Origin of the sequence: Segatella copri DSM 18205 (assembly GCF_025151535.1) — a bacterium.
Classification (GTDB): domain Bacteria; phylum Bacteroidota; class Bacteroidia; order Bacteroidales; family Bacteroidaceae; genus Prevotella; species Prevotella copri.
In genome coordinates, this window is sequence record NZ_CP102288.1 from 2,117,501 (window position 1) to 2,175,171 (window position 57,671).

At 43.7% G+C, this 57,671-nt stretch carries 39 protein-coding genes, 1 rRNA gene and 4 pseudogenes (1 of these 44 cut by a window edge); 17 read left to right on the forward strand and 27 right to left on the reverse strand.

Features of this window, described 5'->3' with window-relative positions:
- Positions 1 to 70 precede the first annotated feature (70 nt).
- Both NQ544_RS09005 and NQ544_RS09010 read right to left on the reverse strand, forming a co-directional pair.
- Positions 71 to 1,602: ribosomal RNA gene (locus tag NQ544_RS09005) — 16S ribosomal RNA — on the reverse strand.
- Between the two features lie 741 nt (positions 1,603 to 2,343).
- Positions 2,344 to 2,478 (reverse strand): annotated as a pseudogene (locus NQ544_RS09010) (glycoside hydrolase family 43 protein); the annotation flags it as partial.
- Between NQ544_RS09010 and NQ544_RS09015 the strand changes: the two are divergent.
- Entirely contained in the window at positions 2,443 to 2,691 is a 249-nt protein-coding gene (locus NQ544_RS09015) for a hypothetical protein (RefSeq protein WP_040553410.1), read from the forward strand. The pseudogene NQ544_RS09010 and the gene NQ544_RS09015 overlap by 36 nt on opposite strands.
- Positions 2,692 to 2,729: 38 nt before the next feature.
- Here NQ544_RS09015 and NQ544_RS09020 read toward each other — a convergent pair whose 3' ends face one another.
- The 8 genes from NQ544_RS09020 to NQ544_RS09055 form a co-directional block, all read right to left on the reverse strand.
- Positions 2,730 to 4,073, reverse strand: coding sequence for a glutamate synthase subunit beta (locus NQ544_RS09020; RefSeq protein WP_006848361.1), 1,344 nt, complete (start codon positions 4,071 to 4,073; stop codon positions 2,730 to 2,732).
- Between the two features lie 99 nt (positions 4,074 to 4,172).
- Positions 4,173 to 8,696: a glutamate synthase large subunit gene (gene gltB / locus NQ544_RS09025; RefSeq protein WP_006848362.1), complete on the reverse strand. Its 4,524-nt coding sequence runs from the start codon at positions 8,694 to 8,696 to the stop codon at positions 4,173 to 4,175.
- 154 nt (positions 8,697 to 8,850) lie between these two features.
- Positions 8,851 to 10,638 (reverse strand): asparagine synthase B, encoded by a 1,788-nt coding sequence (gene asnB, locus NQ544_RS09030; protein ID WP_006848363.1) that lies wholly within the window; start codon positions 10,636 to 10,638, stop codon positions 8,851 to 8,853.
- A gap of 498 nt (positions 10,639 to 11,136) precedes the next feature.
- Positions 11,137 to 11,856, reverse strand: a complete 720-nt coding sequence (locus tag NQ544_RS09035) for a hypothetical protein (protein WP_006848364.1) — start codon at positions 11,854 to 11,856, stop codon at positions 11,137 to 11,139.
- Between the two features lie 202 nt (positions 11,857 to 12,058).
- Positions 12,059 to 13,321: an ammonium transporter gene (locus NQ544_RS09040; protein ID WP_006848365.1), complete on the reverse strand. Its 1,263-nt coding sequence runs from the start codon at positions 13,319 to 13,321 to the stop codon at positions 12,059 to 12,061.
- Positions 13,322 to 13,487: 166 nt separating this feature from the next.
- The gene (locus NQ544_RS09045; RefSeq protein ID WP_006848366.1) at positions 13,488 to 13,844 is read right to left on the reverse strand and encodes a P-II family nitrogen regulator; all 357 of its coding nucleotides are present in this window, start codon (positions 13,842 to 13,844) and stop codon (positions 13,488 to 13,490) included.
- A 463-nt stretch (positions 13,845 to 14,307) separates the two neighbouring features.
- Entirely contained in the window at positions 14,308 to 15,594 is a 1,287-nt protein-coding gene (locus NQ544_RS09050; protein WP_006847166.1) for an IS1380-like element IS942 family transposase, read from the reverse strand.
- Between the two features lie 189 nt (positions 15,595 to 15,783).
- The gene (locus NQ544_RS09055) at positions 15,784 to 17,775 is read right to left on the reverse strand and encodes a glucosamine-6-phosphate deaminase (protein ID WP_006848367.1); all 1,992 of its coding nucleotides are present in this window, start codon (positions 17,773 to 17,775) and stop codon (positions 15,784 to 15,786) included.
- A 431-nt stretch (positions 17,776 to 18,206) separates the two neighbouring features.
- Between NQ544_RS09055 and NQ544_RS09060 the strand changes: the two genes are divergently transcribed.
- Positions 18,207 to 19,367, forward strand: coding sequence for a dicarboxylate/amino acid:cation symporter (locus tag NQ544_RS09060; protein ID WP_006848368.1), 1,161 nt, complete (start codon positions 18,207 to 18,209; stop codon positions 19,365 to 19,367).
- A gap of 521 nt (positions 19,368 to 19,888) precedes the next feature.
- Here NQ544_RS09060 and NQ544_RS09065 read toward each other — a convergent pair.
- The gene (locus tag NQ544_RS09065; protein WP_006848370.1) at positions 19,889 to 20,503 is read right to left on the reverse strand and encodes an HAD family hydrolase; all 615 of its coding nucleotides are present in this window, start codon (positions 20,501 to 20,503) and stop codon (positions 19,889 to 19,891) included.
- A 215-nt stretch (positions 20,504 to 20,718) separates the two neighbouring features.
- Positions 20,719 to 21,858 carry a DUF418 domain-containing protein gene (locus NQ544_RS09070; protein ID WP_006848371.1) on the reverse strand — a complete coding sequence of 380 codons (1,140 nt, stop codon included), beginning with the start codon at positions 21,856 to 21,858 and terminating at the stop codon, positions 20,719 to 20,721.
- 254 nt (positions 21,859 to 22,112) lie between these two features.
- Between NQ544_RS09070 and NQ544_RS09075 the strand changes: the two genes are divergently transcribed.
- The gene (locus tag NQ544_RS09075) at positions 22,113 to 23,414 is read left to right on the forward strand and encodes an ATP-binding protein (protein ID WP_006848372.1); all 1,302 of its coding nucleotides are present in this window, start codon (positions 22,113 to 22,115) and stop codon (positions 23,412 to 23,414) included.
- Here NQ544_RS09075 and NQ544_RS09080 read toward each other — a convergent pair.
- On the reverse strand, positions 23,378 to 23,692 hold the full coding sequence (locus NQ544_RS09080; protein WP_006848373.1) for an HAD family hydrolase: 315 nt from the start codon (positions 23,690 to 23,692) through the stop codon (positions 23,378 to 23,380). The genes NQ544_RS09075 and NQ544_RS09080 overlap by 37 nt on opposite strands.
- 214 nt (positions 23,693 to 23,906) lie before the next feature.
- On the opposite strand from NQ544_RS09080, the gene NQ544_RS09085 reads away from it, so the two are divergent.
- Positions 23,907 to 25,052, forward strand: a complete 1,146-nt coding sequence (locus tag NQ544_RS09085) for a restriction endonuclease subunit S (protein WP_208855008.1) — start codon at positions 23,907 to 23,909, stop codon at positions 25,050 to 25,052.
- 161 nt (positions 25,053 to 25,213) lie between these two features.
- Here the strand turns inward: NQ544_RS09085 and NQ544_RS09090 are convergent, their stop codons facing one another.
- The 5 genes from NQ544_RS09090 to NQ544_RS09110 form a co-directional block, all read right to left on the reverse strand.
- Positions 25,214 to 26,017 carry a tyrosine-type recombinase/integrase gene (locus NQ544_RS09090; RefSeq protein ID WP_006848376.1) on the reverse strand — a complete coding sequence of 268 codons (804 nt, stop codon included), beginning with the start codon at positions 26,015 to 26,017 and terminating at the stop codon, positions 25,214 to 25,216.
- A gap of 73 nt (positions 26,018 to 26,090) precedes the next feature.
- Positions 26,091 to 27,443, reverse strand: a complete 1,353-nt coding sequence (locus NQ544_RS09095) for a restriction endonuclease subunit S (protein ID WP_006848377.1) — start codon at positions 27,441 to 27,443, stop codon at positions 26,091 to 26,093.
- 20 nt (positions 27,444 to 27,463) lie between these two features.
- Complete coding sequence (locus NQ544_RS09100; RefSeq protein WP_006848378.1) at positions 27,464 to 28,624, reverse strand: PDDEXK nuclease domain-containing protein; 1,161 nt, start codon at positions 28,622 to 28,624, stop codon at positions 27,464 to 27,466.
- Position 28,625: 1 nt separating this feature from the next.
- Positions 28,626 to 30,059, reverse strand: coding sequence for a type I restriction-modification system subunit M (locus NQ544_RS09105; RefSeq protein WP_006848379.1), 1,434 nt, complete (start codon positions 30,057 to 30,059; stop codon positions 28,626 to 28,628).
- Between the two features lie 9 nt (positions 30,060 to 30,068).
- A complete protein-coding gene (locus NQ544_RS09110; RefSeq protein ID WP_006848380.1) occupies positions 30,069 to 32,786 on the reverse strand; it encodes a type I restriction endonuclease subunit R in 2,718 nt (905 codons plus the stop codon).
- A gap of 96 nt (positions 32,787 to 32,882) precedes the next feature.
- On the opposite strand from NQ544_RS09110, the gene NQ544_RS09115 reads away from it, so the two are divergent.
- The 3 genes from NQ544_RS09115 (at position 32,883) to NQ544_RS09125 (ending at position 36,032) form a co-directional block, all read left to right on the forward strand.
- On the forward strand, positions 32,883 to 33,218 hold the full coding sequence (locus NQ544_RS09115) for a hypothetical protein (protein WP_006848381.1): 336 nt from the start codon (positions 32,883 to 32,885) through the stop codon (positions 33,216 to 33,218).
- Positions 33,219 to 33,269: 51 nt separating this feature from the next.
- Positions 33,270 to 33,716 (forward strand): DUF6078 family protein, encoded by a 447-nt coding sequence (locus NQ544_RS09120; protein ID WP_006848382.1) that lies wholly within the window; start codon positions 33,270 to 33,272, stop codon positions 33,714 to 33,716.
- A 234-nt stretch (positions 33,717 to 33,950) separates the two neighbouring features.
- A complete protein-coding gene (locus NQ544_RS09125) occupies positions 33,951 to 36,032 on the forward strand; it encodes a VapE domain-containing protein (protein ID WP_040553412.1) in 2,082 nt (693 codons plus the stop codon).
- A 508-nt stretch (positions 36,033 to 36,540) separates the two neighbouring features.
- Here NQ544_RS09125 and NQ544_RS09135 read toward each other — a convergent pair.
- Both NQ544_RS09135 and NQ544_RS09140 read right to left on the reverse strand, forming a co-directional pair.
- The gene (locus NQ544_RS09135) at positions 36,541 to 36,789 is read right to left on the reverse strand and encodes a DUF3791 domain-containing protein (protein WP_006848385.1); all 249 of its coding nucleotides are present in this window, start codon (positions 36,787 to 36,789) and stop codon (positions 36,541 to 36,543) included.
- 489 nt (positions 36,790 to 37,278) lie between these two features.
- Positions 37,279 to 38,985 (reverse strand): transposase, encoded by a 1,707-nt coding sequence (locus NQ544_RS09140; RefSeq protein ID WP_006847703.1) that lies wholly within the window; start codon positions 38,983 to 38,985, stop codon positions 37,279 to 37,281.
- 1 nt (position 38,986) lies between these two features.
- On the opposite strand from NQ544_RS09140, the pseudogene NQ544_RS14020 reads away from it, so the two are divergent.
- From NQ544_RS14020 to NQ544_RS09160, 3 genes and pseudogenes are all read left to right on the forward strand, one after another.
- Positions 38,987 to 40,186: pseudogene (locus NQ544_RS14020) on the forward strand (IS1634 family transposase); the annotation flags it as partial.
- Positions 40,187 to 40,268: 82 nt separating this feature from the next.
- Positions 40,269 to 40,460 carry a hypothetical protein gene (locus NQ544_RS13955; RefSeq protein WP_006849513.1) on the forward strand — a complete coding sequence of 64 codons (192 nt, stop codon included), beginning with the start codon at positions 40,269 to 40,271 and terminating at the stop codon, positions 40,458 to 40,460.
- Positions 40,461 to 40,604: 144 nt separating this feature from the next.
- Entirely contained in the window at positions 40,605 to 41,192 is a 588-nt protein-coding gene (locus NQ544_RS09160; RefSeq protein WP_006849512.1) for an RloB family protein, read from the forward strand.
- A 69-nt stretch (positions 41,193 to 41,261) separates the two neighbouring features.
- Here the strand turns inward: NQ544_RS09160 and NQ544_RS09165 are convergent, their stop codons facing one another.
- A complete protein-coding gene (locus NQ544_RS09165; protein WP_006849511.1) occupies positions 41,262 to 42,446 on the reverse strand; it encodes a DNA-methyltransferase in 1,185 nt (394 codons plus the stop codon).
- A 170-nt stretch (positions 42,447 to 42,616) separates the two neighbouring features.
- Here NQ544_RS09165 and NQ544_RS09170 point away from each other — a divergent pair, with 170 nt between their 5' ends.
- On the forward strand, positions 42,617 to 42,841 hold the full coding sequence (locus tag NQ544_RS09170) for a helix-turn-helix domain-containing protein (RefSeq protein ID WP_006849510.1): 225 nt from the start codon (positions 42,617 to 42,619) through the stop codon (positions 42,839 to 42,841).
- Entirely contained in the window at positions 42,842 to 43,444 is a 603-nt protein-coding gene (locus tag NQ544_RS09175; RefSeq protein ID WP_006849509.1) for a MunI family type II restriction endonuclease, read from the forward strand.
- A gap of 72 nt (positions 43,445 to 43,516) precedes the next feature.
- Here the strand turns inward: NQ544_RS09175 and NQ544_RS09180 are convergent, their stop codons facing one another.
- A complete protein-coding gene (locus NQ544_RS09180) occupies positions 43,517 to 44,242 on the reverse strand; it encodes an MT-A70 family methyltransferase (protein WP_006849508.1) in 726 nt (241 codons plus the stop codon).
- 14 nt (positions 44,243 to 44,256) lie between these two features.
- Positions 44,257 to 44,472, reverse strand: coding sequence for a helix-turn-helix transcriptional regulator (locus tag NQ544_RS09185; protein WP_006849507.1), 216 nt, complete (start codon positions 44,470 to 44,472; stop codon positions 44,257 to 44,259).
- Positions 44,473 to 45,837: 1,365 nt separating this feature from the next.
- On the opposite strand from NQ544_RS09185, the pseudogene NQ544_RS09190 reads away from it, so the two are divergent.
- A pseudogene (locus tag NQ544_RS09190) lies at positions 45,838 to 46,385 on the forward strand (IS982 family transposase).
- A gap of 373 nt (positions 46,386 to 46,758) precedes the next feature.
- Here NQ544_RS09190 and NQ544_RS09195 read toward each other — a convergent pair.
- Together NQ544_RS09195 and NQ544_RS09200 are read right to left on the reverse strand one after the other, a co-directional pair.
- Positions 46,759 to 48,027, reverse strand: coding sequence for an ammonium transporter (locus NQ544_RS09195; protein WP_006849504.1), 1,269 nt, complete (start codon positions 48,025 to 48,027; stop codon positions 46,759 to 46,761).
- Positions 48,028 to 48,128: 101 nt separating this feature from the next.
- The gene (locus tag NQ544_RS09200; protein ID WP_006849503.1) at positions 48,129 to 48,485 is read right to left on the reverse strand and encodes a P-II family nitrogen regulator; all 357 of its coding nucleotides are present in this window, start codon (positions 48,483 to 48,485) and stop codon (positions 48,129 to 48,131) included.
- 454 nt (positions 48,486 to 48,939) lie between these two features.
- Here NQ544_RS09200 and dapF point away from each other — a divergent pair, with 454 nt between their 5' ends.
- From dapF to NQ544_RS09215, 3 genes are all read left to right on the forward strand, one after another.
- Complete coding sequence (gene dapF, locus NQ544_RS09205; RefSeq protein WP_040553946.1) at positions 48,940 to 49,779, forward strand: diaminopimelate epimerase; 840 nt, start codon at positions 48,940 to 48,942, stop codon at positions 49,777 to 49,779.
- A 62-nt stretch (positions 49,780 to 49,841) separates the two neighbouring features.
- Positions 49,842 to 51,074 (forward strand): LL-diaminopimelate aminotransferase, encoded by a 1,233-nt coding sequence (locus tag NQ544_RS09210; RefSeq protein WP_006849500.1) that lies wholly within the window; start codon positions 49,842 to 49,844, stop codon positions 51,072 to 51,074.
- A gap of 44 nt (positions 51,075 to 51,118) precedes the next feature.
- Positions 51,119 to 53,308, forward strand: a complete 2,190-nt coding sequence (locus NQ544_RS09215; RefSeq protein WP_006849499.1) for a glutamine synthetase III family protein — start codon at positions 51,119 to 51,121, stop codon at positions 53,306 to 53,308.
- Between the two features lie 254 nt (positions 53,309 to 53,562).
- On the opposite strand, the gene NQ544_RS09220 is transcribed toward NQ544_RS09215, so the two are convergent.
- Positions 53,563 to 55,188: a P-loop NTPase family protein gene (locus NQ544_RS09220; RefSeq protein ID WP_006849498.1), complete on the reverse strand. Its 1,626-nt coding sequence runs from the start codon at positions 55,186 to 55,188 to the stop codon at positions 53,563 to 53,565.
- 188 nt (positions 55,189 to 55,376) lie between these two features.
- On the opposite strand from NQ544_RS09220, the gene NQ544_RS09225 reads away from it, so the two are divergent.
- Positions 55,377 to 57,314, forward strand: coding sequence for an IS1634 family transposase (locus tag NQ544_RS09225; RefSeq protein ID WP_006848056.1), 1,938 nt, complete (start codon positions 55,377 to 55,379; stop codon positions 57,312 to 57,314).
- Between the two features lie 192 nt (positions 57,315 to 57,506).
- Here NQ544_RS09225 and NQ544_RS09230 read toward each other — a convergent pair.
- A pseudogene (locus NQ544_RS09230) lies at positions 57,507 to 57,671 on the reverse strand (DEAD/DEAH box helicase) (its annotated part continues 1,026 nt past the right edge of the window); the annotation flags it as partial.

The window sequence follows — 57,671 nt, forward strand, 5'->3', positions numbered from 1 at the left end:
GTGCGTACAAGAAGAGAAGCGAACTTTTAAGTCCTGTTCCTAAATCTTCATAGGAAATTCGTCTCTCCAGAAAGGAGGTGTTCCAGCCGCACCTTCCGGTACGGCTACCTTGTTACGACTTAGCCCCAATTACCAGTTTCGCCCTAGGCCGCTCCTTACGGTCACGGACTTTAGGCGCCCCCGGCTTTCATGGCTTGACGGGCGGTGTGTACAAGGCCCGGGAACGTATTCACCGCGCCATGGCTGATGCGCGATTACTAGCGAATCCAGCTTCGTGGGGTCGGGTTGCAGACCCCAGTCCGAACTGAGACAGGCTTTAAGGATTTGATCCATTTTGCAAGGGACCGTCTCTCTGTACCTGCCATTGTAACACGTGTGTAGCCCCGGACGTAAGGGCCGTGCTGATTTGACGTCATCCCCACCTTCCTCACACCTTACGGTGGCAGTGTCCCCAGAGTGCCCAGCTTCACCTGATGGCAACTAAGGAGAGGGGTTGCGCTCGTTATGGCACTTAAGCCGACACCTCACGGCACGAGCTGACGACAACCATGCAGCACCTTCACAGAGGCCCCGAAGGGCGTCATTGTCTCCAAATCCTTCCTCTGCAATTCAAGCCCGGGTAAGGTTCCTCGCGTATCATCGAATTAAACCACATGTTCCTCCGCTTGTGCGGGCCCCCGTCAATTCCTTTGAGTTTCACCGTTGCCGGCGTACTCCCCAGGTGGGATGCTTAATGCTTTCGCTTGGCCGCTGACCTGTTCAGACCAACAGCGGGCATCCATCGTTTACCGTGCGGACTACCAGGGTATCTAATCCTGTTCGATACCCGCACTTTCGAGCTTCAGCGTCAGTTGCGCTCCAGTGAGCTGCCTTCGCAATCGGAGTTCTTCGTGATATCTAAGCATTTCACCGCTACACCACGAATTCCGCCCACTTTGTGCGTACTCAAGGAAACCAGTTCGCGCTGCAGTGCAGACGTTGAGCGTCTACATTTCACAACACGCTTAATCTCCGGCCTACGCTCCCTTTAAACCCAATAAATCCGGATAACGCCCGGACCTTCCGTATTACCGCGGCTGCTGGCACGGAATTAGCCGGTCCTTATTCATAAGGTACATGCAAAAAGCCTCACGAGGCTCACTTTATTCCCTTATAAAAGCAGTTTACAACCCATAGGGCCGTCATCCTGCACGCTACTTGGCTGGTTCAGGCTCTCGCCCATTGACCAATATTCCTCACTGCTGCCTCCCGTAGGAGTTTGGACCGTGTCTCAGTTCCAATGTGGGGGACCTTCCTCTCAGAACCCCTACTGATCGTCGCCTTGGTGGGCCGTTACCCCGCCAACAAGCTAATCAGACGCATCCCCATCCATCACCGATAAATCTTTAATCTCTTTCAGATGTCTTCTAGAGATATCATTGGGTATTAGTCTTACTTTCGCAAGGTTATCCCCAAGTGATGGGCAGGTTGGATACGCGTTACTCACCCGTGCGCCGGTCGACGCCTATCGGAAGCAAGCTTCCAATATCGTTTCCCCTCGACTTGCATGTGTTAAGCCTGTAGCTAGCGTTCATCCTGAGCCAGGATCAAACTCTCCATTGTAAAATATCATTTTTACTTTGCTATACCCGAAAGTCTAGCGAAGTGTTTGTTGTCTGTACTTAGGACGAATATCCTTTTCGTTTATTGAAGCTTAGTAAACCTGACTTGTCAATTGCTTGACGGTTCGTTTCTTTTACCCAGTCAACTTTCTTATTTCTAAGAAGTTAACCGCTTCTTGTACTACTTGTCTGTTTATGTAAAATCTTTCAAAGAACTCTTTCTTCGTAAGTTAGGCTGCGCTCAACAATTGAAATAAATTTCATTGTATTCGACTTGCACTAACTTTCTTTGTTGCTTAGAGAAGTTGTATTTCTCAAAAGCGAGTGCAAAAGTACTAACTATTTTTCATTCCACCAAATCTTTTCGCAAAAAAGTTGAGATTTTAGCTATATTTTAACATATATAAACAAACAAATCCATTTTAGAAGCTATTTCTGCCTATTTTAAAGGACTACATAAAAACTACATTTCAAATTAGGAAATACACCTGTGATAGATTTAACTAGGTGCATGTAGAATAGAGAGACATGCATACGAATTTTCCTTTTTTATTATTAATGTACGCGCGCAATAACATATTTTTTATCTTATCTAAACCTACACAAGCATCACCCCTAAACATTCTATCCAGCTATGCACTTAACAATTAATCCACTTATTTTTCTATATTTTTTAATTCTTGATTCCATTTCAATAGTTTTTACCACTCTTTCCACCCTCTTTCTTGATGAGCATGTGGTAGAGACCATCGCTCTTCAGGAGATCGATACCATAGTTGTCCCATTTGTGACTCTTGCGCATGCACATATCGGTGGTAACCATGATGTATACTTTACCATTATGCATACGGGTGATGTAGGCATCACGGGAAATGCCAAATTATTAAGGGAAATATGGGGAGAATTCACAAATAATGGTCTCTTTTTATTGATTATTATTCATGGGACAGGCGATGGAATCGCCTGGAACGGGGGCAGAAGGGGGACAGACCAGAAGACAAAGGAGAGGGAGGAAAGAAAAAAGGGAGGAAGAAAAAAGAGAGGAAAGAAAAGGGGAGGAAGGAAAAAGGGAGGAAAACCTCATCACTGAGGTCAACCTCCCTACACTTATAGTTAAAAATAACCGATTTATTTGTTTAGGAACTTATCTACCTGGGCAGCTATTTTTCTGCCGCTTGCCATGGCGCGTACTACCAGAGAGGCACCACTTGCTGCATCGCCAGCCACGAATACATTCTCGGCAAATTCAGGCTGCTGTGGTTTCAGGAAGCCCATGGCCAGGAATACGGCCTCTGCCTTGATGATTTCCGGCTCGCCTGCCTCTACCATCAGTGGGCGACCACCCTCAGGGTTTGGCTTCCAGTCGATAGGCTGAACCTTCACACCTGTCAACTTACCATTCTTTCCCAGAAACTCCAGAGAGTTGATGTTCCAACGGCGAGTACAGCCTTCCTCATGACTTGAAGTGGTCTTCAGGGTGCGAGGCCAGTTTGGCCAAGGATTCTTAGGATCCTCAGGGCCTTCTACAGGCTTCGGCATGATTTCTATCTGGGTTACGCTCTTGCAACCCTGACGATGAGCAGTACCGATACAGTCGGAACCCGTATCACCACCACCGATTACCAACACATCCTTGCCCTTGCAGTTAACCAGTTCGTCCTTAGAGAACTCCATACCGGCAAGGATACGGTTCTGTTGAGAAAGCAGTTCGAGGGCGAAATAAACACCCTTCAACTCTCGTCCAGGAATCTTCAGGTCGCGTGCCGTTGGCGTACCGGTAGATACCACATAGGCATCGAAGCCTTCTGGCAATTTAGTTACATCAATCTGCTGATTGTATCTGAACTCGATGCCCTCTTCTTCGAGAAGACGAAGACGGCGGTCGATGATGCTCTTGTTGAGTTTGAAGTTAGGAATACCATAACGCAACAGACCACCGGCATTCTCACGTGCCTCGAATACTGTTACCTTATATCCCTTATGGTTCAACTGGTTGGCAGCTACCAATCCCGCAGGACCGGCACCGATGACAGCCACCGTCTTGCCATTACGCTCAGGAATCTCAACATGTACATAATCCTCAGAGAAGGCGTGCTCCACGATGGCACACTCATCCTCACGGTTGGTGGTTGGCTCATGATCCATGAGATTCAATACACACGCCTTCTCACAGAGTGCAGGACAGATGCGTCCTGTGAACTCCGGAAAGTCGTTGGTGGAATTGAGGAGACGGTAAGCCTGCTCCCAGTCGCCCTTGTAGAGGGCATCATTCCACTCCGGTGCCTTGTTGCCCAGCGGACAAGCCCAGTGACAGAAAGGCACACCACAATCCATGCAACGTGAAGCCTGCTGTCGGCGGTCGTTGCTATTCAATGTCTGTTCTACCTCGCTGAAGTCGAGGATTCTATCGTGAATTGGTCTATAACCTGCTTCCTTGCGAGGTATAGTCAAAAATGCTTTTGGATTTCCCATCGTTATATTCAGTTTATAATTTATAGTTTATAGTTTATAGAGGCTAACGCCCTTGAGCACGGAAGTCCCTATCAACTATAAACTATTAACTGTTAACTATTAATAATCTCGCTGCATATCCGCAATCTTCTGCTGCAACTTCTTTACCTGTTCCTCCTGGAGAACTCGCTTGTACTCGATTGGCACTACCTGGATGAAATCCTCTACGTAGTGGTTCCAGTCGTCGAGCATGGTACGGGCAAGCTTACTGCCGGTGTAGAGATAATGCTGACGAATCAGCTCGTGCAACTCCTTGCGATAGGTGCTATCCTCCACGAGGTTAATCTCCACCATATCCATGTTACAGAAGTAATCGAAGTTGTGGTTCTTATCCCATACGTAGGCAACACCACCACTCATACCAGCGGCGAAGTTACGGCCGGTTTCACCGAGCACTACTACTCTACCGCCCGTCATATACTCGCAGCAGTGGTCGCCAGCACCCTCAATCACGGCGATGGCACCGGAGTTACGAACACCAAAGCGCTCTCCTACCTTACCATTGATATACAACTCACCGCTTGTGGCACCATACAATCCGGTGTTACCGGCGATGATGTTATCCTCGGCAGAGAAGTTGCTGCGGATAGGAGGAAGGATGGAAATACGACCTCCTGAAAGTCCCTTGGCGAAATAGTCATTGGTCTCACCCTCGAGTTTGAAATCCACTCCATTGACCAGGAAGGCACCGAAACTCTGACCTGCAGAACCCTTGAACTTCACGTTTACGGTCTTGTCAGGAAGACCCGCCTCACCATATTTCTCGGCAATCATACCGCTCAGCATGGCACCTGCGGCACGGTCGGTATTCTTGATGGCGAAATCGAGGTTCACCTCTTCCTGATTCTCGATGGCACGCTGTGCACCACGAATCAACTGCTGGTCGAGCACATTGTCTAGGTCATGAATCTGCTCGGTAGTATGATAGAGCGAGCAATGACCTGTCTCACGATGCAAGAGACGAGAGAAGTCGAGCAAGTCTGCCTTTTCCTCGATGCTCTTAGCCACCTCTGGCTCTACGGCATCAGCACCCTCGGTAGGAACAATCTCCTCATCCTTCTTACGGACGATGAGCTCGGTATGACCGATGATATCGTTCAATGAGGTGTAACCCATCTCAGCCAGATACTCACGAACCTCCTCGGCGAGGAAGCGGAAGTAGTTGATGAGGTACTTGTAGCTGCCACGGAAGTGCGCACGGAGCTTAGGATCCTGTGTGGCAACACCCATAGGACAGGTATTCAGGTTACACTTACGCATCATGACACAACCCAAAACGATGAGGGCTGCCGTACCGAAACTGAATTCCTCAGCACCGAGCAGAGCCATCAGGATGATGTCACGACCGCTCTTCAACTGACCATCCACCTGCAGACGAACCTGTCCGCGAAGACCGTTCTTCACCAGAGTCTGCTGGGTTTCAGAAAGTCCGATTTCAGGAGAGATACCAGCGAAACGCATACTTGATGCAGGGCTGGCACCTGTACCACCCTCAGCACCAGAGATAACGATGAGGTCTGCCTTCGCCTTAGCTACACCGGCAGCGATGGTACCCACACCACTCTCAGCTACCAACTTCACGGAGATAGCCGCCTTAGGGTTTACGTTCTTGAGGTCGAAGATGAGCTGAGCCAAATCCTCGATACTGTAGATATCGTGATGAGGTGGAGGAGAAATCAGGCTGATGCCAGGGATAGAGTGACGGGTCTTGGCGATGACCTCGTTGACCTTGAAGCCAGGCAACTGACCACCCTCACCCGGTTTAGCACCCTGTGCCACCTTAATCTGGATTTCCTCTGCATTTACCAAATATTCTGTTGTCACACCAAATCGACCGGAAGCCACCTGCTTGGTTTTGCTTGAGAGGCTGATGCCATCCTGTGTAGAATGGAATCGCTCGTTATCCTCACCACCTTCACCGGTATTGCTTCGGGCACCGAGGGCGTTCATGGCGAGTGCCATTGCCTCGTGAGCCTCTTTGGAGAGGGCACCGAAACTCATCGCACCGGTAACGAAGTGCTTCACGATTTCCTCTACCGGCTCCACCTTATCTATAGAGATAGGATTCTTGCGGAAGCTGAAGAAGTCGCGGATGAAGATAGGCTCCTGCTTATCGTCAACGAGATGTGTATATTTCTTGAAGAGATCATAATCGCCCTTGCGGGTTGCGAGCTGCAGAGTGGCGATGGTCTCTGGGTTCCAAGCGTGCTTGATACCGTCCTTGCGGTAGTGGAACTGTCCCATACTTGGCAGGAACTCGAGCTTCTTGGTCTCGAATGCCTTGTCGTGCAGGCGGATGGCATCACGGGCGATGGTCTCGAGTCCGATACCGCCGATGGTGCTCACCTCTGTTCCGAAGTAGCTCTTCAGAAGGCTCTCGCTCAAACCGATGCTCTCGAAGATCTTGGCACCTCGATAGCTTCGGATGGTAGAGATACCCATCTTAGCCATAATCTTGAACAAGCCCTTCTTCACAGCCTTGATGTAGTTCTGCTCGGCTGTATGGTAATCCTCCTGAATCTTTCCCTTCTTTACAAGGTCGTCGAGGATGGCGTATGTCAAGTATGGACAGAGGGCTGATGCACCGTAACCCAACAGGAGGGCTGCATGCATTACCTCACGAATTTCACCGCTCTCAACGATGAGGGCAGTCTGCACACGCTTGCCGGCATCAATCAGATAATGATGTACGGCACTCACGGCGAGCAGAGATGGAATGGCGGCATGAGTTTCATCCACACCACGGTCGCTCAAGATGATGTAGTTGTAGCCATCATCCACGCTCTTGGCAGCCTCCTTGCAGAGTTCATCCAGAGCCTCATGCAGTCCTTCTTCGCCCTTGGCGGTTTCGAAGAGCATGTGGAGCTTGACGGTATTGAAGCCCTTGTAGCGGATATTCTGAAGGATATCCAGCTGGGTATTAGTCAAGATAGGATGTGGCAGACGGACCATCTTGCAGTTGCTTTCGTCTGGGTTCAGGATGCCGGAACCTACTCTACCGATATACTCGGTAAGACTCATCACGAGGTTCTCACGGATAGAATCGATAGCAGGGTTGGTAACCTGAGCAAACTGCTGACGGAAGTAGTTAAAGAAAATCTGTGGCTGGTCGGAAAGCACAGCAAGCGGAGTATCATTACCCATAGAAGCAGTAGGTTCCTGACCCTTGGTAGCCATTGGGATGATAGTACCGTCGATATCTTCCTCGCCAAAACCGAATTCCAATTCCTTGCGAGTGAGGTTGTCCACACCATTTTCCACCTTACGGCCACTGCGAAGTTTCTCCAGTTCAATACGGTTGGTGTTCAACCACTGACGATATGGATGCTGGGCAGCCAGGCGCTCCTTGATTTCACCATCATAATAGATTTTGCCTTCCTGGGTATCAATCAAGAGGATCTTACCAGGCTGCAGACGACCCTTCTCGGCAATCTCGGTTGGGTCGAAATCCATGACACCTACCTCAGATGCGACTACCATCATATCGTTCTTGGTGATGGTATAGCGTGCAGGGCGCAAACCGTTTCTATCGAGCATACCACCGGCATAACGGCCATCGCTGAAGAGCAGGGCGGCAGGACCATCCCATGGCTCCATCAGGATAGAGTGGTACTCATAGAATGCCTTCAGATCCTCAGAGATAGGGTTCTTGTCATTGAAGCTCTCAGGCACCATGACAGCCATGGCATGAGGCAATGACAAACCGCTCATCACGAAGAACTCAAATACATTGTCGAGGCTGGCAGAGTCACTCATATCAGGCTGGACGATAGGAGAAATCTCACGGATATCGCCCAAAGCCTCGCTGCTCAACACACTCTCACGAGCCTTCATCCAGGCACGGTTACCACGGATGGTGTTAATCTCACCATTGTGGGCTAGGAGACGGAATGGCTGAGCCAGACTCCATGTTGGGAAGGTGTTGGTAGAGAAGCGGGAGTGAACCAGAGCCAGACCGCTTGTGAAATAATTATTGGTCAAGTCAGGATAATATTGGCGCAACTGGAGGCTGCTCAACATACCCTTATATACGATGTTCGAATTAGACAACGAACAAATATAGAAATCAGGATCGCTGACACGTTTCTCAATACGTTTACGGATAAGAAAGAGGGTGCGCTCAAAGACAGGCACCTTATCATCTGTAACACCTGTGATAAACACCTGTTTGATAGCTGGTTCGTTACTCAAAGCAGCCTCACCCAAACAATCAGGGTTAGTAGGCACATTGCGGAGATGCATCAGCTGCAATCCCTCGCGTTCAATTTCCTCAATCATGATAGAGAGAATATCCTGCTGTTTCTTCTCATCCTTAGGCAAGAAGACGAGACCCGTACCATATTTACCTTTTTCTGGCACCGGGATACCCTGAAGAAGAATAAACTCATGTGGAATCTGGAGCATGATACCGGCACCGTCGCCCGTCTTGTTATCGGCACCCTCTGCACCACGATGACGCATGTTTTCGAGCACCTTCAAGGCGTTATCGACCAGCTCATGACTCTTGTTACCGTGGATATTCACCACCATACCTACGCCACACGCATCGTGCTCATAGGCTGAACTGTACAATCCTTTTTCCATTTCTTGTTCGTTTTATATCGGTTATTCTTAATTTGAATGTTAAGTGTTAAATGTTAAGTGTTAAATTAGGCTTATGCCCTTGCGACATGCTAAAGGTCTCACAAATAATCTGCGAGGCAACTAACATTTAACACTTAACATTTAACATTTCTATTTATTTATACGCCTGTTCGTGAACTCCCGCCACGGCTCTGCCGCTAGGGTCGTTCTGGTTCTTGAATGAAGCATCCCAGGCAAGGGCTTCAGCTGTAGAACATGCTACGCTAGGCACACTAGGTACGCTTTTGGCAGCGCTGTCGCTTGGGAAATGCTCGGCGAAGATAGAACGATAATAATACTCCTCCTTATTCTGTGGAGGGTTGATAGGGAATCGCTCAGCAGCATGCGCCATCTGCTCATCGCTGACGGCAGATGCGGTAATCTGCTTCAGGGTATCAATCCATGAATAGCCCACACCATCTGAGAACTGCTCCTTCTGTCGCCATGCCACTTCTTCTGGAAGCAAATCGGCAAATGCCTCACGAACCACCTTTTTCTCGATGGTCTTATCCGGACACATCTTCAAAACCGGGTTCATACCCATCGCTACATCCAGGAACTCCTTGTCGAGGAAAGGCACACGGCCCTCGATGCCCCATGCAGCCAAACTCTTGTTGGCTCTCAGACAATCGTAGAGGTAGAGTTTGCCGAGCTTGCGCACGGTTTCCTCATGGAATGCCTTGGCATCCGGTGCTTTATGGAAGTAGAGATAACCTCCGAATACCTCGTCGGCACCCTCGCCCGAAAGCACCATCTTGATACCCATGCTTCGGATGACTCTCGCTAAAAGATACATCGGGGTAGATGCACGGACGGTAGTCACATCGTAGGTCTCGATAAAATAAATGACATCACGGATAGCATCCAGACCTTCCTGAATGGTGTAGTTGATTTCGTGATGCACAGTTCCGATGTGTTCGGCAACCAAACGTGCCTTTGCCAGATCAGGCGCACCCTTCAAACCAACAGCGAAGGAGTGAAGTCGAGGCCAGTATGCCTTGGTCTCTCCCCCATTCTCTACACGGGTAGAAGAATATTTCTCGGCTACAGCAGAGATGACAGAAGAATCAAGACCACCACTGAGAAGAACACCATAAGGAACATCACTCATCAACTGACGTTTGACAGAAGCCTCCAAAGCATCATGAATCTCTCTCACTGCCGCTTTCTCCTGAGGTTCAGTATCCTTCAGCTGTTCTTCAGCCTTCTTGGCATCATCAATCTGATATTTTTTCTGCATGGCAGCATACTCAAACCAATCGCGTGTATAGTATCGCTTCATGCCAGGGTTCTTGCTATAATAATAATGACCTGGGAGGAATGGCTCGTAGTGGTCGCACTGACCTTCCAAAGCCTTCAACTCACTTGCCACCAGCACTTTTCCATCCTTATCATAACCAATATAAAGAGGAATCACACCGATAGGGTCGCGGGCGATGAGAAACTCATCACGTTCGGCATCGTAAAGTGCGAAGGCAAAGATACCATTCAGCTCTTCAAGCATCTTGGAGATACGGGCGTGGAGCGCATCCTCACCTTTATATATTAAGGAATCGAAGTCGGAATCTGCTCGCATCTCACGATAGAGAGAAAGAATCACCTCGCAGTCGGAACCAGTCTGATACTGGTATTTGCCGGCAAAACGGGCACGGATGTCCTGATGATTATAAATCTCACCGTTTACGGCAAGCACCTGTTTCTTGTCTGGTGCAAACAAAGGTTGGCGACCACTTTCAGGGTCAACAATACTCAGACGCTCATGTGCCAGGATAGCAGAACCACCACAGTAGATTCCACTCCAGTCTGGTCCGCGATGGCGAATCTTCTGGCTCATACGAAGCGCTTGCTGTCGCAATTCAGGAGTTTGCTCCTGAATATTGAAGATAGATACGATTCCACACATAAATCTTTTCCTTTCTTTTACGGTTATTTTTAACTATTATTCTCTCTTATTCACCTTGGCATGTCCAATCCATTCTTTTAGGAGTAAACCAAGCAAAACAAAGCTCAAAATTACTTTTTGCTATGTTTCGGGTGCAAAATTACAACTTTTTGTTAGAATAAAGAAAAGATTAGTAGCATTTTGTCTTTACTTTATCACAACAATAACATATTAACGCATATTAGATTAAAACATATAATAAACTGAAAAGAAAAATATACTATTTAATTACAATCTGTAAAATACAATCATTTTTAAGATAAACAAAGCGTATCCAGGGCATATTATACGCTCATAGATATGCAACAAAGTATCCAGGGCATTATACACAGTTTCTTACCCCCCATATCATACAAAGAAATGCCGATAGCTCTTTGACGGAACTATCGGCATTTAAAATAAAAAAATAAAAACTTAAACCTACCAACGTAAGATTATATCGTAAAACCTAAGAGCCTATTATGGCTGCAAGGTAAAACCTACTACCAGGTAAGCTTTCTCAGTGCTAGGATTGGCAGCGACCTGAGCGAAGACAGGAACAGAGAAAGAATCTGTAATCTTCAAATCCTTGGTAGCTTTCAGTGAAACATTGGTAACTGCAAAACCATTGGCATCACCATAGAAAGATGTAGCAAATGGAACTGCGCCTATACTTGCTGCCCAATCGCAACCGCCTAACTTGAATGGGGCTGTAGCCTCAACATATGAAGAATAAGCACGGTCACCATCCTTATTTAATCCATCATTGCCTGCAAAGTTGGTGTACCAGTTCAAGGCAACTGGACCAAAGTCATAACCTACATTTGCCTCAAAAACATGAGAAGTTTCATGTGCCTTATAGGCGAAATACTTCTCGTTAGGAGAGTTGAACCAGTAATCGGTCACGCCGATATGGAAACCACCGGTTTCATAAGCCAAGGTAAGGTCAAACTCCTTAGTATCCTCTGGCTGAGAGATACCTACACTTCCCCAAGCTGTCAGAGACAAGCCCTTGTAACCAATACCGAGTGTTGGCTGCAAAGAGACTTCTCCCAGTGACTGACCACGCCAGATATACTGGTTTACAACATCTGCAGCGATTGTAGTTTCCACCTCATCCTGAGCAGAAGCTGCAGGAGCAAAAGCAACCAAACCGAGTGCAATGGCACCCATCTTCTTTATATCAAAAATCTTCTTCATATTCTCTTATTTTTATGTGATACATTTTTGTTTTTAAAAGTTTCGGCAGCAAAGGTTCTCCAAATCGAAGACAATACAAAATAAATCGCGATTTATTTATATTGTTGAGATGCAGCGTACCTTATTCAAAGGTACTAATTATAACTCTGCTCGCCAAAACTTCTGCTGAAAAATCTCTCTCGCTCGCTATATGAAAGTTTCTTTAGTTGTAGCAACTTTCACCATGCTCGTAGATATCGAGACCTTCTTCCTCGATTCTCTTGTCAACACGGAGACCAGCAATCTTCTTGATACCCCAGAAGAGGATGATACCTGTTACGGCTGCCCAAAGGTCGATGCAGAGGATACCGAAGCACTGAGCACCGAAGAATCCGAAGCCACCACCATAGAAGGCGCCACCATCAAGGGCGAAGAGACCAGTCATCAAGGTACCGAAGATACCACAAACACCATGAACTGAACTTGCACCAACAGGATCATCAATATGAAGTTTGGTATCGATGAACTCAATAGAGAATACCAAGATGATACCTGCCAAGAGACCGATGATGGCTGAACCCAATGGACTAACCAAGTCGCAACCAGCAGTAATGGCTACCAAACCAGCCAAGATACCATTCAATGTCAATGAGAATGATGGCTTGCCATACTTGATCCAAGATGTGAACATGGTAGCCAAACCACCGCAGACTGCAGCCAGGTTGGTTGTCAGGAATACGTGACTGATAGCAACACGGTTAACCTCACCAGAAGCAGCGAGCTGAGAACCAGGGTTGAATCCGAACCATCCGAACCAGAGGATGAATACACCCAGGGCAGCAGCCATCAGATTGTGACCTGGGATAGCAGTACTCTTACCATTGCGATACTTACCAAGACGAGGACCTAAGCAGATAGCACCAACCAAGGCAAGTACACCACCAACACTATGTACGATGGCAGAACCTGCGAAATCATGGAAGGCTGCACCGAAGGTGTTCATCATGAAAGAACCTGCCTCGCTGTTGCAAAGCCAACCGCCACCCCATGTCCAATGACCCTCTACAGGGTAGATAATCAATGAAATGAAGAATGAGTAAATGCAGTACATGGAGAACTTGGTACGTTCTGCCATAGCACCTGAAACGATGGTAGCACTAGTAGCGCAGAATACGGTTTCAAACATCAGGAAGCCTTCAGTAGGAAGACCGGCTGCATTTGTATAGAAAGACAAATCGCCGAAGTTAGGCATACCGATGAAACCGGCGCCATCGCTACCAAACATAAATCCGAAACCTACGAACCAGAAGAGAACAGAACCGACCATGAAGTCGACAAAGTTCTTAAACAAGATGTTCGCTGTATTTTTACTACGGGTAAAGCCCGCCTCGCAGAGGGCAAATCCCGGCTGCATAAAAAAGACCAACATGGCTGCCAAGAGCATCCATACGGTATCTACTGAAATTCCTAAATCCTGTACACTCATAATCTTTACCTTTTAAGAAGGAATGTTAAATGTTAAGTGTTAAATGTTAAGTTAGCATACGTCCACTTAGCACTCGATACTCTCACCTAACTCCCAAACATTCCGATTTTACTATTAATTCATCCAATTCAGTTAACATTTAACATTAAACACTTAACATTAAATATTATTTCTCCTGCTCAGCATTATAGAGAGCGATATCGCCTCTTTCACCTGTACGGATTCTTACGGTATCCTCTACAGGAATTACAAAGATTCGACCATCACCAATCTCGCCTGTACGGGCAGCCTCCTGGATGGCATTAATCGTTTTCTCTACGTTCTTGTCGCGCACGACAACATTCAGCAACACTCGCTCGATACTACTGGTATCATACATAACACCACGATAGATTCGAGCCTGTCTCATCTTGCCCTCTCCTCTTACATCGTAGTAAGAGAACCACTCGATGTCGGCGGCAAGCAAAGCTTCTTTTACATCCTCAAACTTAGTCTTACGGATGATTGCTTCAATCTTTTTCATGTTAATCTCTCCTATTAATTAATTTACATTTTGTTTATTTTCTGGTGCAAAGGTACGACATTTTGCTCAATATTTCAAAATATTACTTACTTTTTGATGTTAATATTTTAATTTGGTTATTGTTTTGTATAGTTCTTTTTAAAATACAGAACAAAATGAAAGCAAATTACGCATTATTCGTTTCATTTTGAAACAAGCCATAAAAAAAACGCTTGAAAGGCCTAAATGACCCCTCAAGCGGCAAACCTAAAAACAAACTCTCAACCCTAAAACTAGGGTCACTTTATTATTTACCTCAAATCCGCAACCTATAGGGTTTCGTGGGAATTTACTTGTAAAACGACAAAAATTCTTTTATTGTACATATTCCTTGGTCATAACAGAAACGTCGTAAACACAAAATTCCCTTACCCCATAAAGCGACTTGAGGTAATACGCCGGTTTAACCAGAAAAGCATGGCCTTTAACCAAAGTCTGTCTTGAACAGGTTGGCATAAGCATAGTTGTCTGAATAAATGTTCAATACATGCCTACGTGACGTCTTAATCCATTTTGCAGGAACAGAGATGAACTTGAACACAAAGGTCTTGATTCTGCTGGTGGCACGCAATCCAAATTCATGGGTTTTCAATCTCTGCATAATAGCTTTGTAGAAGTTTCTGATGAGAGCTGTCATAAGCAGGAATACTGTATTCTGTGCCATGAACGATTTTGGCAACCGATTCCAGCCAAAGCCATTGTTCATGTCATCGAAGATGCGTTCCTTGCCACCACGAAGATTGTAGAATTCCACAATGTCTCTTGCACTCGACTTGTAATCGTTAGTCAGTATACATCTGTAGGTATATTCGCCTTCCCAAATGTCAAGGTCTCCCTCTATTCGCCTTTGTCTCTGTATGACAAGACGATACGGTTTTCCTTTCCATTTCTCAACAAGGATGGAATTCAGCTCAAATTCAATACCGTTGATTTCAACAGTTTTCCATCCAGTCAAGGCAAACATGGAATCGTAGAAGGAAGAGCATCTGTTGGCACGAATATAAAAATGCCTGCAATGGGCCTCTACCATATCTACGATTTCCTCCGAGCATGAGCCGCAATCCATGCGGGCACGGGATATATATACTTCTGATGCCTCCAGTCGCTTGAAGATTCTTTCCAAAGTCTCTCTTTGGTTGAAGCGCACGTTTGTGTTGCCGTCTCTATTTTCAATACCGACAATCATGTCGTTAATGACTGCCACACCTGGACTATAGCCCAGGAACTTCTTGTAGGTTGGTTTTGCATCATGCTTCTCTGTTTCAATGAACTGATGGTCAAAGTCAAAATCATACTCTTGACCGGATTTCAATTGACCAGTAGCAAGCAGGGCTTTGATCAATAAGCAGTTCATCTTGTCTGCAGTATTGAAATCATAGGAGTTGCCAGAAGCAGATTTATAGGTGATGTTCTTACAAGTCAGTTCTTCGATAGCACGCAATATGGTGTCTGCGCTGCAAGTGCGAAGAGTTGGATGAAGAGACAAATGTTTCATCAAGTGAGTTGTAACATCCTCAATACATGAGCCGCCACAAAGATATACGCACATCAGAGAGCGTAGAATTTCGCTATATTGATAACCAAACATAGTGCATCTCAATCCCAAGGTGGAATCTATGGTTTGAGCTAAAAGAGCATCAAATTGCTCCATAATAGAAAAAATTCCTCCAAAAGGAGTGAGTTTCTCAGATTTTATTTGTACTTTTGCCATGTCATTCAGAGTTTTATTTGCTTTTTATTTGCAACACTAAGATAAGTGAAATTTCTGACATGGCAAAATCCTGAGCAACTTTTTGTTGCTCAGGTGCTTATAAAAAATATTAAATTATAGTGTTGCGGAATTAAGGATTTACTGAACTTTCGCATATCAGGAAGTTCAGTTAAATATATTAATAAGGTATTACAATGGCTTGTACTCCACGAAAGCCTCCATGGCCTCATAGCATGCCAGACCCAACTGGTCGTAGAGCGATGCTGTAGCACGGTTACGGTCCTCGGCTCTCTGCCAGAACAGGCGCTCGTCATTACCCAAGAAAGGAGCACTCTCCATCTGCGACTGATGCTTGAGGATAGAGTTACGCTTTGCCCGCAACTCCTCAGGGCTCAAAGGAACACACATTTCGATATTCTCAATCTCCCATTCTGCCCAGGCACCACGATACATCCATATGCGACAGTCCTTCAACCATTCTGCACCCGCTTTCTTCTCTTCGTCGATAGCTGCCAGAACGGCATCAGTACACTTCTTGTGGGTTCCGTGAGGGTCAGCAAGGTCGCCGGCAACATAAATCTGATGTGGCTGCACCTTCTGCAACAGAGCTCTCACTATCTCCACATCCTTCTCGGTCATTGGCAACTTTTCTATCTTGCCGCTCTCATAGAATGGCAGGTCGAGGAAGTGGACATGATCAAGCGGAATTTCATTATAAGTACAAGCGATACGAGCCTCACCACGGCGGATCAGTCCCTTGATGGTCAGGATATCTCTCGTATCGAAGTCACTCTCCTTCTTCTTGGCAAAGAAGGTCTTGATTTCCTTATATTTATTAGAGATGATGCTGTCTTTTGAGTCTGCAAAAAGCTGGTTGAAACCATTGATAAAGTGCATGAATCTTGTTACTTCCTCATCACCCACAGCAATGTTTCCTGATGTTTCGTAAGCTACATGCACATCGTGGTTCTGCTGTACCAGTCGACGGATGGTTCCTCCCATAGAGATAACATCATCGTCTGGGTGTGGAGAGAATACGATAACCTTCTTAGGGAATGGTGTTGCACGCTCCGGGCGATAGGTATCATCGGCATTCGGCTTACCACCTGGCCATCCGGTAATGGTATGCTGCAAATCATTGAAAATCTTGATATTGGCATTATAGGCAGAACCATAGAGTGCCAGAAGTTCGCTCAGTCCGTTCTCATTATAATCCTTATTGGTCAACTTCAGGATAGGCTTACCGAGTTTCTGGCAGAGCCATACCAGTGCCGAACGCACCAGTTTATCACTCCACTGGCATGAAGTTACGAGCCATGGATGCTCGATACGCGTCAGATGGTGAGCTGCACCCAGGTCGATGACAACATGAGCATTCGGATGAGTCTGAAGGAATGATGCCGGCAGGGTATCTGTGATAGAGTTCTCCACCACCTTCTGCATAATCTCTGCCTTCTCTTCGCCCCAGGCTGTCAGATAGATGCTCTTGGCTGAGAGTAAGGTAGCGATACCCATGGTGAGCGAACACGGAGGAATGGTTTCCTTGGTCTGCTCACTGTTCTCCATCTCTTCGCGAGAGGTATTGCCGATGAGGATGATACGGGTCATCGACTGGATGCCCGAACCTGGCTCGTTGGCTGCAATATTACCCGAACGGCCTATACCTATGAGGGCTACATCGAGACCGCCAAAGGTCTTGATACGCTGCTCATAAAGACGGCAACTGTCCTGTACGGCATCCTGTGCCACAAAACCATCCAGTGTAAAGATGTTCTGCTCAGCCACATCCACATGATTGAGGAAACGATCCTTCAACTGGTTGATGGTACGGAGAGAGCTGTCCTTCTGGAGCGGATAATATTCGTATGCATTGAATACAACAACATTGCGGAAGCTCAGGATCTTCTCGTTGTAACGGCGAACGAGTTCATCGTATACAGAATAGAGAGAAGAACCGGAACCCAGCGCCATCACATAGAATTTGCCTTCCTGCTGTGCCGCCTTGATGCCAGCTTCTATTTTATCAGCTACATGACTGGCACCTTCTGCCATAGAGGCAAAGATGTCTGTATGAATCTTCTCCATTCTGGAGATTTCAGAGTATTCTACAGTCGTCTTTGGCTTGTAGAACTCTACAGGTACTTTATTGAGTACGATTTGTGAACTAAGATTGAGTCTCATATCTTTATCTATATTTATTCAAGTTTCGCAAGCTCAGAAGTTAAAGGAGTTATCGCTCCCTACGGTCGCTGAGGAGTTAAGACAACAGTCTTTTTGGCGTAGTTTTTAAGCAGCAAGACATACGTCTTAACTCCTTAACTTCCTTAACTCCTTTAACTTCCTGATATGCGAAAGTTCAGTAACTGAGGATTCATATCTTTCTTTTTAAACATAGTCATTCTGTTTGATGGTGTAAAGATACGAAAAATATTCCAGATTACGGCATAAATCAGAGATTATTTTCGTGAAATATAAACATTTTAAACAGGCCTTACTTTTAAAAGTGGGCTTTTTCCTGGTTATTCGTTAGAAAAAGTATAATCTATAACCAAAATACTTGGAAAAAAGTCAGAAATATCGTACCTTTGCAGGCAAAAAGCAATTTTACGAATATGAAAAGAATTAAAATGCCACTATTGGCAAGAATCATCATTGCCATCCTGTTGGGTGTAATCTTCGGCAATTTCTTCAATGAAGCGGCCGTCAGAGCGTTTCTCACCTTCAACGGCATCTTCAGCCAGTTTCTGGGCTTTATGATACCGCTCATCATCATCGGTCTCGTTACGCCAGCCATTGCCGACATCGGTCACGGAGCCGGAAAACTCCTCCTTACCACTGTGGGCATCGCCTTTGCCGACACCATCCTGGCGGGTCTGCTTGCCTATGGTACAGGTTCGGCACTCTTCCCACACATGATTGCCAATTCTGCCCATGTGGCAGTAGATAAGGCTGAAGAACTCAAACCCTTCTTCGAAATCAAGATACCTGCCATGGTAGATGTGATGAGCGCCCTCGTTTTCTCGTTCATTGCCGGACTGGGCATTGCCCACAAAGGCAGCCGCACCATGCAGAACGTTTTTCAGGAATTCAAGGAAATCGTATCAGGTGTCATCGCCAAAGTCATCATTCCCCTACTGCCCCTTTATATCTTCGGCATCTTCCTGGGCATGACTTTCTCCGGCGAAGCCTACCACATTCTGCTGGTCTTTGCACAGATTATCCTCGTCATTCTTGTACTCCATATCGTCATCTTACTTTACGAATATCTGTTGGCTGGCAGCTTGTCCCATAAGAATCCTTTTAAGCTGTTGCTCAACATGTTGCCAGCCTACTTCACGGCACTTGGCACATCATCATCGGCAGCCACCATTCCGGTAACTCTGAAGCAGACCTTGAAAAACGGCGTCACCGATGGCATTGCCGGATTCACCATTCCGCTCTGTGCCACCATCCATCTCTCGGGATCAATGATGAAGATTACCTGTTGTGCGCTCACCATCTGTCTCATCAATGGTATGCCGTGCAATCTTCCTCTCTTTCTCAACTTCATCTTCGTGCTCGCCATCTGCATGGTAGCAGCTCCAGGAGTTCCGGGAGGAGCCGTCATGGCAGCGCTAGGTCCGCTAGCCTCAGTTTTAGGTTTCAATGCTGATATGCAAGCACTTATGATAGCCCTCTATATTGCGATGGACAGTTTCGGTACCGCCTGCAATGTAACGGGCGATGGCGCCATTGCTATAGTCGTGGATAAGATATTCAGAAAGGATAAATAAAAAACAAAAGAGGGTGCGTCACAGACTTATGACACACCCTCATCTTTATATAAATCTCTCTATTTCTAAAGTGATTCATTTATATATATTATATATATCGTAGTGTTCTATTCTTACTTGCTCAAGCTAACAGAATGGCTCATGTTAGTCATTTCTGGAATTGAGTTTACTACGTGTTTCAAGAACATGCCCATGCAAAGAACCATACCTGAAAACATAACTGCGGCGAAAGTCATTGTAAAAATAGTCATCATAATTATTAACCTTTTTAAAATTTATTATTTGTTATTCCTTAAATACGAGTGCAAAGTTAACACTTTTTTATCGAATAACGGCATCTTTTGCCGAGAAATATCATTGCAATATGTTTTTCTTGATATGGGTCAACCACTCGTTTTTAGCCTTGAAAATGACATTTTGCTATCGGATATGTTATTTTTGTGACAATAATTTATATATATCATTTTTCTCGCTTTGTTATGTATGTAACAAGATAGGGATTCCTGTCAGATGATAAGAAGTCAGAATCGAAGTGAAAGCCAATCATCGAGCTTCACGTTCTGGGAGGTATGGATGCCCAACTTCTCGGCAGCCTCACAGTTTTCCTTCAGATCATCGATGAAGAGAGTTTCATCGGGATGGATGTTCGCCTGTCTGATTACCTCTTCATAGATACGGGCATCAGGCTTAGCCAGATGCATTCGCTGAGAGAGGAAACAGTAATCGAAATAATCCTCTACCCCATAGTTCTGATAAGGGAAGAGATGCTCCACGCAATAATCCCAATGTATATCAATGGTATTGCTCAAGAGGAAGAGGCGATAACCAGCCTTCTTCAACTGCAGGAGTCGCTTCTTTTTCTCATCAGGAATCTCCACCAGCATCTTGTTGGCAGCATCGATGATCTCTTCATTCGTCACATCAGCTCCTGTCAACTCACGGGCTGCATCGCAGAATGCTTCGGTGGTAATCATTCCCACACCCAGTTTGCTCATCAGCTTCATCCCCTCACTCAGGGGATTCGGATTCGCCAGTTCCCCCATTCCTATCGCCTTGAAAGCCCCGATGCATCCTTCCGGATTGAGCTTTACCAGGACATTACCTAAATCGAATATGACATTCTTGTATTGCATCATACTATTCGTTACTTTAAATCGCACTTTTAATCCTTAATTAGATACTTACTGCAAAAGTACTGTAAATTCGGGAGAAAACAAATGATTTGGAAAAGGAATGGCGGGAATATAACATTTATTAGTAAAAGAAGGATATTCAGAAAGGATCAATAAAAAATAAAAAGGTGTATCATGGATTTATGACACACCTTTTTTTATCTCAAAATCTTAAAGTTTTAGAATTTAATCCAGGTCAGTTTCTTCCATATTCCCTCGAAAGGACCATGGGAGTGATACTTGAGCCAAAGGTTGGAGAAGAGGCATTGTACTACCACCATGGCAATACCCACAAAAAAGGCGTAGGTGATACCAAGCTTTGTCTGGAGATTGAAACCATAATAGGCAAACAGTCCGCAACCGATGATAGACTGGAGGAAATAGTTGGTCAGACTCATCTTGCCAAACTGGCGCAGGAACGACAATCCCTTTCTGAACCATTCCTTTCCGTACCACAACAAAACGAATCCTGATACTACAAACGAGAGGATGAAGAAGTTGTAGATAGGATAAAGCCAATTGTTCCATGTTTCCATGTGGCGCACATCAGCGATGTCACCCACAATCAATACCAGGATGGAAAACGCTAGCACCTTCTTCCACAAAGCCAGGTTGTTGTTCTCATTGTAGAACCAACGCTTTCTCCCCACCAGCATTCCGAGTATGAAGAGGCAGATAGTCTGCGTATGTCTTCCCTTCATCAGGCACCAGTAATAGGTAGCCACCTGTCCGTATCGCAGGTTACTGTAGGCATTCTCCAGGAAGGTGCCGTGCTGATGACCATGATACATATTTCCATACACCTCACTCAATGCCGATGCATCCACCTGCCATCCCGAAATGAGGGAGTAGATTTCTACCGGTTGGATAAAGAGGAAGGCAACCACCCACCAGAGCCATTTGGTAGGAAGATAACTCAATGGGATGAGAACCAGTCCATAGATGGCATAGGAGAAGAGGATATCGCCATCAAAAAAGGCGGTGTTCACGATACCGAGCATTGCCAGGAGGAACATTCGCCAGGCGAATCTTCCAGAAAAGCAATTTCCCCGCTGCTGCTGGTTATCATTCATAATAAAGAAGCTCAATCCGAAGAGCAGGGCAAAAATGCCATACATCTTTCCCGACAGCAGCAATGCCAGCACATCTGCCATCCAATCATCACACCCCAGCGTATAAGCATGCTCTATGCTTCCATCGTACATATTGAAATGCTCCACGGAATGATAGAGAATAATACCTGCCACTGCCAATCCTCGCAAGGCATCAGCCACGTCGATACGACTGTTTTTCAGTCCTAATGTCTTGTAAAAATTCATTTTGATATTATTTGTTAGTTATTATGAGTTGGCAAAGGTATAACATTTTATTGGAAAAAGCGAATAAACCACAATGTATAACAAATATTAAGTTTTAAAGGAAAAAGAGAAAAAGTCGGCCTTTTCCTTGGTTATTCGTTAGAAAAAGTGTATCTTTGCTCCGCTATTCGTCAGAAAAAGTGTGAAGTTCATACGATTATTCGTCAGAAAAAGTGCGGAATTCATACGATTATTCGTTAGAAAAAGTGTAAATCATGGAAAGAAGCATCTATAACAAACTCGTAGAATGGAAGAACAAGAAAGACCATAAACCTCTGATTCTCAACGGAGCGAGACAAGTAGGCAAGACCTATATCCTGCAAGAATTTGGAAAAAGAGAATATAAAAAACTTGCATTCTTCAGTCTCGACAGAAATCAGAAGGCAGCAGAAGTGTTTGAAAAAGGCGGCACAACAGCTGATATACTGATGGCACTCTCCGCCATCAGCCAGGTAGATATTACCCCCAACGATACACTTATGGTACTCGATGAGATACAAGATTGTCCTAAAGCATTAGAAACTTTAAAGTTCTTTTGCGAGGATGCTCCTGATATTCATATCATCGTGGCAGGATCCCTGCTGGGAATATCACTCCATAGCGGGGTATCATATCCAGTAGGAAAAGTAGAAGAGCTGCGCCTCTATCCGATGAACTTCATCGAATTCCTCGATGCCATGGGAAAAGAGAAAATGGCAAGCATCCTGAAAGAAGGAAATTGGAACGTCATCAATTTACTGGAAACAGAATTGATCAGCCTGCTGCGACAATATTATTATGTAGGAGGAATGCCAGCCGCCGTACTCGCCCATGTAGAGCAGAAGGGACTACAGGAAGTCCGTTCCATCCAAAAGCAGATTATACAAGACTATCGCCGAGATTTCTCGAAGCACGCACCAGATAGAGAAGTGCCTCGCATTAATATGGTGTGGGACAGTATCCCTGCCCAACTTGCCAAAGAGAACAAGAAGTTCATCTATGGAGCCGTGAAGAAAAGTGCCAGAGCCGCAGATTTCGAACTGGCCATCCAATGGCTGATAGATGCAGGACTGGCATATAAGGTTCAGAGAGTCAATACCCCACGCCTCCCTTTCAAATTCTATGAAGACCTGAACGCCTTCAAACTCTTCATGCTCGATGTGGGACTGATGGGAGCGATGGCAGAGACTTCAGCAGAATCGATGCTGGTGGGCGATGGCATTTTCTCTGAATATAAAGGTGCCTTTACAGAACTATATGTCTTCACCCAGCTGAAAAGCCAGGATATTCCATTATACTATCATGCTGTGGATAACTCCACAATAGAGATTGATTTCCTGACCCAATGGCACGACAGGGTTATACCGATAGAAGTAAAGGCAGAGGTGAACGTTAAGGCGAAATCTCTCAGAACATTCATCACCAACAATCCGCAACTGAAGGGACTTCGCTACTCCATGCTTCCCTATAAGGATCAAGACTGGATGATCAACGTTCCGCTCTATGCCTGCCTGACACCATTTGACAAATCATTCTGATGCCTTTTAATAAAAGCTTCGATTCTGACATTTCCGTCAGAATCGAAGTGAAAGCCAATCATCGAACTTCGCGTTCTGGAAGGTATGGATGCATCACAGAATGCTTCGGTGGTAATCATTCCGACACCCAGTTTACTCATCAGCTTCATCCCCTCACTCTGAGGATTCGGATTCGCCAGTTCTCCCATACCTATCGCCTTGAAAGCCCCGATGCATCCTTCCGGATTGAGCTTCACCAGGACATTACCTAAATCGAATATGATATTCTTGTATTGCATAATCTATACCTTATTTTAAATTTCACTTTTAATCTTTAATCAGATACTTACTGCAAAAGTACTGTAAATTTCAAACTTAACAAACCTTTATGGGAAGTAATTCCGGGAATATAACATTTATTAGTAAAAGAAAAGAATATGACTGCAACTACTTTTACCTTCTGATAAGCCGCATTATCCGTTTGAGCTGCCTGAGGGATGGGTGTGGTGTAAGTTGGAAGATATAACTTCTGTTATTGGGGATGGTTTGCATGGAACACCACAATATAATCCTAATGGAGCATACTATTTTGTAAATGGAAATAATTTGTCTAACCGCCAAATCATCATAAAAAATAATACAAAAAGAGTTTCAGAAGAGGAGTACATAAAATATAAGAAACCTTTGAATGAACATACAATATTGGTTTCAATAAACGGTACTATAGGAAATATTGGTACATATAGTAATGAACAAATAATATTGGGTAAGAGTGCTTGCTATTTTAATATAACACCTTTCTTGGTCAAGGAATATATGTGTTATGTTATCGAGTCTAACTATTTTCAAAAATATGCTTTGTTGTCTGCAACAGGCAGCACAATCAAAAATGTGCCATTGAAAGCCATCAATGAGTTTTATGTACCTATTCCACCTGTTTCTGAACAAAAACGCATTGTTTCAGAGATCGACTATTTACTTGCTTTCATAAATAAAGTAGAGGAAGGAAGAGAAAATTTACAAAGCATAGTCCAATCTGCCAAATCCAAAATCCTTGACCTCGCCATTCATGGTAAACTTGTACCGCAAGACCCGAATGAGGAGCCTGCCAGCGAACTGCTCAAACGCATCAATCCAAAGGCAGAAATCACTTGTGATACCCCCCAATATGGCAAGCTGCTGAAGGGATGGTGTGAAACGACATTGAAATCGTTGGCAAAAGAAGTATTTGCAGGAGGAGACAAGCCAACAGAATTTACCAAGGAAAAAACGAATGGAAACATCATTCCCATATATTCCAATGGTGTTGAAAAAGACGGATTGTATGGATATACAAATGTCGCAAGGGTAATAGAACCATGTTTGACTGTGTCGGCAAGAGGAACAATAGGTTTTACATGTATAAGGAATATTCCATTTGTACCGATTGTGAGACTTATAACAATAGTTCCGAACCCGGCGTTTGACTTAAAATATATGAAATTTTGTTTGGATTGCCTACTAATATGGTCAGAGGGGTCAAGTATACCACAATTGACGGTTCCAACAATAAAAAAAATGCAACTGCCATTGCCGCCATTACAAGAACAACATCGCATTGTTGCAAAGATTGAAGAGCTATTCAATCAGCTTAACAAGATAGAAGAGAGTGTATTATAAGTCTATAACGCACCCTTTTTTAGTTTTTCAAGAACACAAGTCCGCTAGGCGTCCCGCCGGATTTGCAATCCGCAGCAAAGGAAGATAGAAGCCTCATAATAACTACCATATTTAGCCATCGCAAGCTATATTCTTGCGGTGGCTAAATGATATAGATACGATTACCAAGTAACAACCTTGTCCACAATCTTCTGCTGTTCGCTTGCTGTGCGTCGCAGATAAATGCGTGTTGTTTCGATGCTCTCATGTCCCATGAGGTCGGCAAGGAGGGCGATGTCGTTGAAACGGTCAAGGAAGTTCTTGGCGAAACGGTGACGGAAGGAGTGTGGATAAACCACATTACGGTTAAGACCGTACTTTTCGGCAAAGTACTTCAGTTGGATAGCTATGCCACGAGTGGAAAGGCGGTTGCCTAAACGATTGGTGAACAGATAGCCAGAGGTGATGTTTTGTTCTGTTAGCCATCTTTGGGCTTCGGTGCATAGCTTCTTCGGAATGTAAAGGCGGCGCATCTTGCCTCCTTTGCTGTACAAGTCAAGATAGCCAACCGCTACATGCTCAGCTTTGATTTGAAGCAGCTCGCTGACACGTGCACCAGTGGCAGCCATAAACCAAACGATGAAATACCATTCATCATAACCGTCAGCCTTTAACTTGGCTTTCAGGAACTTGTAATCGGCATCGCTGATGACGTTCTCCAAGAAGTTCTTTTGTTGCGCCTTTACAAACTTCATCTTTAGCTTCTCTTGTTTGCTAAACTCCAAATACTTATTCATTGCTTGCAAACGCAAGTTTACCGTCTGTGGTTTGAAGTTCTCCATAAGATAACCCTTATAAGCCAACAGATTCTTCTTGTTCACCTCCTTGTAATTATCAAGGAAATACTTCATCGTCCATAGGTACGATGTTACCGTGTTCTTTGCCAAGTTTGACTTGACCAAATACTTTTCAAATTGTGTTACCATATTGTTTTGTATTAAAATGAATGGTAACAATATAAGATGTGTGTCAAGAATGGGAAATCCCCATTGTAAGCCTTTATGCTTGCAATGAGGATTCAATCTTGTCAAGTTGAGAGAATAATTCTTCAATCTTTGCAACGATGCGGTATTGCTCGGAAAGCGGTGGCAGCATAACATTAATAGGATAGACTGTTTTGCCAGAAATTACAGGTTGTGCTGTTGAATTTGAATATTGCTGCAAATCATATTGCTGCAAAAGATAATAGAGGAATTTTGGTGTATATACGTTTCCCATTATTTTAGTAACAAAAGCATTATCTGTTACCCATATTTTATTATTTACATAATGAACAGAACCACAATAAAACCCCACACGTCCGATTATGATATTTATTCCATCTACATTGTAAGATTCATTATACCCTGTGATGCCGTTTCCTCCATAAATTGGGTATTTACCTATTCTATTGTCTCGAACTTTAATAGCATCACCTGATTTAATCACAATTGTATTTCCTAATGTCGTTTCACACCACCCCTTCGGCAGCTTGCCATATTGGGGGTTATCACAAGTGATTTCAGCCTTTGGATTGATGCGTTTGAGCAGTTCGCTGGCAGGCTCATCATTCGGGTCTTGCGGTACAAGTTTGCCGTGAATGGCGTGGTCGAGGATTTTGTTTTTCGCTTGTTGAATAGCAGTTTGCAAACCATCCTTTCCATTTTCAACAATATCAATTATAGAGAATAGTCGTTGAATCTCGTTTACTATTCGTTCCTGTTCTGCAAGAGGAGGCAAGGGAATCAAGCCATTGCAAGCATCCGTGGTACTTAGTCTTGGCATTTTTACTCCATAACCACATTGCAAGGTATAGTCAAGGAAATAAAGTGAACGAAGTACATAGCAGATGTAATTATTCGACAATATTCCATAGCTTCCAAATGCCATTATTTCTGTTGTACAGAATCCGTCATTAGGTGCAACTAATACTTTGTTTAGATATGTGCGAAGCTTTGAATAAAGGATTTGACCTTTTTGAAATTTATGGCGAGTTCCATTTATCTTACGTTCATTTTTGTTGAGATGTTGTATAATCTTGGCTGTGTCTTTTTCTATATCTTCCAATTCCAACACCCAATCAGAATTGTCAATGTCTTCTACTTGGACATTGACACTATCGCCATAATTAGTAATTTCACCAACCGTCGTCCACACCCACCCCTTCGGCAGTTCAAAGGGATAATGCGGCTTATCAGAAGTCTTTGCAGACTTCTTTCCCTTCTTAATTTTTCCCTCTTTGATGAGTCTTTCCTTTTCAGCACGGATACGTTCGAGCAGCACCGATGCTGGCTCATCGTTGGGATCTTGTGGAACGAGCTTGCCGTGAATAGCAAGGTCGAGTATCTTTTGTCTTAATGCTTTTGTGTCCATTATTAATTCGTCTATTAATTTTAAGATTTATCTTCTTTTGAGAAGAACTGACAGAATTCCCTTAATTGTTGTTGCATTTTTTCTTGTGGAATTAAGATACGCTTATATTCCGCCACCATCGTAGGACTCATGCTGCGACTCATAGCATATTCAACAACAACCTTGTCCACATCAGGACATAAAATGATGCCTATAGAAGGGTTCTCGTTGGAACGTTTCACATCACGGTCAAGAGCTTCAAGGTAAAACTCTAATTGACCAAGATCTCGAGGATGGAATTTGGTTTTCTTCAATTCCACCGCAACAAGTGCCTGGAGACCGCGATGAAAAAACAGCAAGTCTGCCTTATAGGTAGAAGCACCAACGGTGAGCGGATATTCCTGATCCATAAAGATGAAATCTTTACCTAATTCGAGAATAAATTGCTTCATATGCTCTATTAATCCATTCTTCAATTTGCTTTCATTGTATTTCTTTGGCAACCCAAGAAAATCTAAAAACACAGTGTCTTTAAACATAATAGGAGCATCAGGATATTGCTCTAATAATCCCTTCGACATATTACTTTTATTTCCGAGAAGATTGGAATAAGTATCATTGTCAACACAGCGCTGCATCTCTCTTTTTCCTAGTTTTTCTTTATGTGCATAAAGAATATAGAATAACCGCTGTTCATAACGTTTACAACGACACAATATTTCTATATGGTTAGTGAACGTTGTCAACTCCAATATTTTAGGCATTTGTGCAGCCACTGGCTGCACAAATGCAGCAGCACCTTTTTTTGATTGTACTGCCTTACTTTTCGATACTAATTGTTTTACTTCAATTTGTGCAGCCACTGGCTGCACAAATTCAGCATCAAGATACTTATCTACTATCGTAGTGAAAGCGTCCGTAGAATATTCATCATAGAACATCACCATATTATATATGTTTCTTCTACTATATCCTTTTATCTCAGGATGTTGAGAACGAATATATTCAGATAGTTGGGAAATTACCTTGCTTCCCCATTCTTCACTTTTTAACTTCTTGGAAACATAGGCACCTACATGCCACGCTGTGAGCAGCATCTCCTTATTGACAGCCATAGACGCTTTACTTCGATGCTGAACTATCAGATTTACGACTTCAGTAAACTGCTGTTCGATGTTAGTGTTTATCAAACTTTTGTCCATTTTATACCTCCTTTATTCCACTCAATAATTTCTCCAACTCGCTTACGGCCTTGCTGATATTCATGCTCTGTTCCTTGATGTTTGACATCAATTGGCTCAATGGTAAATCTTCAGTATCATTACCCTGTTTTATCCAAGTGATATCAAGACTTGTCTTGTCACGAGCCATGATTTCATCAATGCTATACTTGCGCCATCTGCCAGATGGGTTCTTGTCTGCATCATATGTCTCTTTGCGGGCATTGATGTCCTCAGCATGATAGCAGGTTACAAAGTCATCGAGGTGGTGACGCTCTAACTTGTTCGTAGCCAAGGTGTGTTTTACACCAGTGCGATAGTCGTAGAACCAAATATTCTTAGTTGGCTGTCCCTTGGTAAAGAATAGTACGTTTGCCTTTACTCCCTGTGCATAGAAAATACCTGTAGGTAAACGGAGAATGGTATGGAGATTGAAATCTGATAAGAGTTTCTTGCGAATGGTCTCTCCTGCGTTGCCTTCAAAAAGTACATTGTCTGGCAGGACTACTGCTGCACGTCCGCCAGTTTTGAGCATCAGCATCATATGCTGAAGGAAGTTGAGCTGGTTGTTCTTGGTTTCAACATAGAAGTCTGGACGATTGATTTCAACAGAACCGGCAGGGCGTGTGCCAAATGGAGGGTTGGCAAGGATGACATCCACTAAGGTGGAAGGTTCTTTCTCCAAAGAGTCCTCGCATACGATAGGGCTGTGGTCTGTGCCTATACCATGAAGATAAAGGTTCATGGAGGCAAGTGTAACCACAAGTGGGGTGATGTCATTGCCATGTAACGCTTTGTTGTTCAAAAAGTCCAATTTATCACGATTCTGGCTTTGTTCCTTCATGTAATCGTAGGCAGCAAGCAAGAAGCCACCAGTACCACAGGCGGGGTCGCATACAGTCTCACCAATTTGGGGTTGCAAGCAGTCAACCATAGCTTTAATCAGTGGACGTGGGGTAAAGTACTGACCAGCACCACTTTTTTTATCTTGACCATTTTTCTCCAAGATGCTTTCATATATAGCACCTTTTACATCACCATCCATGATGAGCCATTGCTCTTCATCTATCATAGTGATTACCTTCTTAAGATAGACAGGTTTGTCAATCTTGTTTTGTGCTTTGGTATAGATGGTGCCGATGAGGTCATCTTGTTGACTTAATAGTTTGAGTGTACTCTCATATTGCTTTACGAGATCATAGCCATCCAAGCCTGTCAAGTCTTTCCATCTATACCCAACAGGTATGGATGAATCCTCTCCAAAGAGTTCCATATTCTCGTCATCCATCTTTAAGAAAAGAAGATAGGTGAGTTGTGTGATGTAATCTGTAAATCCTACTCCGACTCCTGCTAATGTCGTAGCAAGATTCCATACCTTTTTTGTGAGCGTTTGCTCAGTTGTTATATTTTTAGCCATATCTATATACTATGCAGTTGTTCTTAATACTATAAATTTATATACGGAATCCAAAGCCTCGTCAGCTTTCTTCATGTTTCCGAAAGCTGCAATCAATTGGGCTGCATGGGTGACATCGTTCTTCCTTATCTCTCGCACGTTGCAGGCTCCATTGGCTGCGATGTATTCCACTATCTTGCCTATCAAATCTTTCTGCTTCGCTGTTATATCCATCTGTTTTCGACCATACCAAAGATTAAACATACTTCGAGCCGTAGGATAGGCACTTTCCAGTTTTTCGGTCTGATGGTAAGCGAAGCGTACCAGTTGGATGATGTTGGTAAGAGCCTCCGATTCTTCCTTCCTGGTCGTGCGGCGTACTTTATCACCATATACGATGGCGTATGAATTCCATAAGAGCTTTTGTGCAAAGCGGTTGTTCTCCATCTTCAACTTGTTTTCCAAGTCTTTCAGCATGGAATAGGTGATAGGTTCGCCCTCGTTATTATATAGAATGCGTAAAGCTTCTATGTCATCACAGTGGTCGCAGCAATATTGTTCAAATGCATCTGTGGTACTTTGAGCCTCTTCTATAGAGAAACCTTTGGATATGAGCGTATCTTCTCCAGGCATCAGTGTGTTGACAAAACCAGCTGCAAGAATCAGTATGTACTTACGGACATTGGCATGATTAGCTATCGGAGATACCAAACCCTTACGTTCATTGTTAGGTTCATTGATATCTACGTATGGTGGCAATTGTGGCTGGTGCTCAGGATCGAGAGCATTATAGATGCGTTGAGCAATTTCCAGCATGTCATCATGAGCGATGCGGACAAATTCCTGTCGCTGTGCATTATCTGCCTTATTGTAAAGTCTGGATAATGTGGCAGCAAGCCGCTTGAGGTAATTGTCTGGCAGATTTCCATGAGCGATACGTTCCAATAGTTCTTTTAATGTGATGGTCTCTGTCTCTGGACCTTCATACTGACCTGGTATGATATGCTCATGTTCGGTTACTCCTACTGCATCAACAAGGAAGAAACAGTCTTTGCTTATTGCATTAGGTGTCACGTTGCGCAGCTGTTCATCACCTATTGTCCGGACTCCACGCCCTTTCATCTGTGTATAGAGGGGAGCTGAAGCCACATCACGCATAAACATCACGACTTCCAGAGGCTTTACATCTGTTCCTGTTGCCACAAGAGTACAGGTTACGGCAATGCGAAAGTCCTTGTCGTTACGAAACTGGCGTATCAGTTCATTGCTATCTCCTGCTGAATAGGTTATCTTCTGAACAAAGCGGTCATCCGTGCGTCCAAAAACTTCTTTAGCAATTTGAACGATATTTGTTGCATGGTTTTCGTTGAGCGCAAAGATGAGGGTCTTGGGTAGATAGTCCATGTTTGGCTCTCTTTGAGGGTCATTGAACATTTCTGTATAGACAGCATCACGATAAGTGGAAAGAATAAGTTTTATCTGGGCAGGGTTGATGATGCTTCGATTTAACTCTTCTTTCGTATAAGTCTTCGTTTCCTTTGTGCTTACGGTTTTAACTTCACCAGTGTATCGAGTCTCAACTTTGGTTTTCTGACCTTGCATGATAGCTCCACCTTCTTCTGTTACCTTTGTTCTGATTCGATAGATGCGGCTATCGACGTTGACACCATCTATGACTGACTGCTCAAGCGTATAGTTTACAACACGGTTGTTGTTGAAGAATGCCATCGTTTCTGGAATTGGTGTCGCTGTAAGACCAATAAGGCGAGCTGTATCAAAGTATTCTAGCACCTTGCGCCAGTTGCCATAAATAGAACGGTGACACTCATCTATAATGATAAGGTCGAAGAAATCGTGTGGTAAGTTTGGGTTGTCTGGTAATGTTACTTCACCATCAGCTGTATCTTCATCGTCATCATCTGTATCCGTAATCTCTTCTCCTTTTAAGAGTGAGAATAATCTTTGTATGGTACAGATAACCACATTGCTGTCTGTTGGTACTTCAGCCGACTTCAACCTGTTGACTGCATAGATAGTATTGAAGGCATCACCAGTTTCCGTAAGGCGGAATGTGCCAAACTCTGTTTCTGCCTGTTTTCCGAGGTTATTGCGGTCAACAAGAAACAGAACACGACGCATAGGAGTATAGCTAAGCATGCGATAGGCCGTGAGACATGCCGTATATGTTTTGCCGGCACCAGTAGCTAGAACCATCAATGCACGATTTTGCCCTATACGGAAGCTCTTCTCCAATTCCGTGACTGCCTCATATTGGCATTCTCGCAGACCTTTCTTATTCAATGTAGGAAGTCCGGCAAAAGGGTCGTCTATACCTAACATCTTTACTATTTCCTTAGGAGTAAGAATGCGGCTGATAGTTTCCCATTCTGAAGTTTCACGATGTCTATAATCAAAAAACTCTATTTCCTTGCCATTTGATTTAAAAAGGAAAGGCAAAGGTTTTTGCCAGGCTTGATAACAGTCAGGTACACTCTTTGCATATGTGATAGCCTGTTCACTCACAATATTGGAAGAAATATTAATTTCCTCTCGTTTAGCTTCGAGCACACCGACAGCTTTCCCATTGATAAACAGGAAATAATCTGCTTCAAGATTGCCTTTAAGCAATCCCTCACGAATAGCTACGGCTGAGATGGTAGGCTCGTATTCATCCCGATTGACAACCTTCCATCCTGCATCAGCAAACCATTGGTCTATTTTGACTCTTGCTTTTTCTTCTGGCGTCATAGTTTTGTTACCTATTATTTTAGTTACAAAGATAATGATAATATTTCACTTGACCATTTATATGATTCACTATTTATACTTTTTTGTCTTTTCCGAATGAAAATAAGTATAAGGGATAAAGGGAAAGTGCATCTTTCTTCATTATATTACAGGAAACGTTTTTCTAAAACTAATGCCACTATTGCCACACTTCAAGTTAACCAATTGGTTTTTAACTATTTAAGCGTTGCAATATGGGCATTTTCTATTATCACCTATTGCCACCTATTGCCACACTCGGGCGAAAAACGGGGGATTTTCAGCGAAAAAGCAGAGGAATACTTATTGTTTTCGCAGAAAAACATTAAAAAAGTGGAGAAAAAGGCTTGCGGTTTCGAACATTTTTTTGTATTTTTGCAACCAACAGGAAAAATTCCTGCCGATTCCACCTAGAAGCTTACGACTCCTGTGAAACCACTTTATACACATTTAACCCAAAGACCAATGACACAAGCAGATTTAGTCAGACTCTACTTCAACAAAGAAAGTGCTTACAACTCATGGGACTATTGCTTCAACCAGCAATGTCCACTGGCTCAGGAATGTGCACACTATCTGTCCGTAACCTACAAGAAACCGGAACAGACCAAAGGCTACGCCATCTATCCCGATGCCTACCACGACAACAAGTGCGAACATTTCCTGCAGCTGCAGATGATGAAAATGGCATACGGCTTTATGAATATTCTTGAAGAATTGAAGCGCAAAGACGAAGCCAGTTTCAGAGTACACATGACTTCCTATTTCGGAAGCAAGACTTCATACTATCGCTATAAATTAGGACAGACAGGACTCGTACCTGAACAGCAGCAGTACGTGCTGAAATGGTGCCAGCAACATGGATACACCAACATGAGGTTCGACCGCTATGCAGAAGAGGTCAACTATTAACAGCCGCACGCCGATAAAGATCTTAACCCACGTATATGGTCACTCGTACCCGTGTACATGAGTATCCGTACCCATGTACACGGGTACGGATGACCAACACGATGAGCACGGATGACCGAGACGACGGGCACGAGTACCCGGCATAGTCGGGCACATTTGCCCAACGCCTTGGGCAAAGCTGGGCAAAACCATCGGCAACCCGAAGTATCACCCTATCAACAAATTAGCAGAAATATGAAGTTTACTATTACAAGAATCAACAAACAGAACAAGTTGATGGTCAGTTCGAAAACCATAGAACGGTTTCTGGAGCGCATCGCTAAAGATGATGCCAAGCTGAGTGTCACCAATTTCAGAATGAGTGTGCCGCTCATGGAAGCCGACTACCAGTACTACAAAGGCATCAAGGAATGGCAGCACGTTTATCCAGCCGCAGAATTCAACAAGGATGAAAGCGGCAATCTCGTCTTCCAGAAATCAAACGGACTGGTGATGCTCCACTTCATCAACCTCATGTCGGACCAGGAAAAAGATGCCGTCAAGAAGACGGTCAGTCTGCTGCCGATGACCTTCGCTGCCTTCGAAGGAGCCGACGGCAGAAGCCTCATCGTGCTCGTAAGCATCTGCAACGAAGAAGGAAAAATCCCGACAAAAGAAGCCGATGCCGACTTACTCTACCAGTCTGCCTACGAACAGGTAAAAACGCTCTACCAGTCGCAGGTACAAGTAGCCATCAAACCCGAAAAGCCATCATTGTCATCCAACTTCATGCTTACGCTGGATGCCTCTCCTTATTATAACAGCAAGGCAGTGGCGATGCGCATCTCCCAAAATATGAAGAAGGTAGCCTCAGCCCCTAAGAATGTAGAGGATCTGAAGACATACGATGACTATGAATTCCTCTACCGCAAGGCAGCAGAAGAGACGAAGGAAGAGATGAAAAAAGCCAACATCTCATGGCAGAACGATGAAGACCGGTTCCTTGCCGGTTTCTCAGCCATCGCCATCAAGCTCTGCAACATGGGCCTCAGCGAAGAAGAAGCTTTCATCCATATCCGCCGCAACAACTGGGGACATGTGACAGAAGAGAAACTCCGCCAGATAGTGGGCACCGCTTACGATACCCATTCCAAAGACAGGAAGACGGAGAAATCTGCCTCAGGCAGAAAAGGTCGTGCCGAAATTCTGCAGATGATCAGATACCTGGAGAGCCGGTACCAGTTCCGTTACAATACCGTGATGAAATATACCGAATACCGCCCGAACAATTCATGGGTTGGCGATTTCAGACCGGTGGATGCCCGTGTGCAGAAAAGCATGACGCTGGATGTTCAGATAGCCGACATCCACGTAAGCATCAAGGATGTAAGGAATTTTCTAGAATCAGACCGCATCAGAAACTACAGTCCAATAGAGTCCTATCTCTATGACTGTCTGGGGAAATGGGACGGCAAGGACCGCATCCGTGCCCTGGCACGAACCGTACCCACCAACAATCCTCATTGGGAAGACTGGTTTTACACCTGGTTTCTGGGAATGGTTGACCAGTGGCGCGGCATGTATCGCCGTCAATATGGCAACAGTACCATGCCGCTGCTCATTTCCAAGCAAGGTTACAACAAGAGCACCTTCTGCCGCCGTCTCATCCCTACCGAATTATCGTGGGGCTTCAGCGACAACATGATTCTCTCAGAAAAGCGTCAGGTATTGCAGGCGATGTCACAATTTCTGCTCATCAATCTCGATGAGTTCAATCAGATTTCACCACAGGTGCAGCAGGGATTTCTGAAGAATCTGCTGCAGTTGCCTACGGTGAAAATCAAGCCGCCATACGGAAGTCATGTACAGGAATTCCCTCGTCTAGCCTCCTTCATCGCCACGAGCAACATGACCGACATTCTTTCCGACCCATCCGGCAACCGCCGTTTCCTGGGAGTAGAACTGACGGGACCTATCGATGTGAGTGGCAGACTGAACTATGAGCAGCTTTATGCGCAGGCGATGCAAGCTCTGGAGCATGGCGAAAAATCCTATTTCGACGCCAAGGAAACCGCAATCATCATGCAACATAACAGACAATTTGAGCAGATTTCCCCTATCAAGCAATGTTTTCTGCAGGTTTTTGAGCCTGCAAGTACCCCGGAAAATGGCGAATATCTGATGGCAGCCGCCATTTTCGACATTTTAAAGCAGAAATTCGGCTCTTCTCTCCAGATTTCGAGTATACAGAAATTGGGCAGAGAGCTTCAGAATATAGAAGGTTTGAAGAACCGAAGAACAAGATTTGGTACTGAGTATCTGGTAGTTAGGAAATAACCTGCTCATTTCCTTATAAAAAAGAGCGTGGCAATGCGTGGCATTAAGTGGCAACAGAAACACCGCTTACTGCCACGCATTATTCACTTATAATCAATGAGTTAAATGCATTGGTGATAGATGTGGCAATAAGAATAGAAAAACATTTTCGTACAATAATCATAAAGGTAGGAGTAAACTTCTCTTCCTCCTCTAATTATCCTTTGTTTTGCTATTGCTTATTCCTTAGTTCTTCTATCAAGTCATTTACAATATATGTATCACTCATTAGATGCAAGCCAAGTTCTTTGTCATGTAACATACGGCAAACGTCAGAGTCATAGAATATCTGTAAAGCCCTGTCGGTTGATATATGTAACGTATCAGCTAGTTGCTTTATGATACGAGCGATTTTATTCCATAATAAGAAATCCAACATAATTATATCCTTTCATATGATTTGAATTGTAAATACTTATCAACTATCTCCTGGCTTAATATGAACCATGATATAATATTTGCTTTTCCATTATTCTTTTCTTTCCCAATTTTTAAGAGCTTCGACCACATCATTCGCTACAGCTTCCCGGCTCTCAGTATGTAGAGTGTCATAGCAATCTTGGATGAGACTCTTGATTAGCCCCACCTTATCCAATCGCTTTCTCATTTCAGACGGCGATATACCCATTTTTTGTGCCGAAGCCTCGATAGCCAACACCGTAAAGGCGAGGCGGTCAAACTCTGGGTCACTTTTCAGCAACAGTTCTCTATCTTCCATTCTTTACAAAATATTGTATTTGAATGCAAATTTAAAGATTTTCTCTGATATTCCACTCTATTTCAGAGTTAAATAAAGAAAAATAGACTGATTTTGCCAATGTCTTTGACAGTATCGGCAAATCGGCACCACTATAGCGCATAAATCGGTACCATCATAGCGCACCAATCGGTACCAAAAAGATGCTAAGTTCTGCTCATGTATAACAATAACCGCCTATCTTTGCAGAAGAATTTTAAAATCTGTAGTAAACGCTCACCCAGCATGAAGCTCGCATCATCGGTTGCGAGACCCCCCCAGACCGTCCGAAAACCTTGATTTTCTGCTGTTTATCACTGTTTTGAGGGCATATAAAGCCCTCTAAGCTAGTCTGGGGACCAGCTCTAAAATTTCGATTTCTAATAAAATTCATAATTGATGTGCTCAAATCGAGCGAAAATAAGTGATAGGAGGTCTAAAAATTAAGTTGTGGGGACCTCCTTCTTCCCCTTATGCCATCTTTGCGATCAATTGTGGAACGCCAAGCATAGAGATGGCTCTACGCATGTTATAGGAGAGGCAGATGAGGGCCATTTCGGCCTCCACCTTAACCTTCGTTTTCAATAAAAAATAATACGCCCCTAAGGTTCTCTTCATCGTTCCAAAAGGATGTTCTGAGAGACACATTCTTTGCGCCATCTTCTTCTTGTCTAAATGAAGTTTGTATGTCACAATCTTGTGTTCTTTAACTTCTCGTTTCATCTTAGTCTTAGGAGGTTCCTGGTCTTCCTGATGATTACTGGAGTCTACCTTGTAATTCTGAGCTTTCATCACGAGAGTATCCTTGTTGAAGTCTGCTTCTTTAAATGCTGCTTTAGTACACTTATGCGAGCATTTTTTGCAAGCCAACTTATTGCAATAACGGATACGACCATCCTTCTTTAAGGACTTCTGACGTAATATAGAGCCCTGCGGACAATACACTAAATTCTTAGCAGCATCTCTAACAAAGTAGCCTTGCAGCGCAAGCTGTTTGAGTTCCTCATCAGACATTTCCTTTATATTACTTGATGCCGTACATTCGTAGGATTTACGAACACCAATTTGGGGAGAGTCAAGGATGCCTGCATAGGCAGTCGGTATTTTGCCAGCCTTAAGGCAAGTTTCGAGATTCTCGGGCTTTTTGCTGTTTAGCATATCATCTGTTACGGTAGCTTCTACATATTCAAACTCTACTTCAGCAACATCATCGCCATCTCGCTGTATTACATTAGGGATGATTCCTGCAGCCAAAGCGTTTGCCATGTCTTTTGGATCCTGATAACCCTTGTCGGCAACAACTTCTACTATTTCATGTTCCAAATCATTCTTGGCCTCAGTCAGTGTTTCCGTAATTTCGCCATGATCAGTAGGATTGGTGGTAACATTGTAGGTGGCTATCAGATGACTGTCTGCCTCGACGGCTGTCTGTACATTATAGCCAACGTTAAAACCGTCATTGAACTTCATCAACTTAGAATCAGGATCTGTGAGTGAAAGTTGTTTCTCTCCACTTTCCTCCAGTTGATTACGATATTCTTTGTAATCCGCCTGACGCTTCTGAACCACCTCCAGATTAAGCTCGGTTTCATCCCTGCCAAACTTACGTTCATCATCGAAGTCGTTCTTTTCCAAATCCTCCAAGTACTGACGCTCATGCGCTTCAAGACGGGCAATACGATCATCAAGCTTATTGAGAGTAAAGTTGTTATCCTTTGAATTTACAGCCTTGAACTTACTACCATCAATAGATAAGTAAGAATGGCTGAAGAGTCCAAAGGAATCCAACTGCTTATTCAATGATTTAAAAACTTTCTTGATAGGCTTCAAATTATCCTTTCGGAAATCAGAAACTGTACGAAAGTCAGGGGTTACCTTGCTTAAAAGCCACATAACCTCGATATTGACAACGCACGCTTTGGCCAACTTTCGAGAAGAACGGATAGAATTGAAATAACCATAAATGAGTAGTTTCAATATGTCTGAAGGGTCATATGAAGGTCGTCCACCATTTCCAGGAGCCTCACGTTTAGTATGATTGAAGCCGAGTTCTTCTAAATCCTGGCTATCTACAAACGCATCAATGTAGCGAACGGGATTATCCTGCTCGATGTACTCGTCCAGACAAGCCGGAAACAATACGTATTGTCTTCTATCTTCACCTTTAATGTACTTCATAAGCGATAAATGTTTGATAGCTACAAAGTTACGAAAATATTTCGAGAAAACCAAAGATAAAGTGTTAACAATAAGAAATATTAGGAGACATTTTGGCTGCTATGGGTTTTCAGACAATCTCCCCTGTAACTCTACCATGCGTATGCTTGATATTCGTAAATACCTGACCTCTAGGGGATGGAAGCGTGACCATATTAACTTTGCCCTTATGCAGATTATCGCACGTGCCATCTATCCGTATTCAGAATTAAAGACAGTCCGCTATCTTCGTGAGAACACTGCACTTGCAGAGATGTTCGGCATTGAGGAGAAAATCCTTCTGTTTGATATCACAAATTCCTACTTTGAGGGGAAAATAGAGAATAGTGAACTCTGTCAGTATGGTCGTTCTAAAAGAAAAGGGACAATTGCAAGATTGTGGTTCTTGCTACAGTAGTAAACACAGAGGGATTACTCGTCCGCACTATGATATACGAGGGAAACCGCCATGATTCTACTACCGTTGAGGAAGTTGTTGGTACTTTGGCCAAGACAACCGCTCAAGATGCCAAACGTATTGTTGTGACGGATGCAGGCTTCTACTCCAAGTCGAATGTCAATTGGTTAAAAGCCAATGGATTCAACTACATTACCGTACTCCCTTCTGGCTACAGTAAGTTTGAGCCTACAAGCTCAGAAATCATCGATCATACCGATAACAAGGGACAGCAGATACGCTTGCAGATGGGTAAGGTTGACATGGATGGAGAATCCGTCAAGGCTCTCATGGTGGATAGTGACGCAAAGGGGCCAAGGAACCAGAACCGTAGAGGAGACTTTCCATGTGTTGAAGACAGACTTGGATATCCGTCCTGTCTATCATAAGAGCGACAATGGAATCAAATCTCATCTCAATCTTGCCATACTGGCATATTGGGTGGCAAGCGTCACCAAATATCGCCTGAAATTGAAGAAGCATGAGAATGTGAGATGGGATGAAATCATGCGCATTGCCAGCACACAGGTTGTAGTTACTGCAAAAGTTGAGACCGTAGATGGACAGGTCATTAGTATAAGACAGAGCACAGAGGCAGAGAGTAAACTCTCCGCCATCTATGATTTGCTCTACATTAACCCCAAACCGCTCGGGAAAAGAAAATCCATGCTACACCCAAATCAGACTTCAAAAAATCCGGATATTGGAAATCAGGGAGTTACATAACGGGTAGCTGCAATGTGGGTTAAAAGAGGAGTCGGATGGTACCCAACGCTTGTTTGATTTTGCGCCAGTTCTTTATGACCTGATGCAGTCAGACAGAACTATCATTGTCGATGAGATTGACAGGAGTATTCATGCCAATCTATTGAAGATATTTGTAGAAAAGGTGATGGGATTGCCTATCCTTGAACAAATTATCTTCTCTTCCCACGAATCATGCCTTCTTGATTGCTCCATCTTTAGAAATGAAGAGATTTGGTTTGTTGAGAAAGACTGAAAGAACCAAAGTTCTCGTTTCTATACACTCAATGATTTTAAGCCGCGAAATGATCTGGACATTCAAAAAGGCTACTTGAAAGGGCGCTTTGGAGCTATTTCTTTCTCAGCTCATTTACAGGATTTAAAATGGGAGGACTGAGGTATGCCATATAAAAGACGTAGCTACTATAGACATGAGGAAGCCAAGGCAAGAGACTATAGTCTTTTTGTTATCGCATGTAAGGGTACAAAGACAGAACCAAGTTATTTTGCACCGTTCGATAACTTCGAACGTATCAGGGTTAGGATCTTGGAGCATGAGCAAACAGAGTCTGCCCCTTCACATGTATTGGCATCAGCTAAAAAGTATATGACAGAAGAGGGACTAAATGCAGAAGATGGAGACACTCTTTGGTGCGTTATAGACGTGGACAAATGGCCAATTGATATGATAAAAGAATTGGGTAGTTTTTGCATAAATACCCCAGGATGTCATATAGCCATCAGTAATCCATTTTTTGAGGTATGGCTTCTATACCACAAACTTACAGATTTGAAAGATATCAGATGCAGGGGCATATTCGTGAGTTCAACTCCATGTTTTCCGATAAAAGGAAAAAAGTGCGTGAACACTACAAGGAATATAATGGGGGTTACCTTGGTCACTATGCCAAGTTGGTTATCGTTTTTCTCCAGCCTCGGCTTCTTCGGTTTTTGTGCCTCTATTGCCGTGCTGATAGAGAATCACTAACGGACGTAAAGAACGAGCAACCGCCTGACCTTAGGCTTGCGCTTTAAGTCGGGCGGATTAGTTAGAAAATCAATTAATACCAATGAATAAACTTAGAGGCATAATTTTGGCCTTAAAAGTGTTTTTCCCCATTATGAGATTGGGGCATTGAAGGATTTTTATCGGCTTGGGATTAAACCTCAGAACCATGTAATATGGGGCACGTGTAGGATGAAAGCCATATTCTTCAAGTGTCTCCTTGGTCCATATTTGGAATGTTCCTTTTGAATTTAATTTAAACAGTTGACAATCCTTTCCGTTTGTATGAAGCAAGACATATCCCATTCTTTCGAATCCTGATGTAACACAAAGTGACCCTCGGGAATCGCCGCCAGGTAAATAACAGATTCCAGAATCTATCATTTTGAGTTTAAGTTGTTTATTGGCATGATTTACCAGTACGGTGATTTCATCAGGATTTTCAGATATTTTCTGCAGGTATTTTTCTGCAATATTGGGATCTTTAATTTCCGATTTCCGTCGTATTCCGTAGTCTAGATAATTTCGTTCCATATCTATGCCTATAAATTTACGACTAAGTAAATTTGCAGCAATGCCAGTAGTACAACTTCCACAAAATGGGTCTAATATTATGCCTTCCTTTTCTGTACAAGTTTGAACAATTCTGTACAGTAATCTGAGGGGTTTCTGTGTCGGATGTTTTCCACATTTCCTTTCCCAAAAACCTGGACGGGCAAATTTCCATACATCAGGCATCTCTTTCCCTCCATTCATCTGTTTAAGAAGGTCGTAATGGAAACAATGTGGTACATTGGTATTCTTCCTAGCCCATACAATGTATTCTGCAGAGAAGTTAAGTCTTCCACCATAAGGCGTTGGAGGCGGGTCTAATTTTTGCCATACAATTATATTTAAAATTTTAAAACCAAATTCTATCAGACATTGTTCTACAGAAAAAATGTTATGATATGTTCCACATACCCAAATAGTGCCATTCTCCTTCAGCAATTTTCTACACTTTTCAATCCAAATTCGATTAAAACTGTTAATTTCTTCCCAGGAACGCACTTTATCCCAATCGCCTTTGTCGCATACCTTTGTCTTTCCAAACTGAATCGTTTTTTTCGAGTTTGAAAGAAAATATGGGGGATCAGCAAATATCATGTCGACCTTCTCTTCAAGTTGATCAAGTATGATATTGCTATCTCCATGATAGAGTATAAAGCTATTGTTATCGTTAAAATATGGTGTCATATTACGTGTTGTTTACGTTAATTATATATAAATGCAAATCAATATATGTTAATATTTCAATACTTAACACCTATCGCACTCTATAGTCTGTTGACATTCTGTTTTTTTGATTGTATTTTTGCACTCAATAGAATGGCAGACTATAGTATTCGTCCAATAATAAGATAAAAATGACAAAAGAAGAAGAAAAACAAATATTAGTTGACTTTGCCTCTAGGGTAAAACAACGAAGAGAGTCTCTTGACATATCCCAAGAGAAGCTTGCAGGTATAGCTGGCCTCCACAGAACATACATAGGTTCATTAGAGAGGGCAGAAAAGATACCATCTTTAATAACAATAGTAAAAATTACAAAAGCATTACAAATAAACATTTCAGATTTAATCATAATTTAAATGGGAAGTTTTGACAATCGTTTTAGACGCAAATGGCAAGACTATGGTGGCTCTAAAGCCACAGTTGCCGAGCACTCCTTCATTGAAGTGTTCTCTGAGTTATTCAAAGATACTGAATATGAGGTAATCAGTCAACCTACAGAGTTCAAAGACCTTTATGTCAATGTTCAGTTATCAGCCAAGGAACTGGAGGCTATTTATACTCCAGACGTTCCTATCACTAAGCATGGAATACAACCTGACGGAGCAATACGTAATACACGTACTGGCAAGACTATCTATGTCGAGATTAAGCGGCAAGATGGTTGGGTTGAAGGAAAACCACGCTCTGCGGGTAGAGGTAATGCACATGAGCGTTTGTGCAAGTATTTTACACCTGGACTTATGCAAAAACTTAGAAGTGCGGGTAAAATCAAAGAGCCAAATCTTCCATTTTGGATAGTTTTCCAAGGTGACATAACTCGTGACCCTTGTAGGGTTCGAGAGATCACATACTGGTTCTCTGACTTTAAGGCTAACTACTTTTTCTGGCGAAACACCAAAGAAGCAGAAAGTTTAATTGAGCACTTTGAGACTTACATTGCCCCATTATTGGAGGATTAACTTATGTATTTAACATATGGTGACTCTTTATGCAAAGAGTCACCATACAATATATTTTTTACCTCATAGGGATTATCCTTCATCCTTATATACAGGTCGCACATCTAATCCCCAAACAGTCCACCCTAAAGGCTTATGTCTTGCAAACAACTCAATTTTTTTCTGTGTAGGGAACATCTTTTCAATATTCTTGAGCACTTCTATAGGTTTTACACTATGCTCAGTTCGAGGAACTCTAACCAGCTGTTGGACATTTCTTGCTCCCCTTGGCTTGGGTATACGTCCTTTTTTGAAAATTAGACATAGCTCACAATTTGAAAGCGTATATTGGCCGGGATTGTGATTACACTTGTCCCAAACAAAACCTACTGTTTTGTATTCGAATCCCCACGCTTGCCCCAACTGAATGCCTTGTGCTAAATGAGGATTTGTAACCCACATAAATAACAGGCAGTCTTCAGCGCAAATATTTTGGATGGGTATCTTCATTAAATCTTTTGTCTTAACAGTTGGATATTTAAAATTTGCAGCACTAATAAAAATATCTCGTTTCCAATCTTTATTTTCAGACTTAATAGAAGACTTGTCAAATTGCATCTTGCCACCATAATCCCATGGTGGGTCGCAATATATTATGTCAAATTTTTCTTCTGGTAATTCCGGATAGAACTCCGGAAGATTATTTACGACGGTTCTTGCCTTCTGCTGAGGTGCGTAAATAGTATAACCAGAAATTACCTTCTCCTTTGACTTTTTAGCCTTTTGGAATGACGAATCGTTATCAAATAAATCTGCCATTGTTGTTTGTATTTCTAGTTTTGAATATTTTTCTTATTACTATGTAGTAAATCTGAGACTTCTACATCTAACAGATTTGCAATGTCATTTAGGGTCTGCAGATCTGGTTGGGCTGAATTGCTGCACCATTTGCTAACGGTGCAAGTTGATTTGCCGAGTTTTTCAGCAAGCCATTTCCCAGTTTTTCCTTGCTCTACAAGGACAACTTTAACCCGATTCAACTTTAACATAACATCTAATTGTTTTGATTTGAACGCAAAGGTATTCAAATATTACGAGAATCGAAAATTATTATTTTACTTTTATCATTATTTAGCATTTATCAACTACTATTTAAAGAAAATCAATAAAGCAGACATTACAAAGTGACAATATTGCTTCACCAACCAACTAAGTTTTTACGCTCTTTTTTGCATCATTTCATCAAACTACTAAACTCCCTCAAATCCCAAAATCGGAAAATTGCCGTTCTTTTCTGTGTTAATTTATATTTTCTCTTGCTTTCCTTTTCGGTTTTAGTACAAATCTAGTTTCTCGCTTGTTTCTTTTGTCATCTTATACTTTTTATTAACTCTGTCTATCAACATATTACAAACTATTAACAGGATATCAAGAAGAACATTTCGCCTTGTTCAGCTCAAACACACATTTCCACTTGTCCCTTTTACGACTCTAATAGTCGCTGATAGAAATCCCCCCAACAGCAGTTTTATCACTTCCATCATGCCTTAGAATACCCGCTTTTTGCATTACCGCCAAATTTCTTTTTACCACCCTTGATGTCTCCGACATGGTTACCGACAAAGTCTCCGACATTTATTGTCGGTAACAACACCCCATAAAACGATAACATATTGGTTTTCAATTATTTTTCTTTCCGACATATTTCCGACATGTCTCCGACATTTTTCTCCGACATATACATCAGCATTACCGCCACTATTACCGCCACTATTACCGCCAAAACAATATTTGCACCGACATTTTACACCGACATTTACACCGACAAAATAGCATCAACCTTCTGCGTTCACAGACCAGCAGCTAATTTGATTACTTTCGCAAAATTATCCCAAAAGGGATAAGAACAGAAGAAAAGAGGATTACACATTATTATACCTCAGTTCGGGATAAGAAATAGTGCCTAAAAAAGTTGGTAATCTCCGATATTTTTTGTATCTTTGTAGTTGAAATCCAATTAGTTACAAACATAAAAAGATATCATTATGGAGATTACCAAGGACAAAGTTACAGAATTATTTTGTATTATTGATGAATTTTACAAAGTTTTTGATGCTGAAAATGCAGGAAAATTGCTTTTGAGTGAAGATGGAGTAAAGCGCAGACGACGTAAAGCCTCTTTATCTGATAGTGAAATCATGACGATTTTGCTGTATTTCCATTTCGGCTCATTCCGAAACTTCAAGCATTATTACCTATTCTTTATTAGAGGAACATTGAAGTCATATTTTCCAAATGCAGTGTCTTATAACCGTTTTGTAGAACTTGAAAGTCGCGTATTCTTCCCTCTCATGTTCTTCCTGAATCTCCGTGCTTTTGGCAGATGTACAGGTATAACCTTTGTTGATTCAACCATGATACCAATATGCCACAATCTCAGGCGTTATGCCAACAAAGTGTTCAAAGGCATTGCCACAGACGGAAAGGGAACAATGGGATGGTGTCATGGGTTCAAGCTACATCGGCTTGTAATGATAGAGGTGAGATAATTGCTTTTGTTCTCACTGGTGCAAACGTTAGCGACAAAGATCCAGCGGTATTCGATGTATTGGCTAAACGTCTGTATGGCAAGCTGTTTGCAGATAAAGGCTATATCTCGCAAAAACTCTTCGATTCGCTTTTTGAGGAAGGCATCCAGTTGGTTACAGGACTGAGAGTGAACATGAAGAACAAACTAATGCCGTTCTATGACAAGATGATGCTACGCAAAAGATACATCATTGAAACGATTAATGACCTGTTGAAAAATACGGCTCAGATAGTACATTCACGTCACAGGTCTGTTTCGAATTTCATCATAAATATTATTTCTGCATTAGGGGCATACTGTTTCTTTGACAACAAGCCCAAGGCACTTACTGGATACGTTATCGAAGATACGAAACAGCTGAGTCTTTTCTAACATTGCATATTTTACAGGAGGATTTTGTCTCAGCAACCATCCAAGATATATAGATGGTTGCCAAGCCTCTGTGTCCCTTATATAAAAACATTATAAAGCCTTTAGATAGAGCTCGTTATCCCGAACTGAGGTATTATTATATATAGGAATTCTTAGGGAAAATGGTGGGCATAACATTATTGAATATCAACAACTTAAAAGTTTCATTGTGCAAGTTGTGGTATTTTCATTGTGCAAGTTGAGGCATTTTCATTGTGCAAGTTGAGGCATTTTCATTGTGCAAGTTGAGGATTTATCGTAAAAAAATGGTGTTCCATTCCTCAAAATGAAACACCATTGACCTAAATTTTATGCTGATAATCGAATTTCGCAATTAGTTGCTATAAGCACTCTCACCATGCTCGTAGATGTCGAGACCTTCCTCTTCTACTCGCTTGTCAACACGTACACCTACACTCTTATCTACTACCTTGAAGATAATGTAGGTAACTACAACGCTGTAGATGATGCTTACCACGGTGGCTACAACCTGAATCCAGAGCTGATGCCAGTCGCCATAGAGGGCACCCTGTACACCTTCGGATCCTGTTACATACTGAGTGGCGAAGACACCGGTGAGGATAGAACCCAGAATACCACCCATACCATGAACACCAAAGGCATCGAGGGCATCATCATACTTGAACTTCTCCTTTACGACCGCTACCATGAAGAAGCAGACGATGGTGGAAATGATACCGATGCAGAAAGCTCCGAAAATATCGGTACTGCCGGCTGCAGGAGTGATGGCTACCAATCCGGCAACAGCACCGGTACAAGCACCTACCGTAGTTGGCTTCTTGTTCACAATCCAGTCGATGAGCATCCAGGTAGTGGCTGCCGCTGCTGTTGCGATATGAGTTACGAGGAAGGCATTGGCTGCCAGACCATCAGCTGCCAATCCGCTACCGGCATTGAAACCGAACCATCCCAACCAGAGGAATGACATACCCATGAACACGAAGGTGATGTTGTGAGGTGTGATAGGATGACCCGCACGGTAATCATCTCGCTTGCCTACACAGAGTGCCATGACCAGAGCGGCTACACCGGCATTGATATGAACCACGGTACCACCCGCAAAGTCGATGGCTCCCATCTCCTGCAGGAAACCGCCACCCCATACCCAGTGAGCCATAGGAAGATAAGCGATGATAACCCAGAGAATGGTGAAAAGTACATAACCGCTGAACTTGACACGCTCGGCAAAAGCACCGAGAATCAAGGCTGGAGTAATGAGGGCGAACATGCACTGGAACATTGCAAAGGTGAGTTCCGGAATGCCTGTTGGCATGATGGCATCCAAGCCGATGCCGTGGAGGAAACATTTATCGAAACCACCGATGACGCAAGCCAGAGGATTGCCCGAATCGGCATATTCTGTAGAGAATGCCCAAGAATATCCGAAGGCTACCCATATCAGACTGACTACTGCCACAATGAAAACCGTCTGCATCAGAATGCTGAGAATATTCTTCTGGCGCACCAAACCACCATAAAAAAGTGCTATACCCGGGATTGACATCAAAAGCACCAAGATGGTTGCCATGATCATCCACGCTGTGTTACCCGTATCAAGTGTAGTTAATAATAAACTGCTCATACTTATATCTTATAGTTTAATTAGAATACTAAATAATATTTATTAAAGATAAGTAAGAATGCCTAATTCAACATTCAACACTTAACATTCAACATTTTAAATTATTCCTCTTTCTCAGCGTTATACAATGCAATGTCGCCACGTTCGCCGGTTCTGATTCTAACGGTATCGAGTACAGGAATCACGAAGATTCTGCCGTCTCCTACTTCACCGGTCTGTGCAGCGCCCTGGATGGCGGCGATGGTAGGCTCCACATTCTTGTCACGAACCACAATATTCAGAAGCACACGTTCGATGCTGCTGGTATCATACATCACACCACGGTAAATGCGAGCCTGGCGCATTTTACCCTCTCCTCTTACATTATAATAAGAGAACCACTCGATGTCTGCTGCTAAAAGCGCCTTCTTGACATCCTCGAATCTAGACTTGCGGATAATTGCCTCAATCTTCTTCATAATCCTTTAATAATTAATAATGTGTTAATACTTCTATTGATTGTCTCTTTTCGAAAACGGACTCTTATTGGTTGTTATCCAAACTAAGCCATTCTTTTACATTATGTTCGTTTTCGGCTGCAAAATTAATACATTTTGTCAGTATTTTAAAGAAAAGGCAAGCATTTCGCTTTTGTTTTTTGTCGAACATTTTAAATTTATCGAGGCTTATCACATTCTCCTTACAATTTGTAAGGCAGAAAGTATTTTTATAACACAAATTGTAAGATTGCGAAAAATAATCAAGATTTCTGTATTTATTTTCTTGCATATCTCAACAAATCGTCGTACCTTTGCAACCGAAATCAAACAAATAGTCATCAAAATATTCGAAAGACTAGCAAAAAGTCAAATCTCAAAAGAGATAAGACATGAGAGATAAAAGAAGAATATTCAAACATAAAGAACAATGCAGATGAAAGAAACAGTTCATTTTACAAAGATGCAGGGAGCGGGTAACGATTATATATATGTAGATACCCAACAATACGACATCCCTGACCCAGAGAAGGCGGCCATTGCCTGGAGTGCTTATCACACGGGCATAGGAAGCGACGGACTGGTTCTCATCGGAAAGCCGCACGACGGCAGAAGAGCAGATTATTCGATGCGTATCTTCAACGCCGATGGTTCAGAAGCGATGATGTGCGGCAATGCAAGCCGATGCATCGGTAAGTATCTTTACGAAAAAGGATTGACCCGAAAGGACACCATCCGACTGGAAACACTTTCGGGTATCAAGATATTGAAACTTCATCTTCAGGATAATAAAGAAGTTGTGAAATCGGTAACAGTAGACATGCTGGAACCCAAACTTGAAAATCCCGAGCAATTCATAGGCCCTTCGGTGCTCGAAGCTGACGGCAGAAAATTTGAAGGCACCTATGTTTGCATGGGTAATCCGCATTTCGTTACCTTCGTGGATGACATCGACACCATCGACATCGCCCACTATGGTAAAATCCTGGAAAGAGACAAGGCATTTCCCCAAAGATGCAACATAGAATTTGCACAAGTAACTGATACAGACATCATAAGGACACGAGTTTGGGAAAGGGGAAGCGGAATAACAATGGCTTGCGGAACAGGAGCCTGTGCCACAGCCGTAGCCGCAGCCCTTACCAACCGTACCGGCAGAAAAAGCAGTATCGTGATGGATGGCGGAACGCTGGAAATAGAATATAGCGAGGCTGATGACCATGTTTACATGACAGGGCCTGCAGCATTCGCTTTTGAAGGAGAAATTGAATTATAAATAAGAGCAAACTTAAATAACAAATGGTCGATAATGACCACAAATAAAAGGAGAAACAAAATATGGCATTAGTTAATGAACATTTCCTGAAGTTGGCCAACAACTACTTGTTTGCCGACATCGCAAAGAAGGTGAACGCCTACAAGATTGCACATCCAAAGCAGCGTGTAATCAGTCTGGGCATCGGTGACGTAACCCAGCCTCTCTGCCCTGCCGTCATCAAGGCGATGCACAAGGCTGTAGACGAGATGGCTGAGCAGGCTTCTTTCAGAGGCTACGGTCCGGAGCGAGGCTACGACTTCCTCCGAGAGGCTATCATCAAGAACGACTTTCTGCCACGTGGCATTCATCTTGACGCCAACGAGGTATTCGTAAACGATGGAGCCAAGAGCGATACGGGAAATATCCAGGAGATTTTGAGATGGGATAACAACATCGGTGTTACCGACCCGATTTATCCGGTTTATATAGACTCTAACGTGATGATAGGTAGAGCGGGAATCTTCGAGAACGGCAAGTGGAGCAATGTAACCTACATGCCTTGCGATGAGAGCGACGACTTCATCCCTCAGATTCCAGACCACCGTGTGGACATGATTTATCTCTGTTATCCAAACAATCCTACGGGTACGGTCATCTCGAAAGAAGAACTCAGAAAATGGGTAAACTATGCTATCAAGAACGAGAGCATCATCCTCTATGATGCAGCCTACGAGGCATATATCACCGACCCGGCAATTCCTCATTCTATCTACGAGATTCGTGGAGCCAGAAAGGTAGCGATAGAATTCCACAGTTATTCGAAGACTGCCGGATTCACCGGTGTGCGTTGTGGTTACACCATCGTTCCTAAGGAGTTGAAGGCAAAGACATTGGCAGGTGAGGAAGTGGCATTGAATCCTATCTGGGACCGCCGCCAGTGCACCAAGTTTAATGGTACCAGCTATATCAGCCAGCGTGCTGCCGAAGCCATCTACACCCCAGAGGGTAAGGAACAGGTGAAGGCAACCATCAACTACTATATGGAGAATGCCCACTTCATGAGAGCAGAACTCCAGAAACTCGGCTTGAGAGTATATGGCGGTGAGAATGCACCTTATCTCTGGGTGAAGACGCCAAACAATACACCTAGCTGGAAATTCTTCGAAGAGATGCTTTATGGTGCCAGCGTAGTCTGCACTCCAGGTGTCGGCTTCGGTCCATCGGGCGAAGGCTACATCCGACTCACCGCCTTCGGCGAGCATGAGGACTGCAAGGAAGCCATGGAGAGAATTGCCAAATGGCTGGGAAAATAATTCAACACTTAACATTGAACATTAAACATTTAAAAATATAAGGTATGAGCAACTTAAGATTTGAAGCTGTTTCAGAGGCTTCCAAGAGAAAGCCTGTTGAGGTAACCGCTCCTAGCGAGCGACCAAGTGAATTCTTCGGAAAGAAGGTATTCAACCGACAGAAGATGTACAAGTATCTCCCTGCAGATGTCTATGAGAAACTGGTAGATGTCATCGACAACGGAGCACGTCTCGACCGTAACATCGCCAACGCCGTAGCCAAAGGCATCAAGCAGTGGGCTGACGAGAATGGCGTAACCCACTACACCCACTGGTTCCAGCCATTGACAGAAGGTACTGCCGAGAAGCACGATGCCTTCATCGAGCATGATGGCAAGGGTGGTATGATCGAGGAATTTTCAGGCAAGTTGCTCGTTCAGCAGGAGCCTGATGCATCATCTTTCCCATCTGGCGGTATCCGCTCTACCTTCGAGGCTCGCGGTTATTCTGCATGGGATCCAACATCTCCTGTATTTATCATCGACGATACACTCTGTATCCCTACCGTCTTCATCTCTTACACAGGTGAGGCACTCGACTATAAAGCTCCATTGCTCCGTTCATTGCACGCTGTAAACGTAGCAGCAACAGAGGTTTGCCACTACTTCAACCCAGATGTCAAGAAAGTTATTTCCAATCTCGGTTGGGAGCAGGAGTACTTCCTGGTAGATGAAAGTTTGTATGCAGCACGTCCTGACCTGATGCTGACAGGCCGCACCCTGATGGGTCATGATTCTGCCAAGAACCAGCAGATGGACGACCACTACTTCGGAGCCATCCCAGAGCGTGTTCAGGCATTCATGAAGGATTTGGAAATCCAGGCTCTCGAGCTCGGTATTCCTTGCAAGACACGCCATAACGAGGTAGCACCAAACCAGTTTGAGTTGGCACCTATCTTCGAGGAGACCAACCTTGCCGTTGACCACAACATGCTCCTGATGAGCTTGATGAAGAAGGTAGCTCGCCATCACGGTTTCCGCGTACTTCTCCATGAGAAGCCATTCGCAGGCATCAACGGTTCCGGTAAGCACAACAACTGGAGTCTCGCTACAGATACAGGCATCCTGCTCCATGGTCCTGGCAAGACACCAGAGGATAACCTCCGTTTCGTAGTCTTCATCACAGAGACTTTGATGGGTGTATACAAGCACAACGGCTTGCTCAAGGCATCTATCATGAGTGCAACCAATGCGCATCGTCTGGGCGCCAACGAGGCACCTCCAGCAATCATCTCTTCATTCCTCGGCAAGCAGTTGACCGACCTTCTCGAGCACATTGAGAAAGCCGACAAGAAGGATCTCTTCACCGTAGCTGGCAAGCAGGGCATGAAGTTGGATATCCCTGAGATTCCAGAGTTGATGATTGATAACACCGACCGTAACCGTACTTCTCCATTCGCCTTCACCGGTAACCGTTTCGAGTTCCGTGCTGTAGGTTCTGAGGCTAACTGTGCATCAGCAATGATTGTATTGAACACAGCCGTAGCCGAGGCTTTGACCGACTTCAAGAAGCGTGTGGATGAGTTGATTGCCAAGGGTGAGGACAAGACATCTGCCATCATCGACATCGTTCGTCAGGATTTGAAGACCTGCAAGCCAATCCGTTTCGACGGCAATGGTTACTCAGATGAGTGGGTAGAGGAAGCAGCTAAGCGTGGTCTGGACTGCGAGAAGAGCTGTCCTAAGATTTTCGAGCGTTATCTCGACCCTGCATCTATCAAGATGTTCGAGGATATGGGCGTCATGAAGAAGAACGAGTTGGAAGCCCGCAATGAGGTGAAATGGGAGACCTACACCAAGAAGATTCAGATTGAGGCTCGTGTAATGGGTGACTTGAGCATGAACCACATCATCCCTGTGGCTACTCACTATCAGAGCCAGTTGGCTAAGAATGTGGAGAACATGATTGACATCTTCGGTGACGAAGAAGGCAAGAAGTTGACTGCCCGCAACATCAATATCATCAAGAAGATTGCCGAGCGCACTCAGATTATCGAGACCGGTGTTGAGGAGTTGGTAAATGCCCGCAAGGTGGCCAACAAGATTGAGAATGAGCACGATAAGGCGATAGCTTATCATGACACGGTAGCTCCAAAAATGGAGGAGATCCGTTATCAGATTGACAAGTTGGAGTTGACTGTAGCCGATGAGCTCTGGACATTGCCTAAGTATCGTGAACTCCTGTTCATCCGCTAAACAGCAATGTCTTCAAAATAGATAAGACATATTTCTGACAGATAATAACACAAAGCTCTAGTAAGAGCTACTCTTCATCAGATATAACAATTGAACGATCAATCTATTTCTTTTATTGGTTGTTTAAGTTTGCGCGGAGTGTGGTTGTGAAATCACGCTCCGCTTTTTTGTTTCCTGATTTACATAAACAAAAAACAGACCGACATGAACGCTTGTTCACATCGGCCTGTTTACTCTTTTACCTTTTTACTTTTTTACTCTTTTACCTTTAAAAGATTGATAGTCTGTGTTTTTCCCGTGATACCTGTTACCACGGCGATTCCATTGTCACGAATCTCCACCTTCTCATATTTGGCATCAACAATCACTTTTCCTTTCAATGTCATAACGCCCCAATGTCTGGGAATCTCTTCAAAGGCGCAATAGGCACCGACAGGTTGCGCTATACTGCAGTAGAGGGGTGGCACGATAACTTTACCATCTACCTTCACACCCCATTTCTTTCCTGCTTGATACAATTCCACATGTCCTGCCTCCGACTTCTCATGCAAAAGAAGCATCTCGTTTGCTTCCATTTCCTTCTTTTGCAACATTGCCTCATGATAGTATTTCTTGCCAAGGCGAGGCATCACAAAATTCAAATCTTCATTTTCATTCTTTGGATGATTGCATCCTATATAAGTCTTCTTCAAATTTGAATCCACCAGGTAGTAGTCCTCTTTGCTGTCCATGACCACGATACGTTCACCATACAGGACTGCACACAACCAATACACATGTTCGTAATCATTACGTAGGAAACATACATTCCTGCTCTCTTCATTGCTCATGTGCATCTTCCCTTCATCACCCTCACAATAGTACCATACCTGACAACCGGGAGCAGAAGGTCTGAATCTGAATATCATGTAGTACCCATAATTCAGAAAATCATATTGTGAAGGATGATAAGGCAGAGAAAAATCTTCTTGGGTTCGAGACATGAAGATGTCGTTATATTCTATAAACTCCCATCCTTTTATGTTGACAACATGGGGAGTTTCTGCTACGTTAGTGCCATCGTCGATGACAGCTTTTGCCAACAGGTCATAATAGCATTTCGCCTTTCTGCGAGGCCGGAAGAACAGGATGTTGCCATCCAACAACTTCATGTCATAGTAATCGTCTGGCTCCAAGACTTGTTCTCCTTGTCGGTTCACTACCGTCATCTTTCCATCAGGCAGCTTGATGATGGCAAACTCCCCTTTGCTATCTACAAACTCACGATACTGTAGTGTTTGGAGCAATTCTTCATGGCTCATCACCATCATCATTTCTGAGTCTGGATGAATCTGAATATCGTCTTGCTTCTCGTTCATTAGGAAAAACTCTCTATCCTTCTGAGTCTCCTTTCTCTTGCCAACTTTCAGCTTTCCCTCGAACATCGCATTCCAGTTCCATACTTGCGAAGGCAACCCGAACACCCGATAAAGTCCCACATTATCTATAATCACACAGTTCTTCTTCCCCTTAGCCACTCCCAATCCACGTCCCACCATCTGCAGATACTTGGCAAGCGACAACGTAGGTCGAGCCAACTGTACAAACTCCACATCCGGGCAGTCAAATCCCTCCGAGAATATGTCCACATTCACCAACACCTGTATAGGAGCAAGTTCATCAGCAGCCCGCAAGCAAGTAGCCCCCAATCCATCACCAGCTCGCAAGCAAGTATCAGTAAGGCGGTCCCATCCCGCACAATCTGGCGAGACCTTTGATGCTCCACTCATCCCCAAGCGGTCCCCAAGTGCCTCAGTAGGCCGCAAGCAAGCAACACCCAGGCGGTCCCATCCCGCACAATCTGGCGAGGGCTTTGATGCCCCGCCAACCTTAGCCCACATTGCAGCAGTCTTTGATGAAAAACTTAAAGATTCCTAACGAAATCCTAGATTTTGGCAGTTTTCAGCCAATTACCTAGCTGATTTTGCATAAAGAATCCTAATTTGCGGCGAATGTTCGGGAAAATCCCCAAAATGCTACACCCGCCCGTTTTGCCAGTTAAAAAATTGTGTGTACCTTTGCCCCCGAAATGTATATATCCAAGGCAAAGAAATATCGCGATCAGGGAGATGGTACAGCAATCGCATATGATTACTATCGTCTCACGAAGTCTTACATCGACAAAGATGGCAAGACTAAGCATCGTAGTGTTCTTTGCCTTGGAGAACTTCCCGGCTTTGACAAGGATGAACGTAACCGACTGGCAGCCATGCTTACCACTATGATTGAGGATGGACAAAGCGTGATGTGTGATAACAAAAAGCTCTACGAGGAAGCCATGTCTCAATACGTGAAGTACCGCAGCAGCAAGTATGCCCAGGAAAACGATCCCCGTCTCATCGCCGAGCGCAAGGTTCGCGAAGAAGAGGAGCGCAAGAAAGCAGTTGCCGTTAAGCTTGAAACGCTCACCCAGCATGAAGCTCGCATCATCGGTTGCGAGAACCTCTGCAACTCTACCATGCGTATGCTTGATATTCGTAAATATCTGACCTCCAGGGGATGGAAGCGTGACCATATAAACTTTGCCCTCATGCAGATTATCGCACGTGCCATCTATCCATATTCAGAATTGAAGACCGTCCGCTATCTTCGTGAGAACACTGCACTTGCAGAGATGTTCGGCATTCCTAAGGAGAAAATAACCAAAGATGCCTTGTACGAAAGTGCCAAGCGTCTGTGGGACGAGCACCATGGTCTTGAGGACTGGCTCCATGACAGGGTATGCAGCATGTTCGGCATCGAGGAGAAAATCCTTCTGTTTGACATCACAAACTCCTACTTTGAGGGGAAAATGGAGAACAGTGAACTCTGTCAGTATGGTCGTTCCAAAGAGAAAAGGGACGACTGCAGGATTGTTGTCCTTGCTGCTGTAGTAAACACAGAGGGATTACTCGTCCGCACAATGATATACGAGGGAAACCGTCATGATTCTACTACCGTTGAGGAAGTCGTTGGCACTTTGGCCAAGACCACCACTCAGGAAGCCAAACGTGTCGTAGTGATGGATGCAGGCTTCTACTCCAAGCCGAATGTCAATTGGTTAAAAGCCAATGGATTCGACTACATTACCGTACTCCCTTCCGGCGATAGCAAGTTCGAGTCTACAAGTTCAGAAATCATCAATCATACCGACAAAAAGGGACAGCAGATACGCTTGCAGATGGGTAAGGTTGACATGGATGGAGAATCCGTCAAGGCTCTCATGGTGGATAGTGACGCAAAGGGGGCCAAGGAACGCTCCATGTATGAGCAGGCATGCAAACGCTATGAGGAGGGATTGGAAGCAATCAAAAAGGGTATTCTTACCAAGGGCGGAACCAAGAAACGTGACGCCGTGAACAAGCGATTGGGCAAATTGGACAAGCAATATGGAGCCATTCGCCTGTCATACAACGTTACCTTTACCTATGAGGGTACAGGAAAGAACGAGGTTGCTACTTCCATGACCTGGGAATGCAGAGAGGACAAGGCTGCTCAGAGAAGAAAGTTCCATGGAAAATATGTCTTGCTGACGAGCCTTGATGAAAGCCAGGAATTGAACATCTGGAAATTTTATAATGTAATCAGAACCGTAGAGGAGACTTTCCATGTGTTGAAGACAGACTTGGATATCCGTCCTGTCTATCATAAGAGCGACAATGGAATCAAGGCTCATCTCAACCTTGCCATACTGGCATATTGGGTGGTCAGCGTCACCAAGTATCGCCTGAAATTGAAGAAGCATGAGAATGTGAGATGGGATGAAATCATGCGCATTGCCAGCACACAGGTTGTGGTTACTGCAAAAGTTGAAACCGTAGATGGGCAGGTCATTAGTATAAGACAGAGCACAGAGGCAGAGAGTAAACTCTCCGCCATCTATGATTTGCTCTACATTAACCCCAAACCGCTCGGGAAAAGAAAATCCATGCTACACCCAAATCATACCTCAAAAAATCTGGATATTGGAAATCAGGGAGTTACATGACGGGTGACTGCAATGTGGGTTAGAGCGTAGCGGTTCCGAGCGACGAGGAGGAGCGGTTTCCTCCCTCGCTCCTGAGGAGAGAGGGTCGGGGTGAGAGGTGGAGCCCTCTTTAATGGTAAAGAGGGACGGGGTGATTTTAGAAGAATTGACAGGGTGATTCGAAAAAGGAAGATTTTGAGAAGTATTAGAAGCTTTGAATCTTTCTATAATTTCTTTTCGTAAAGAACTTGGCGTTTTACTATCAATAGCAACAGCCGCGATGCCGTGTTCTCTGTAGAACTCGGCAATAGCATTAGCATGCCTGATATTGATAGCATACCCCCTTCCCTTTCTGTCTTTACCAAATTCCTCCAAGCT

What these genes read in the sequence shown, in the direction of transcription:
- NQ544_RS09015 (WP_040553410.1), top strand. Translation starts at nt 2,443, where the DNA reads ATGCATACGGGTGATGTAGGCATCACGGGAAATGCCAAATTATTAAGG.
- NQ544_RS09020 (WP_006848361.1), bottom strand. Translation starts at nt 4,073, where the DNA reads ATGGGAAATCCAAAAGCATTTTTGACTATACCTCGCAAGGAAGCAGGT.
- gltB (WP_006848362.1), bottom strand. Translation starts at nt 8,696, where the DNA reads ATGGAAAAAGGATTGTACAGTTCAGCCTATGAGCACGATGCGTGTGGC.
- asnB (WP_006848363.1), bottom strand. Translation starts at nt 10,638, where the DNA reads ATGTGTGGAATCGTATCTATCTTCAATATTCAGGAGCAAACTCCTGAA.
- NQ544_RS09035 (WP_006848364.1), bottom strand. Translation starts at nt 11,856, where the DNA reads ATGAAGAAGATTTTTGATATAAAGAAGATGGGTGCCATTGCACTCGGT.
- NQ544_RS09040 (WP_006848365.1), bottom strand. Translation starts at nt 13,321, where the DNA reads ATGAGTGTACAGGATTTAGGAATTTCAGTAGATACCGTATGGATGCTC.
- NQ544_RS09045 (WP_006848366.1), bottom strand. Translation starts at nt 13,844, where the DNA reads ATGAAAAAGATTGAAGCAATCATCCGTAAGACTAAGTTTGAGGATGTA.
- NQ544_RS09050 (WP_006847166.1), bottom strand. Translation starts at nt 15,594, where the DNA reads ATGGCAAAAGTACAAATAAAATCTGAGAAACTCACTCCTTTTGGAGGA.
- NQ544_RS09055 (WP_006848367.1), bottom strand. Translation starts at nt 17,775, where the DNA reads ATGAGACTCAATCTTAGTTCACAAATCGTACTCAATAAAGTACCTGTA.
- NQ544_RS09060 (WP_006848368.1), top strand. Translation starts at nt 18,207, where the DNA reads ATGAAAAGAATTAAAATGCCACTATTGGCAAGAATCATCATTGCCATC.
- NQ544_RS09065 (WP_006848370.1), bottom strand. Translation starts at nt 20,503, where the DNA reads ATGATGCAATACAAGAATGTCATATTCGATTTAGGTAATGTCCTGGTA.
- NQ544_RS09070 (WP_006848371.1), bottom strand. Translation starts at nt 21,858, where the DNA reads ATGAATTTTTACAAGACATTAGGACTGAAAAACAGTCGTATCGACGTG.
- NQ544_RS09075 (WP_006848372.1), top strand. Translation starts at nt 22,113, where the DNA reads ATGGAAAGAAGCATCTATAACAAACTCGTAGAATGGAAGAACAAGAAA.
- NQ544_RS09080 (WP_006848373.1), bottom strand. Translation starts at nt 23,692, where the DNA reads ATGCAATACAAGAATATCATATTCGATTTAGGTAATGTCCTGGTGAAG.
- NQ544_RS09090 (WP_006848376.1), bottom strand. Translation starts at nt 26,017, where the DNA reads ATGGTAACACAATTTGAAAAGTATTTGGTCAAGTCAAACTTGGCAAAG.
- NQ544_RS09095 (WP_006848377.1), bottom strand. Translation starts at nt 27,443, where the DNA reads ATGGACACAAAAGCATTAAGACAAAAGATACTCGACCTTGCTATTCAC.
- NQ544_RS09100 (WP_006848378.1), bottom strand. Translation starts at nt 28,624, where the DNA reads ATGGACAAAAGTTTGATAAACACTAACATCGAACAGCAGTTTACTGAA.
- NQ544_RS09105 (WP_006848379.1), bottom strand. Translation starts at nt 30,059, where the DNA reads ATGGCTAAAAATATAACAACTGAGCAAACGCTCACAAAAAAGGTATGG.
- NQ544_RS09110 (WP_006848380.1), bottom strand. Translation starts at nt 32,786, where the DNA reads ATGACGCCAGAAGAAAAAGCAAGAGTCAAAATAGACCAATGGTTTGCT.
- NQ544_RS09115 (WP_006848381.1), top strand. Translation starts at nt 32,883, where the DNA reads ATGAAAATAAGTATAAGGGATAAAGGGAAAGTGCATCTTTCTTCATTA.
- NQ544_RS09120 (WP_006848382.1), top strand. Translation starts at nt 33,270, where the DNA reads ATGACACAAGCAGATTTAGTCAGACTCTACTTCAACAAAGAAAGTGCT.
- NQ544_RS09125 (WP_040553412.1), top strand. Translation starts at nt 33,951, where the DNA reads ATGAAGTTTACTATTACAAGAATCAACAAACAGAACAAGTTGATGGTC.
- NQ544_RS09135 (WP_006848385.1), bottom strand. Translation starts at nt 36,789, where the DNA reads ATGGAAGATAGAGAACTGTTGCTGAAAAGTGACCCAGAGTTTGACCGC.
- NQ544_RS09140 (WP_006847703.1), bottom strand. Translation starts at nt 38,985, where the DNA reads ATGAAGTACATTAAAGGTGAAGATAGAAGACAATACGTATTGTTTCCG.
- NQ544_RS13955 (WP_006849513.1), top strand. Translation starts at nt 40,269, where the DNA reads ATGCAGTCAGACAGAACTATCATTGTCGATGAGATTGACAGGAGTATT.
- NQ544_RS09160 (WP_006849512.1), top strand. Translation starts at nt 40,605, where the DNA reads ATGCCATATAAAAGACGTAGCTACTATAGACATGAGGAAGCCAAGGCA.
- NQ544_RS09165 (WP_006849511.1), bottom strand. Translation starts at nt 42,446, where the DNA reads ATGACACCATATTTTAACGATAACAATAGCTTTATACTCTATCATGGA.
- NQ544_RS09170 (WP_006849510.1), top strand. Translation starts at nt 42,617, where the DNA reads ATGACAAAAGAAGAAGAAAAACAAATATTAGTTGACTTTGCCTCTAGG.
- NQ544_RS09175 (WP_006849509.1), top strand. Translation starts at nt 42,842, where the DNA reads ATGGGAAGTTTTGACAATCGTTTTAGACGCAAATGGCAAGACTATGGT.
- NQ544_RS09180 (WP_006849508.1), bottom strand. Translation starts at nt 44,242, where the DNA reads ATGGCAGATTTATTTGATAACGATTCGTCATTCCAAAAGGCTAAAAAG.
- NQ544_RS09185 (WP_006849507.1), bottom strand. Translation starts at nt 44,472, where the DNA reads ATGTTAAAGTTGAATCGGGTTAAAGTTGTCCTTGTAGAGCAAGGAAAA.
- NQ544_RS09195 (WP_006849504.1), bottom strand. Translation starts at nt 48,027, where the DNA reads ATGAGCAGTTTATTATTAACTACACTTGATACGGGTAACACAGCGTGG.
- NQ544_RS09200 (WP_006849503.1), bottom strand. Translation starts at nt 48,485, where the DNA reads ATGAAGAAGATTGAGGCAATTATCCGCAAGTCTAGATTCGAGGATGTC.
- dapF (WP_040553946.1), top strand. Translation starts at nt 48,940, where the DNA reads ATGAAAGAAACAGTTCATTTTACAAAGATGCAGGGAGCGGGTAACGAT.
- NQ544_RS09210 (WP_006849500.1), top strand. Translation starts at nt 49,842, where the DNA reads ATGGCATTAGTTAATGAACATTTCCTGAAGTTGGCCAACAACTACTTG.
- NQ544_RS09215 (WP_006849499.1), top strand. Translation starts at nt 51,119, where the DNA reads ATGAGCAACTTAAGATTTGAAGCTGTTTCAGAGGCTTCCAAGAGAAAG.
- NQ544_RS09220 (WP_006849498.1), bottom strand. Translation starts at nt 55,188, where the DNA reads ATGTGGGCTAAGGTTGGCGGGGCATCAAAGCCCTCGCCAGATTGTGCG.
- NQ544_RS09225 (WP_006848056.1), top strand. Translation starts at nt 55,377, where the DNA reads ATGTATATATCCAAGGCAAAGAAATATCGCGATCAGGGAGATGGTACA.